We start from the raw sequence: 57,056 nt of genomic DNA on the forward strand, positions 1-57,056 counted from the left end.
CGAGCCGGTCGTGCAGCGCTGCCTGACCTTCGGAGAGTTGCTGAACGACGGCCTCGATCCGCTGCAGCATCGGCTGCATGTGTGCAAAGCCATCTCCAAGCGCTGTATGCAGCTGTGCGATGGAGGCGTACATATTCACGCCATGCTGGCCCGCCAGATTCAGCGAGTGCTGAAGCGAGGCGAACCCTTCATCAATGGACAAATTCCCCGTGGCGGCTGTCGTGGTTGCTGCCGCGCGTAACACGGATGCATCGAGCATGCCCTCGATTGCTTCGCGCTGATCCTTGCCCGTGACCTGTCGTTGAAACGCCAATTCGCGTTCGAGCCAGGTTTCGAATCCGGCGATTGTCGCCGGAGCAAACAATCCAGCCAGAACGTTCAACAATAGAGTTCGCAGATTGATCGGCTCGCCTTCTGCCATCGCGGCCACAACAGTGCCACCGTAGGTGAACAGTAGCGAGCGTAGCAGCAGCCAGCCGAGCGTCGGGCGTTCAGCGATCCACTCGCGATCGAAGTAGACGATCCGGCCATCGGCAGCGCGCAGCAAATTCGATGGTGTGGCATCGAGATAATCGTCAGGCAATACGCGGTCTGGGCTGTCCAGCGCAACGGCATGCCCATCGCCCTGCAGCACCTGAGCCAATGCACGCAAATAACGACGCATTTCTGCGACCAGGTCGCCCTGAGTCCAGCCGGGTTGCGCCAGTACGTCGCGAATTCCTTCGACCAGCAACGCCCCCTGAAAATAGGCGGTATCGCTTTGCACCTGCAAACGAACTTCGCCTTCTGCTTGAGAGGAGTCTGACAGTTTGCGCGCTTGTACCCGCAACGATCGATCCGCCCCCTCCACGAAACGCGTCTCGCGGGCATAGGCAGCCAGACGCTGCGTACTGTAGTGATACGCCAAGGCAGATTGTTCGGCCATTGCCGCATCTTCGACCACAGCTTCAACCAGGAAAGAATTAGCCAGATCCAGCGCCAAAGCATTGGCTGCGACCACCGGCCAAACGCGCTGCAGGTTGAATGTCGTTGGCGTGAGTTGCGGATCGCGACGCACCGCCTGTGCCGCCAGCGCGCCGGCATCGAACAACGACGGGGCGGCAGAGAGGCCGTATTCGGTCAGGATGGTTGCCGGCATTTTGTAATCAGGCAACGGTGCCGCGAAACGACTCCGCGCATACCCGGCATCCCGAAGCAGCCCGGCAAGCTCGTTGCGTCCATAGGTACGTGCGCCGCGTGATTGGTAACGATCCTCAAGCCCGACCATCGGATGCCCCAGATGGTCTTCCGGCATGCCAGCCATGTATTTAAGACCCAGCTGATTCTCGATGGCCAAAATCAGACGCCCCCCCGGTCCCAACAGTTGCTTCGCCGCCTGCAGCATGTGCAGCGCGGGATTCGGCGCATCGGAGAAAAGGCTGGCGTACTCCAGCACCCCAATCAGCGTCACGACGTCGAAGCGTTCGGTAACAGCGAAGTCCTGAAAACGCTCGGCCACCACCGCAACATTGTGCAACTCGCGGGTGCGTTCGCGGGCAATGCTGGCGCGCCGCAACGACCCTTCCAGCGCCAGGACGTCTGCCCCGCTTTCGCCGAGATAGCGCGTGATGGCGCCACATCCGGCGCCAATTTCGAGAACTTTCGCGCCCGGCTGAAGATACTGCGCGAACGGGCGCAGCAGATTCGCCCGCTCCGTGGACAGGTGATAACGACTCGGCCAATCGACGCAGGCTGCTGCCAGTTCAGCGGAAAACACGCCGACATCGGCGGCGGCGCGCAAGGTTGCCAATAGCCCGTCTTCAGAGCTGTCCCCATCGCTGTAGTCGATACTGTCGTAGCCCTCGCGGCGCCACACGGCAACATCCGCAGGCAGGACGTAGCCAGCTGCTACCAATAGGTCATTCATACAATTATTCCCTTGAATCATCGACGCAACTGGTCAGCCGGACTGGCGAGAGCTGGCTATTTCCAGCCTCATGTCAAGCCCGCCCATACCGAAAAAGTCGGCGTTGATCACTTTGAAATGGATACTGTCGTAGCGTCTATCATGGGGTACCACATCTTCTTCGCCGCGACTGGCCACCCCGACGGATAAGAAATAGTCGCCATCGGCAAGGTCGCAGCGGAATGCGGCCACGACATCGATCGTGGTGCCGGCGATGCCACTTGCCGCAAACGCAGGCAGCGGCTTGTACTCGCTGTTGGTGCCGTAAACCACAACTCCCTCGGTCGTCTTCAGGGTGAAACCGACGATCGGCCTGACCACCTCGCGATCGAACACCATCCTGACCACGAGGCGCACTTCCTGGCCGGACTCGATAATTGGTGGGTAGAGCGTTTGCGCCGATCGCAATTCGAAGTCGGTGATGCGTACGGCAGCGTCGCCCCAGCGGAATTCGTGTGGGTTGTAGTTGGGGCGAGACTCGTAGCCGCTGCCTTCACCGGAAAACGGCAACGTGTCTTCGACGGGCGCAGCTGTATCCCTTTCGCCTGCATCGGACGAGGGAGCATCGCTATCTCCGCTACCGAACAACAGGTTGTAGTAGGCATTGACCACGTCCTTGGGTTTGCCTTGACGCAGAACGCGGCCGCTGTCCAGCAGCTGGGCAAACTCGCAATGCTGGACGATCTGATCGGCCGAATGGCTGACCAGCAGGATCGAAGCGCCGTCGTCCTTGAGCTGTTTCAGACGCGCAAAGCACTTGGCCTGGAACTTTGCGTCACCGACCGACAAGGCTTCGTCGACGATCAACAATTGCGGATGTACCTGCGCCTGCACCGCAAACGCCAAGCGCACGACCATGCCACTGGAGTAGCTGCGTATCGGCTGGTCGATGAACGCGCCGATGTCGGCAAATGCGAGAATACGATCGAGGCTTGCATCCACTTCATCCTTGCTCAATCCGAGAATGGCGGCATTGAGATAGACGTTCTCGCGCCCAGTGAATTCAGGATTAAAGCCGCTTCCCAGTTCCAACAACGCTGCGACGCGCCCCTTTACCTGGATGCTGCCCTCCGTTGGAGTCAACGTGCCGGCAATCATCTGCAAGAACGTCGACTTACCCGACCCATTGCGGCCGATGAGGCCCACCGTCTGACCGCGACGCACCTGCAAGTCGGCGCCGCGCAGTGCCCAGAATTCCCGGTAATAGCGCCGCGAGCCGCCGACCAAGCCCTGCAACAGACGGTGTGAAGGCCGATCGTAGATGTGGTAGCACTTGCCGACTCCGCGTGCGTCGACGATCAGGTCGGCGTCGCCGGAAATTGGGCTGTCAGCGTGTGGCGCAACCTGGAGTTCAGAGGACATCGGCAAATCCCCGACGCGTCTTCTGAAAAACGAAATAGCCAAAATAGGCGAACGCCAACGCACCAAGCGTATATAGCCCCAACCCCGTCCAATCCGGCGCACGCCCCCAGAACGCGACGTCACGGGCCTCGTCGATGATGAACGTCAGGGGATTGAGGTGGAAAACGAATTGGTACTTCGGTGGCAGCGTGCTCACCGGAACGATGGCGGAGGACAGGAACAGCGTTGCCGTGGCGATCACGCCAGTCATCTGGCCGATGTCGCGCAGGAATACGCTAAGGGAAGACAGCAGCCACCCCAACCCGAGCAATCCCACTGCCAGCGGCAGAAAGACGAACGGAAGGAAGATCAGCGTCGGATGCAGCTCATGCCGCACGAGCAGGTTCAGCAGGACAAAGACCAACGAATTGGTGAAAGCGTGGAACAGTGCAGACAACACCATCGTCCACGGCAACACATCGAGCGGAAAGACGATCCGCTTGACCAAGTTGGAATTACCGATGATCAAGGTAGGCGCACGCGACAAGCATTCGGCGAACAGCCCATGCACGATCAACCCGAGGAACAGCAACATGGCGAAGTCCGCAATGTTGCCGCTGGTACCCGGCCAGCGTGATTTCAGCACGTAACCAAATGCCAGTGTGTAGATGACCAGCATCATGAAAGGACTAATCAACGACCACAGCAGACCAAAGCTCGCGCCGCGATAGCGACCAAGCACGTCACGCCTGGTCATCTCCATTGTCAGACTGGGATAGTGTAACCATGCATGAAATGGACCGGTCGGCGAAATGCGAGTCGCCCGTTGCAGCACATCGTGCATGTCAGCTCCGGAGCGCTTCATCAAGGTCGGCCCGCAAATCCCCCAAATCCTCAACCCCCACGCTCAACCGCACCAGTGCATCGCTGATGCCAAGCTGGTCGCGGCGGGCCACCGGGATGGAGGCATGCGTCATGACGGCGGGATGGTTGACCAGGCTTTCGACGCCGCCGAGCGATTCGGCCAGGGTGAACAGTTCGGTCTTCTCGCAAAAACGCTTGGCCGCCTCGAAGCCGCCCTTGAGGACGATCGAGACGATGCCGCCGAAGCCGGACATCTGGCGCTGGGCCAGTGCGTGCTGCGGGTGCGAGGCCAGGCCGGGGTAGATCACCTTTTCGATCGCAGGGTGGGTTTCCAGCCATTGCGCCAGCGCCAGCGCGTTCTCGCAATGCGCGCGCATGCGCAGCGGCAGGGTCTTGAGGCCGCGCAGCGCGAGGAAGCTGTCGAACGGGCCTTGCACGCCGCCGATGGAGTTCTGCAGGAAAGCCAGTTGCTCAGCCAGTTCGGCGTTGTCGCCGACCACCGCGATGCCGCCGACCATGTCCGAGTGGCCGTTGAGGTACTTGGTGGCCGAGTGCACGACGATGTCGGCGCCCAGGCCGAGCGGACGTTGCAGCATCGGCGAGGCGAAGGTGTTGTCGACCACGATCAGCAGGCCGTGCTTGCGCGCGATCGCAGCGATGGCGGCGATATCGACCAGCTTGAGCATCGGGTTGGTCGGGGTTTCGATCCACACCATCTTGGTGCCGGGACGGATCGCGGCTTCGAAGGCGGCCGCATCGGTCAGGTCGACGAAGCTGAAATCCAGGCCGGCGGTGCGGCGACGCACGCGCTCGAACAGGCGGAAGGTGCCGCCATACAGGTCGTCCATCGCCACCACGTGGCTGCCGGCGTCCAGCAGCTCCATCACCGTGGAGGTGGCGGCCATGCCGGAGGCGAACGCGAACGCACGCGTGCCGCCTTCCAGCGACGCGACGCAGCGCTCATAGGCAAAGCGGGTGGGGTTGTGGGTGCGCGAATACTCGAAGCCCTGGTGCTCGCCCGGGCTGGACTGCGCATAGGTGGACGTCGCGTAGATCGGCGGCATCACCGCCCCGGTGCTGGGGTCCGGCGACTGCCCTCCATGGATCGCCAACGTGGCGAGCGAGAGTGCGCGCTCGCCATCGTGGCTGGGTGTGGTGCGATTGGACATGGAGGTTCCCGGAAAAAGTGGCGGATTGTAGCAAGCAGGTCTGAATGGCCGGTGCCGCGCGTCCCATCCGGGCGCGCGGCCAGCTGCGATCACTGCACGCGGCGGCGCAGGTAATTGAGCAGGTCGATGCGGGTGATCAGGCCCAGGAACTGGTTGCCGTCCATGACGATGGCGACCTGGCCGCGGTCGAACACCGGCAGCAGCGCCTCGATCGGTGAGGCGACATCCAGGCGATCGAGCTTGCTGACCATGGCGGTGGAGATCGGGTCGCGGAAGCGTGCCTCGTCGCCGTACACATGCAGCAACACGTCGCTCTCGTCGACGATGCCGACCAACTCGCCGTCATCGATGACCGGCAGCTGCGAGACGTCGTACAGCTTCATGCGCTGGTAGGCGGTGGTCAGCAGGTCCTTCGGCCCGACCACCACGGTATCGCGCTTGTTGTACGGGCGCAGGATCAGGTCGCGCAGGTCGCCATGCTGCGGGCGCTCCAGGAAGCCGTTGTCCAGCATCCAGTAGTCGTTGTACATCTTGGACAGGTACTTGTTGCCGGTATCGCAGACAAACACCAGCACGCGCTTGGGCGTGGTCTGCTCGCGGCAATACTTCAGCGCGGCGGCCAGCAGGGTACCGGTGGACGAGCCGCCGAGGATGCCCTCCTTGGCCAGCAGCTCGCGCGCGGTGTGGAAGCTTTCCGCGTCGGTGATCGAATAGGCCTTCTTGACCCGCGAAAAATCGGAGATGTCCGGCAGGAAGTCCTCGCCGATGCCTTCGACCAGCCAGCTGCCGGATTTCTCGCTGACCGTGCCCTCTTCGATGTACTGGGTCAGGATCGAGCCGACCGGGTCGGCCAGCACCAGCTCGGTGTGCGGCGAGGCGGTGGCGAAGGCGCGCGACAGGCCGGTCATGGTGCCGGAGCTGCCGCAGCCGAACACGATCGCGTCCAGATCGTTGTCCATCTGCGCCAGGATCTCGGGGCCGGTGCCGAATTCGTGCGCAGCCGGGTTATCCGGGTTGCCGAACTGGTTGATGAAGTAGGCGCCCGGGGTCTCGGTGGCGATCTTGGCGGCCAGGTCCTGGTAGTACTCCGGGTGGCCCTTGGCCACGTCCGAACGGGTCAGCACCACCTGGGCGCCCATGGCCTTGAGGTTGAAGATCTTCTCGCGACTCATCTTGTCCGGCACCACCAGGATCAACCGGTAGCCCTTCTGCTGGGCGACCAGTGCCAGACCCAGGCCGGTGTTGCCGGCAGTGCCTTCGACCAGCGTCGCACCCGGGGTGAGGTCGCCACGCTGTTCGGCCGCCTCGATCATCGACAGGCCGATGCGGTCCTTGATCGATCCGCCGGGGTTGGCCGCCTCCAGCTTGAGGAACAGCTCGCAGACGCCGGTGTCCAGGTGCTGTGCCTTGACGATCGGCGTGTTGCCGATCAGTTCGAGTACGGAGGAATGGATCGCCATCGGAATATCGTCACTGCGTCGCGCGGGGCTTGGCCGCCCATTATCCGACGAACGGCTGGGGAATGCTCATTCAGACTGGAACCGATCGCGCCGGCCTGTGAACGGGCGGGCTCAACCAGCGCTGCGCCACCACCATCGGCCTGACTGCGCGGCCGCCAGACGGGCATCGCGCCCTGCCGCCGGGCGCGTGACACGCAGATGCGCAAATAAAGACGCGGACGGTGGCAAGCCGACGAGGAGGCCGCCACCGCCCGCGGCGGTGAACTTGTTCTAGTGGTGGGGAAGGATCAGTGGGTGAGCTGGTCGTACATCCGGGTGAGCTTTTCTTTCGCCTGCAACTTCTCGCGCTTCATCTGGCCCAAGGTCACGTCGTCGATGGGGAGCACCCCGAGTTCGGCATCCATGCATTTCTTGTTCAAGAGCTTGTGGCGTTGGTACAGCTGCTTGAACTCGGGATCGGACTTGACCAATGCGTCGATTTCGGTCTGCGGTTGCCCTTCGAACATGGCGTTACCTCCTTCACTTGAAACACTTAAAACAAGAACGCCCCGGCCGCGGGCGGCACGGGGCGCTGCTTGGGGATGGAAGACTCGCGGATCACAATGGCAAGCGCACTGGCGGAACCAAAAAGCTGTCCACCGAATTGCGTTGATACGTGCCCTTGCGTCACTGGCCCGGCCCTCCGTACTTCCAGGCAGCGGAGTGCTGCCCGGGAGTACGACCCTACGCCGGTCGCGGAGGGGGTTCAAGGCCAGAACGGCTGCTTTTGCCGTTCCCTGCCTCAATCAGTGACCGCGGTTCAACCGGGCGTCATGCCCGGGTTAAAAGACCTTAACTTCCAACCACTTGCATTACGGCGAGACAACCACCTCGGCAGCGCGCGTCTTGCTGGCGGCGGCCTTGGTGCCATTGACCTGCAGCCGTGCGCTGGCAACGCCTGCAGCCACCAGGGCATCGCGTAACGCTTCGGCCCGCTTCTTGGCGGTGGCCGCATCGCTGTCGTAGCCGACGATGCTGACCCGGCCTTTTTTGCCGATGTTCAGATACTCGGCCAGTGCCTTGGCCTGCCCCGCGGCGTCGCCGGACAGCGCGGCCTTGCCACCGAAGGCGCCACTGCCCAGCGAAAACACTTCGCCGCGGCTGTCGAACTTGGCGGACGGCAACTTGGCCCCGGCCACCAGCTCGGCCTCTTCATGCGCCAGTTGCACCGCTTTCTGCTGGGCCGCATTGAGCTTGGCGGTCTGCTTGCCGGCCACGCTGGTCAGCGCCAGCTCGGCGTCCTGGCGGGCCAGGGTTTCCTGTTCGGCCGCCTGCCGCATGCGCTCGGCCTCTTCGGCCTGGATCTGCGCCTGCACGCGCAGACGCTCGGCTTCCTGGCGCGCGCGCGAGGCGTCACGGCGGCTGGCTTCGATCAGCAGGTCGTTGCGGGTGCCTTCCAGCCGATCCAGCTCGCGCCGCGCCAGTGCGGTGCGGGCGGTGAGTTCGGCGATTTCGACCCGACGGTCGGCCAGAAACACCAGCTCATCGCGGTCGCGCCGCTTGGCCTCGGCCAGCGCCGCCACGCTCTGCTGCGCCTGCAGCCGCTCGAAGCGGGCCAGTTCATTGGTCTGCGGGTCGTTCTGCAGCGCGGCCAGGCGCCGGTTGAGCGCGTCGGCCTGCGGGTCGTCCTTGGCCGCCATTGCCAGCGACGGCAGGGTGCCCAGGCTCAGTACGCCCAGATAGAGAAGCGGACGCAGTTTCATCGGCCGGCCTCCCCGGTGTTGAGGCTGTTCTGCAGTTGCGCCACTTCCTTGCGCCGCTGTTCCAGCTGGGCGGTGACCACCGCCTCTTCGCTGCGCGCCTTGGCCAGATCGGCGTCGGCCGCTGCGCGCAAGGCGATCTGTGGCACCTGCTTGCGCTGGCGCTTGTCCAGTTGAGCCTGCTGGGCCTGCATCAGTTCCTGGCGGGCCAGATTGACCAGATCGGGTGCGTACTGGTCGGCATCGGCCTGGGTGGCGCGTTGCACGGCCTGTTCGGCGGCGGTGAGCTCCGGTGCCACCTGGGCGGCAGCAGGAGAGGAAAGAACCATGAAACAGGCGATGCCATACAGGGATCGCCGCAAGTATGCGAAGCTAGCCGTCATTAGGGGAGCCGTAGCGAGAAGTCTCGAGCACGGCCATTGTCGGAAGCCTGCGGCGGACTTGCAACGAGACGCTGCCGTTTGTTGGGGAACCATTGCGCATGGATATCGGCTACTTCCTGAAGCTGATGACCGAAAAGAATGCCTCGGACATGTTCTTGACCACCGGCGCACCGGTGTACATCAAGATCGAAGGCAAGCTCTACCCGCTCGGCAATACGGGGTTGCCGCCGGGAATGGTCAAGAAAATCGCTTATTCATTGATGGACGAAGGCCAGGTACCGCAGTTCGAGCGCGAGCTGGAGCTCAACATGGCCATTGCCCTGTCCGACGCCGGGCGCTTCCGCGTGAACGTGTTCAAGCAGCGCGGCGAGGTGGGCATGGTGATCCGCGCCATCCGCAGCCGGATCCCCAGCATCGAAGAGCTCAACCTGCCGCAGGTGCTCAAGGACGTCATCATGACCCCGCGCGGGCTGGTGCTGGTGGTCGGCTCGACCGGCTCGGGCAAGTCGACCTCGCTGGCCTCGATGATCGACCACCGCAACAGCACCACCACCGGGCACATCCTCACCATCGAGGACCCGATCGAATATCTGCACAAGCACAAGATGTCGATCGTGAACCAGCGCGAGGTGGGCCTGGACACGCACGCCTTCCAGAGCGCGCTGAAAAACGCGATGCGCGAGGCGCCGGACGTGATCCTGATCGGCGAGATCCTGGATGCCGAGACCATGGAGGCGGCGATCGCCTTCGCCGAGACCGGCCACCTGTGCCTGGCGACGCTGCACTCCAACAATGCCGACCAGACCATCGAGCGCATCCTCAATTTCTTCCCCGAGAGCGCGCACAAGAACGTGCTGATGAACCTGGCGCTGAACCTGCGCGCCGTGGTGTCGCTGCGCCTGGTCAAGGGCGTGGACGGACGCCGCCGGCCGGCGACCGAAGTGCTGCTCAATACGCCGATGATCCGCGACCTGCTGCGCCGCGGCCAGGTGCACGAGGTCAAGCAGGCGATGGAGGAATCGCTGGAAGAAGGCATGCAGACCTTCGACCAATGCCTGTTCCGCATGGTCAAGTCCGGCGAAATCGAGCAGGAGGAAGCGCTGCGCGCGGCCGACTCGCGCGATGGCCTGGCGCTGAAGTTCCGCTTGTCCGAGGGCGGCTCCGGCGAGCACGACCCGTACGCGGATTACGAAACGGCAGCAGCGCCGAAGATCAGCCACGGCTTTATCTGATCATTGGCAAGTGCGCGCTATTGCCGCGCACTTGCCCGGAGCGGCGGATTGCGCAGCGCCGTTGCCGGCGTACGAGCGGTGCGCACGGTTGGAACAGCGCAGCAGCTAGCTCCGATCAACCCATGAGTGCCGCGAGCGCGGCCGATGCCCAGTGCGCGGAGACAGCCCGCCCGCCTGCGCGCCGCCCAGCCGGCCGACAACCGCTCGCTACCGGTACCTGCCCTGCCCGGGCTGCTAGTTCGACGCGGATGTGCCCCCGCACCAGGCACACGCCTGCCGCCGATCAGGCCGGCACCGCGTCGGCCTGCATTTCCGGCCGCGCCGCAGCGAATGCCGGCAATGCCAGGCAGGCCTGTTCGATGCGCTGCAGGATCGGATACGCCGTCAGATCGACGTCGAAACGGCGCGCATTGTAGAGCTGCGGGATCAGCAGGCAATCGGCCAGGCCCGGCGTGTCGCCGTGGCAGAACCTGCCGGCATGCGGGTCACCGGCCAACTGCGCTTCCAGCGCCGCAAAGCCACGCTGCATCCAGTGCCGTGTCCATTGCTGGCGCTGCGCGGCATCCCGTTGCCATTCGCGCTCGAAAAACTGGGTGACGCGCAGGTTGTTGAGCGGGTGCACGTCGCAGGCGATCACCTGCGCCAGGGCGCGCACGCGGGCGCGCGCGGCCGGCGCGGCGGGGAGCAGCCGCGCGCTGTCCGGGAACGCGTCTTCCAGATACTCCAGGATCGCCAGCGACTGCGGAATCACCACCGCGCCGTGCCGCAACGTGGGCACCAGTTCCTGCGGGTTGAGCTGCGCGTAGACGGGTGCATGCTGCTCGCCGCCGTCGCGCACCAGATGCACCGGATGCGCGAGGTAGGCCAGCGCCTTCAGGTGCAGGCCGATGCGCACGCGATACGCGGCACTGGAGCGCCAGTACGAGAACAGTTCCAGTGGCGCGCTCATGCCCGGCCTCGCATGCCGTGTTGTGCAGACGCCCTTGCCGATGTCATGGCAGCGGCTGACGTTCGACGCGCTGTTCGATCGCACCGAAGATGCTGGCGCCATCGGCAGCGAACATCTCGATCCGCACCACGTCGCCGAAGGACAGGAACGGCGTGCTCGGGGTGCCGTCGCGCAGGGTTTCCACCACGCGCTGCTCGGCAAAGCACGAGGCGCCCAGCGTGGTGTCCTGGTTGGCGATGGTGCCGGAGCCGACGATGGTGCCGGCCGAAAGCGGCCGCGTCCTGGCGGCGTGGGCGATCAGCTGGGCGAAGTCGAACTGCATGTCGTTGCCGGCTTCCGGCGCGCCGAACCAGGCGCCATTGACGTGGGTGACCAGCGGCAGGTGCACCTTGTTGTCGCGCCAGGCCTCGTCCAGTTCATCCACGGTGACGAACACCGGCGACAGCGCCGAGCGCGGCTTGGACTGCACGAAGCCGAAGCCCTTGGCGAGCTCGGCCGGGATCAGGTTGCGCAGCGACACGTCGTTGACCAGGCCGACCAGCTGGATATGCGCGGCGGCCTGCTCGGGCGAGGCGCCCATCGGCACATCGTCGGTGATCACCACCAGTTCTGCCTCCAGATCGATGCCGTGGTCTTCGCTGATCACCTTGATCGCATCGCGCGGGCCGTAGAACCCGGCGCTGGTGGCCTGGTACATCAGCGGGTCGGTGTAGAAGCTTTCCGGCACCTCGGCATTGCGCGCACGGCGCACGCGCTCCACGTGCGGCAGGTAGGCGCTGCCGTCGACGAACTCGTAGGCGCGCGGCAACGGTGCGGCCAGCGCCTGCAGATCCAGATCGAACACGCCATCGGCGCTGCCCTCGTTGAGCGAGGCCGACAAGGCATTCAGGCGCGGCGCGACATTGCTCCAGTCTTCCAGCGCGCGCTGCAGCGTGGGCGCGATGCCGGTGGCGCGGACCGCGGTGCGCAGGTCGCGCCCGACCACGATCAGGCAGCCATCGCGGCCGCCTTCCTTCAGGGAACCTAGCTTCATGACCGTCCTGTGCTGTGGCTGATCGGTCGATTGTACGGCCTGCCGCAACAGTGGTTGCAACTGAAACAACTGACCCGTAGCCCAACCGATGAACTCGCCTTTTGTGCAGCGCGCCAAACGCGCGTACACTGGCCCGGTCTGCATGCGGCCGTCCGTTTCCCTTAGGGACAGCCGGCGAGGCCAGGATCGATCGATCCGCTCGCCCGCCCCACCCGACGCCTTTCGTGGTGCCGACAAACCCATCGCGTCTTGATTGGGTTGTTCCACCATCTCGCAGCGCGGTTCACGGGAACGCTCCGAGCCTCACTTTTTTGCATCTGCAATGCGTTTGCGCTCCGGGCCTGGCCTGGCGGCGACGCTTTACTTGGAGCTTCCTGATGTCTTTTGAATCCCTGGGCCTGGCGCCCTTCCTGCTGCGCGCGTTGGCCGAGCAGGGCTACGAAACCCCCACTGCGATCCAGCAGCAGGCCATCCCGCTGGTGTTGGCAGGGCATGACCTGCTGGCCGGCGCACAGACCGGTACCGGCAAGACCGCCGCGTTCGGCCTGCCGTTGCTGCAGCACCTGGGCACCTCGCCGCAGCCGGTCAACGGCCCGCGCAAGCCGCGCGCGCTGATCCTGACCCCTACCCGCGAGCTGGCCACCCAGGTGCACGACAGCCTGCGCGGCTACAGCAAGTACCTGCGCATCCCGAGCGCGGTGATCTACGGCGGCGTGGGCATGGGCAACCAGCTCGATACCCTGCGTCGCGGCGTGGACCTGCTGATCGCCTGCCCGGGCCGGCTGATCGACCATATCGAGCGTCGCAGCGTGGATCTGTCCGGCATCGAAGTGCTGATCCTGGACGAAGCCGATCGCATGCTCGACATGGGCTTCCTGCCGTCGATCAAGCGCATCCTGACCAAGCTGCCGCGCCAGGACCGTCAGACCCTGCTGTTCTCGGCAACGTTCGAAGAGAACATCAAGCAGCTGGCGCTGGAGTTCATGCGCAACCCGATGCAGATCCAGGTCACCCCGAGCAACACCGTGGCCGAGAGCATCACCCACCGCGTGCACCCGGTCGATGGCGCGCGCAAGCGCGACCTGCTGCTGCACCTGCTGGCACAGGACAGCCGCGAGCAGACCCTGGTGTTCGCCCGCACCAAGCACGGCAGCGACAAGCTGGCGCTGTTCCTGGAAAAGTCCGGCATCAAGACCGCGGCGATCCATGGCAACAAGAGCCAGGGCCAGCGCATGCGCGCGCTGAGCGACTTCAAGGCCGGCCGCGTGACCGTGCTGGTGGCCACCGATATCGCCGCACGCGGCATCGACATCGACCAGCTGCCCAAGGTCATCAACTACGACCTGCCGATGGTGGCCGAGGATTACGTGCACCGCATCGGCCGCACCGGCCGTAACGGTTCCACCGGCGAGGCGATCTCGCTGGTGGCGCAGGACGAAGCCAAGCTGCTGCGCCAGATCGTGCGCATGCTGGGCCGCGACGTGGAAATCCGCGACGTGCCGGGTTACGAGCCGCAGACCCCGATCCGTTGGGGCAATAGCGCGCCGGGTCGTGCCGAGCAGCCGGGTGGCGATCGCGCCCCGCGCAAGAGCCACGCCCGTCGTCCGCATGGCGATGCACCGCGTCAGGCGCATGCGCATGCCGGCCCGAAGAAGCCGGGTGGCCAGCGCAGCAGCGGTCCGCGTCAGGCCGGTGTTGCCGCCGGTGCCGGTGCAGGCCGTCGCGATGGTGGCCGTGGCGGTCAGCGTCCGGGCGGCTCGCGCTGACGCCTGCGCGCTGGTTTTGGCCGGCGCCGCGGCTTGAAGTGAATTGAAAAAGCCGCCCTTCGGGGCGGCTTTTTTGTGGGCGCAGTTCAGGCGATACGCGTGATGCAGCGCGAAGGAGATGGCGCCCGAGCCTCGTGCGTGCCATCCAAAGATAGCCGCAGTTATACAGCGATCCCTAGGAATGACGGGTGGCTGCGCAAGCAACCACCGTTCGTCGCTCGCCTAGCCCTCGATCAACGCGGTATTGCGATCGATCGCCTCGCGATACCGATCCAGCACCGCGGCGGTCTGCACGATGTAGGCATTCAGATCCTCCCAGCGCCGGTCTTCCAGCGCTTCGCGGATGCCGGGCAAGGTCTTGACCTCGTATCCGGTGGCCAGGCCGGGCGCGTAGATCAGGTTCCGGTACCACGGCCGCCCCGGCAGACCGCCTTCGGCCAGCAGGGTCTGATCGATGCGTTGTAGCGAGGCATTGAGCTTGCCGCGTACGCGTGCATCCAACCCGACGCCGCGCGATGCCAGCGCATCGTCATAGCGTCTGGCACTGGTTTGCAGGCGAGTAATGGCCTGATCCAGTGCGGCGAAGTCGATCTGCGGCACCGCGGCTTTCGGCTCGAGGGCGCGTTGCGGCCGGTTCGGGTTATCGACCGCGGCATAGGCACCGGCCTGCAACAACTCGGCCTGGGTGCGGGCGGCAGTGCGGTCGCTGTCGGCCTGCTGCTTGAGCTCCTGCGCGTAGCCGGCCACCGCGTCGGCGAAGTCGCCGAAGCGTTGCGGCAACACCGGCGCGTTGGCGACGCGCAGCACCGTGCGGCCGACCGTCTGCGACAACAGCGGCAGATAGCTGAAGTCCGGGTCGATGTAGCGCGCGAAATAATCGTAGGAGTCATACAGCGAGTGATAGACACCGCTGCCGCCGCCCTGCCCGCCATAGCCCAGATCCAGCGTGGTCAGCCCCAGATGCTGCAGGAACGGGCTGTAGTCGCTGCCCGAGCCGAGTGCCTTCAGCGGCACGTCGCCGCCGGCCGCGAGCTGCTTCGCAATGTCTTTTTGCGCCGGCTTGGCGGTGGGTGCCAGCGCGTCGATGCGGGCACGGGCGCGTTGCCGTTCGAGCACGCTCACGCCGCTGTCGGGGTCGCGCAGATCCGCCGCCACGCCGTTGACCAGGCGTTGCAGCGCATGGCTGCCGCCGGCATTGAGAAAGCCGCGCCCGTTGCCGTCGGTGTTGACGTACAGCACCGCCTTGCGGCGCAGTTCGTCGGCGTGCTGTTCGGCCCATTCGGTGGAGCCGAGCAGGCCGGCCTCCTCGCCGTCCCAACTGGCGTAGACGAGCGTGCGTTTGGGGCGCTGCCCCTGCTTGGCCAGCTCACCGATCGCCTTGGCTTCGGCCAGCAAGGCGGTGGTACCCGAGAGCGGATCGGCCGCACCGAACACCCAGCCGTCGCGGTGATTGCCGCGCACCACCCACTGGTCCGGATACTCGCTGCCACGCAGGGTGGCGATGACGTTGTAGATGGTCTTGCTGCCCCACTCCGCATCCACCTTGAGATGCACGCGCGCGGTGTCGTCGCCGCCGATGCGGTAGGTGATCGGCAGCGCGCCGCGCCAGTCCTCCGGTGCCACCGGCCCGCCCAGCGCGGCCAGCAAGGGCTGCGCATCGCCCCAACTGATCGGCAGGGTCGGGATCTTCAACACGCTGCCGGCCTGGTCGATCTTCAGGCGTTTGGCGCCCTTGCTGGCGCCGACGCCCGGGGTCAGCGGATCGCCGGGATAGATCGCGAAATTGGCGACCGAGCCGCGCTGCACGCTCCATTGATTGCGCGCCGGGCCATCCGGATACGCCCGATCCTGAAAATAACCGTCGTCGCGCGGATCGGAATAGATGATCGCGCCGATCGCGCCATGCTCCTGCGCCAGCCGCGGCTTGAGTCCGCGCCAGCCCTTGCCGTAGCGGGCGATGACGATCTTGCCGCGCACATCCACGCCATTGCGCGCCAGCGCTTCGTAGTCTTCGGCGATGCCGTAATTGACGTAGACCAGATCGCCGGTGACATCGCCGTTGCCGCCGTAGATCACATACGGTGGCAGCACGTTTTCGGTCTGGGTGGAGGTGCTGTCGCCCGGCAGCGGCGGCTCCTTCAGACGCGCGACATACGGCTTGGGGCCGAGCAATTCCAGCTGCGAGCTCCTGGGCGAGGGCCACAGCACCTCAAAGGTCTCGATGCGCGCATCCCACCCGTAGCCGCGCAAGCGCGTTTGCAGATCGCGCGCGTTCTCGAGGTTATGCGGCGAACCAACGTGATTGGGCGCCGACGACCATTGCTTCAACCAACCGCGATAATCGGCGTCCTTCAGGCCGCTATCGAAACGCGCTTCCAGCGCGCGCTGCGCCTGTGCGGCAGCGGCGTCATAACCCGGCAGCGCAACGGGTTGGGCCGCAGGTTGGGCAGCGAGGCAAGGTGCGACAAAGGCCAGGGCGAGCAGCCAGGCATGCGGCGAAGACGTCATCGGAGTTCCTTGGAAAGTGTCCGGGGGCGAATGGCGATTGGGTTGAGACAGCACGCTGGAGCACGCACGCACCATCGCACGGGTGTGCATGGGCCGTGCGTATTCCGATCAGAATCGATAGTCCAGGCCCACGGTGAAATAACGCCCGCGCAGGTCGTATTGGGTGAAGTCGTAAGGCGCACGAATGCCCGGGAACGAGGCATCGACCGGCGGTTGCTTGTCGGCCAGGTTCTCGATCTTGGCGTACAGGGTCAGCTTGTCGATGCCGGTGTAACCCAGATACAGGTCGAACTGGTTGTAGTCGCCCACGCGCGATTGCACGGCAGTGGCCGCAGCGCTGGCCTTCTGGTCGTAGCCGCCGGTGTAGTACCAGGTCAGTGCGGCGCTGACGGTGCCCAGGTTCCAGTCCAGCGTGGTGGTGGCCTTGTTGCGTGGCAGCGACGGGCCGAGATTGCTGCCGGCGTAATCCTGCAACGGGCCACCGACCACGGTAGGGCGGCGGTAATCGCGCACATGGGTGTAGGCGGTATTGAGGCCGAAGTTGCCGGCTGCCTCGGTGCGCCAGCGCTGGCGCAGTTCGACATCGATCCCCGAGGTCGTCAGCTCGCTGAGGTTCTGGTAGCGGTTGTACACCGCCACCAGCGTGCCGCGCTCGTTGCGGATCACGTCGGCCGGGTTGTTGTTCTGCACGATGGTGGCGTTGTTGCCGGTGCCGACCAGATTCTCCAGTTCGATCTTGTACCAGTCCACGCTCAGGCTGGTGTCGGCCCACGGCGACAGCACCACGCCCAGGTTGTAGCTGCGCGTGCGCTCGGGCTCGAGCGCGGTGTTGCCGACGGTGAAGAAGGTCGGGTTCTGGCGCGAGCCCGGCACGTCCGGATCGAACGGGTCGACCACCGAGCCGTAGGAGATGTTGGTGCTGGCCGCATTTTCCGACAATGACGGTGCGCGAAAGCCGCGCGAGGCGGCCGCGCGCACCAGCACGGCGTCCAGCGGTTGCCAGCGCAGGCTGGCCTTGGGCGAAAACGCCTCGCCGAAATCGCTGTAGTGGTCGCCCCGCCCGGCCAGCTGCAGTTCCAGCGATCGCAGCAGCGGCAGGTTGACCTCGGCATACAGCGCCGACACCCTGCGCTCGCCATCCACCGCGGCAATCGCGGGGCGGATCTGCAGGCCCTGGTCGATCTGCCAGGGATTGTGCGAGACCAGTTCCTCCTGCCGCCACTCGGCGCCGGCAGCGAACCCGACGCTGCCGGCCGGCAGCTCGAACAGGTTGCCGGAGACCTTGGCATCGACGCCGCGCAGCGTCGATTGCGCCGGGCGCAGCGTGCTGAGGTTGATGCCATCGATCACCGACTGCGGCGTGGCGGACGGGTCGAGCAGGTTGTAGCTGCCATCGGCCAGCGCCTGCGCCAGCGTGAAGCGGTTGGCGAAGCCACCGGACACGGTTTCGTGCTCGGTGCTGCGTGCGGCGAATGCAGCCGCCTCCCAATTCCAGCGTTCGGTCTTGCCGCGCACGCCGCCGAGAAAGCGGTAGGACTGCGAGCGATTGGTTTTGACTGTCTGGCCCAGGTCGAAAAAGGTGTATTCGATCGGCACCGCGGTGCCGTACGGGTTGTACGGGCTGGAGGCCGGCAACAGGTTGGACACCGGCTCGGCCAGCCCGCTGCTGGCGTTCAAGGCGAAGCGGCCGCCTTCCAGGGTGAAGTACGGGCTGGAGCCGAAGATCGACACGCCCTTGACCTCGCTGTAGAGCGCCTCGCCGAACGCTTCGACATTGTCGCTGAGCCGGAAGGTGGCGTTGGTGTAGGCCTGATAGCGCTTGGTCGAGGGAATCAGCGTGGTGAACGGGGCCTGGTTGAAGCCGCAGGTGTCGCCGGCCAGGCCGTCGATCGGCGCGCTGGCGGTGAGTACGGTGCCGGCGGGGCAGTTGCCTTGCGCATCCAGCATCGGCACCGAGCGGCCGCCGACCAGATAGCGCGCGCCCTTGGCCGACCAGCCGTTCCAGCGCCCGCCGGGCAGGTCGGTGTAGATGCCCGAGCGGGTCAGCGCGCGCTGGTCCTGATCCAGCCGGTCGCGGTTGTAGGCGTCGAAACTGAAAAGGATGTTGTAGCCGTCGCGGTCAAGATCGCCGATGCCGCCGATGAACTTGGCGCGCTGGGTATCCATGCCGCCCTGATCGGAGGTGCCGCCGCTCAAGCCCAGCTCGGCGCCCTGGAAATCCTGCCGGGTGATGATGTTGACCACGCCGGCCACCGCATCGGAGCCGTACACGGCAGAGGCGCCGTCCTTGAGCACTTCGATGCGTTCCACCGCCACCAGCGGCAAGGCGTTGAGGTTGACGAAGGTGTCGCCCAGGCCATTGGCGGGAAAGCCGTAGTTGGCCAGGCGGCGTCCGTTGAGCAGCACCAGGGTGTTCTTCTGCGACAGCCCGCGCAGGCCAATGCCCGCCGAGCCGGACGCCCAGCCGTTGTTGGTGGTTTCGTTGGTGGCGTTGCCGGTATTGGCCGAGATCGAGCGCAGCGCGTCGGCCACGGTGACCTTGCCGGACTGCTCCAGCTGCTGGCGGTCGATCACCTGCACCGGGTTCGGGCCTTCGCTGTCGGTGCGCTTGATATTGGAGCCGGTGACGCTGACGGTGGCCAGGGTCTTGCCCGTGTCGGCTGTCGCGTCGTCGGCATGGGCAAGGGGAATCAGCGCCGACAGAACGGCAGCAGACAGCAGATAAGGCATCGGGCGCTTCACGCACGGCATCCATGAATGGGGGTTTTGCAGTGGGCCATGCGCAATCGATTAACAAAAATTACAGATCTGCATAGAGATATGACGCGCCGTGACACACGCCGCTGGCCGGACGCGGTAGAGCGCGCATCGCACTTTGTGCGGGCGACCGGGCGCGGCGCTCCGGCGCAACGCGACCACCCCGCGTTGCGGATGCCACGCCAGGGCGCAGAGACGCTGTGTCGCCGCGATCGGGTCAGCCCGGCAGGCACCGGCGCACTTACAATGGCGCGCATGGATATCTTCAAAGTCTTTACGCTCGAAGCCGCGCACCGGCTTCCCAATGTGCCGCCCGGCCACAAGTGCGCCCGCCTGCACGGGCATTCGTTCCGGGTCGAGCTGCATGTCAGCGGCGAACCCGGCGCCGAGACCGGCTGGATCATGGATTTCGGCGACATCAAGGCCGCCTTCCAACCGATCTACGACCGCCTGGACCACCACTACCTCAATGACATTGAGGGACTGGAAAACCCGACCAGCGAGCGGCTGGCGATCTGGATCTGGGACCAGCTCAAGCCGGCGCTGCCGCAGCTGAGCGAGATCGTGGTGCATGAAACCTGCACCTCCGGCTGCCGCTATCGCGGCTGATCGCGCAGCGCAGTGGTGTGACGCAAGGCCGCCTCCAGGGCGGTCTTGTCGTTTTTACGGCGGGGATAATGGATTGATTCCAAAAGGCTTTTGAGGCGATTTCGGAAATTTTCAGCAAACGTGTTGCATCGCAGCAATATCCGCGTATGCTGCAACGCAACAACGGTCACAGCCTTCCCCAAGGGGTTCGCAATGTCGGCGCAGTTCGAAAACGGCTTCAACAGCTTTGCTTCTGCAGCGGCACGCGCCAACCAGTTGGCGATGGAACACGCGGAAAACGCGTTTGGCCTGCAGCTGAAGACGCTCGAACGCAACGTCAGTGCGACCACCAGCTTCTTCGGTGAGTTTGCCCAGGCCCGCGACCTTGGCGCCTACCAGACGCTCTGGCCGAAGGGGCTGCAACTGGCCCGCGACAACCTGGAACGGCTGGCCTCGGTGAATCAGGAAGTGGTCGGACTGGGATTGAAGGCATCCGATGCGCTCGGCCAACTGGCCAAGCAGCAGTTCGAGGCCAACAGCGAGCAGACAACCAAAGGCAAGACCCGGCGCGCGTAAGCGCCAACAAAAAATTCAGCGTCTTTGCATGGGTCCCTCCCCCCATGCAATCCGGCCCGACAGATCCCTCCCTCTGTCGGGCTTTTTTATTGTCTGCGCATTGCGGTGCTGCCAATCCGACCAGGTGCTATCGCGGCGCAGGTGCACTGGAAACGCCGGGACGCAGAGCGAGTCCCCGGCGGCGCGCAAGGCTGGGACGGCATCTGGCGATCCGCGTCGCAGTGACGCGGTCGCCAGATAGCCAACGTCACTTAGACCGGCACGTGCAGCCCCAGCGACTGCGCCGCGGCATCGGCGCCCGGCCGCCAGCCGATCCGGCCCCAGCACGGCATCGCCAGGCGCTGGCGCAGCATGCCGATGTTCTCCTCGATGCGCTCCATCTGCGGGTCGACCTCGTTGGCGATCCAGCCGACGCAGTCCAGCCCGTCGGCAGCGATCGCCGCGGCGCTCAGGCGCGCGTGATTGATGCAGCCCAGCCGGATGCCGACCACCAGCACCACGGGCAGCTTGAGCGCACGCACCAGATCGGCCTGGTCCAGATCGGCGCTTAAGGGCGCAGCCCATCCGCCGACACCTTCCACCACCACCACCTCGGCCCGCGCGCGCAATTGCGCGAAGGCCTGGGCGATCGGCTCCAGCGACAGGGTCACGCCGACATCGGCGGCGGCCAGTTCCGGCGCCAGCGGTGCCGGCAAGGCATAGGGATTGAGGGTGGCGTAATCGGGTTGCGGGGCGCTGGCGGCCTGCAGCGCCAGCGCGTCCTCGTTGCGCCAGCCCTGCGGTGTGTGCTCGCAACCGCTGGCCACCGGCTTCATGCCGACCGCCGTGTGGCCCTGTCTGCGCAGTGCGTGCAGCAGCGCGGTGCTGGCCATGGTCTTGCCGATGCCGGTGTCGGTGCCGGTGACATACAACGCCGGAAGCTGCATGCGTGTGTTCCTGCGGCCGCGCCGCGGTTGCCGTGGGGGCGCGCAGCATAGCGTGCGGATCCGAACGCGCGGCTGAGTCGCAATGCCGCTGCGGATGGCCGCTGCTAAACTTCGGCCATGTTCGCAACCTCTTCGCTGACCGGCAGCAAGCCGGAACAATACGCCCAGCTCACCGCCCAGGCCCAGGCCCTGGTGCATGGCGAGCCGGACCGGATCGCCAATGCCGCCAACCTGGCCGCACTGATCTTCAATGCGTTGCCGTCGCTCAACTGGGCCGGCTTCTATTTCTACGACGGCCGCGAGCTGGTGGTGGGGCCGTTCCAGGGCTTGCCGGCCTGCGTGCGCATTCCGCTGGACAAGGGCGTGTGCGGCGCGGCTGCCAGTACCCGGCAGAGTCAGCGCATTGCCGACGTGGATGCCTTCCCCGGGCATATCGCCTGCGATTCGGCCTCGCGCTCGGAGCTGGTGATTCCGCTGGTCAAGGGCGATGCGCTGATCGGCGTGCTGGATCTGGACAGCCCGGAGCTGGATCGCTTCGACGCCGACGATCAGCGCGGCCTGGAAGCCATTGCCCAGATCTTTGTCGGCGCGCTGACGTGACCACCGAACGGCTGCGCAACATCGGCCCGAAAAGTGCGGCGTGGCTGCGCCAGGTCGGCCTGCGCACGCAGCAGGATCTGCAGGCGGTGGGCGCGGTGGGCGCATTCGTCAAAGTGCGCCGCGCCGGCTTCAAGCCCAGCCTCAACCTGCTGTATTCGCTGGAAGGCGCGTTGACCGACTGCCATTGGCAGGATGTGCCGGAAGCGCGCCGGCATGCCTTGCTGGCCGAATACGAGGCAGCCAGCGCGCTGTTGCCGGTGCGCGGCCGCGCGGTCGGTGGGCCGGTGGAAACCGTGCACTACGCACGCGCCGACAACGACGATACGCACGGCGAGATCGGCCAAGCAGACGACGACACTGCGGACCAGAGCGACACGCGCGACGATTGAGTGCCTACGCCGAGGTGTCACCGCTGCATGCGTGCGGCATCAACACTGCGATCCGCAGCAGCGTGCTTGTCGAGCGGGTTCTCCTCGAACGCCTGCTTGATGGGACGTCATCGACGCGTCGCTGCATCCCGCAACGTTGGCGCAAGCGATGCGCCCAACGTCTGGCCATGGCTAAGGCCTGGCAGCGGTTGATAGTCGGCGGTGAGGCCGGGTAACGACGACAGCAGCGCAACGAGACGTTGTGCGGCCTGTGGATCTGCGCGCGGCCGCCCCGGGCGATCCGGTTTTGCCTTGTTCGCCGATGGTCCGCCCTCGCCTGCCATCAGCGTCAGCCGACGCCTGGATGGCTGCGTGCCTGCCAAACCCTCCCGTGCATGGTCGACCACACGCTGCGCCTGCTGGACGACAAACCCATCGCCCCACCACAGCGACGGATCGACCGCGACGTAGTGCTGGAACAGCTGCGGCTGCGTCAGCAACACCTGCAGCACGAACAATCCGCCATACGAATGGCCCCATAAGGTCTGTCGCTGACGGTCCACTGCCACGCGCACTTCCACCTGCGGGCGGATGCGTGTGGCGATCAGCTGCGCGAACGCCGCCGCACCGCCAGTTCTACGCTGCGGGTCGAGCGGATCGGTTTCCACCCGCCCGTCGCTGTAGCGCGCAGGCGTGTAGTCCAGGCTGCGCCCCACCGCATCGATGCGCAATGCGCTGTCGTCGGCGATGAACACCAACACCGGCGCATCGCCTCGGATAGACAGGCTGTCGAGCAGGCGCTCATCCAGCTCCATCAGCGCGGCATTGCCATCCAGCAGATACACCACCGGATACCCCGCAGCCGGCGGCGCAGCTTTGGGGGTGGCGATGCGCACACGGTAATGGCGCTGGCCATCGGCCGAATCCAGGCGCAACGCGCTGAACACATACGAGGCACTGGGACGATCGGCGACGGTGCTGCCGATCGTGCGGCTCAGGTCCGGCTGTGCGAACGCCGGCACAGCGCCGGCGATCCACATCAGCGCAGCGGCACACCCAAGCCGCCAACGATGCTGTCGGGTCATTGCACTCTCCTGTTGCGGCGCGCACGTTCGCACGCGGCGCCGCGTCGCTGTCAGAAACCGAAACTCAGGCTCGCCCAATACGCGCGCCCGGGTTCGTTGTAGGTGGCTGCACCCGTCGCGCCGCCGGTGTTATTGGTGCCTTCGCGGAACAGACGGGTGTCGAACAGATTGTCCACACCGACGCCCACGCTGACCTTGCGGGTGATCCGGTAACGCGCACTGACGCCCCACAGATCGTAAGGGTCGCGCGTGTCGGGGGCGATGGCACCGCCGCTGGTGCTCGATTGCGTGGCCGACTCCTGCTTGCCGTAGAAGGTCCCGGTGAGCAGCAGCGACAAGGCCTGGGTCGGCTGCCAATCCAGCGTGGTGTTGACGGTGTATTCCGGGATCACCGACAGCGGTTGATCGGTCGCGGTATTCTTGTTCTCGATCATGTAGGTGACATTGGTGTTCCACTTCAGCTCGCGGCCCTGCTCGCCCAGCAGCGGCAACGTGAGATTGCCTTCCACGCCCTGCACGATCGCTTCCGATGCATTGGTCCACTGGAACACCTGCCCGCGCCGGTCGGCGGTGACACCGACCGGCGTCATGCCGGCGACGATCTTGTTGTCGTAGGCGTTATGGAAGTACGTCAGCGAGGCGTGGTGACCGGTTTGCGGTGCCCACTCGATGCCGATCTCCTTGTTGATGCTGGTCTCTGGATCGAGGTTGTCGTTGCCCTGGATATAGCAGCCCGAACCAAGATTGGGGAACAGCACCGGGCAGCCATTGCCGCGTGTGTAATACAGATAATTGGCGTTGGACTGATACAGGTTGGGCGCCTTGAAGGCGCGCGCGATGCCGCCCTTGAGCAACCAGTCGTCGCTGAGTTTGTACTGCACGTTGAGGCTGGGGCTGAGGTTGTTGCCAAACTGGCTGTGGTGATCCAGTCGCACACCGGGCGTGAGCGTCAGCCGCTCACTGGCATAGATGTTGTCTTCCAGATACACCGCGCTGAGCGTGGCCTCGCTGCGCGGGCTGCGCGTGCCGTTGGCAAGACCGGGAAAACCGCCGCCGGCGCTCACCGTCTGTGACATCGAATACGCATCGCTGAGGCGGCTCTGGCGGCGCTCGAAACCCAGCGTCAGCACCTGCTCGGCCCAGGCCTGCAACGGCATGTTGAACTCGCCGTCGATGTTGAGGTTGTCGAGCGTAGCAGTGGAATTGAGCAGGCTGGCGGCAATGGAGCCTTCCGGTCCGCCGGCCAGGCCTTCGTTGAGGCGGGTATTGTCGGTACCTTCATAGGCGGCGGTGAGGCGCGAGGTGCCGAGCGCCCAAGTGCCGCGATGGGTCAGCGAGGCTGTGCGGCGGATCATGGTGTTGGTTTCGCTGCCGAACAGTGCGCCCAGATCGGCACCGGCCAGGCCATCGGCGCTGACCGCACGATCACCGGCGTACAGATTGCCCTGGCGGCTGAAGCCGGCATCGAGTTCGATCACCTGGCCTTCCATCGGATCCCAGCGCAGCAGGCCATTGATGTCCTTGTTGCGCACGCCCTCGCGCCCGGCCGGCGGCACCGCGGCGGCACTGCTGGCAAAGCGGCGATTGAGTTCCAGCGAATCCGGATCGGTCTTGTTGAGGTTCCCGTACAGGCGGAACGAGAACGTGTCGCTCAGCGGCCCGCTGAGCTGGAAGCCGGCACGCTGGCCACCGCCTTCGGCACTGTGCTGCGGCACCAGGCCGAACACCGTCATCGAGCCGGTCAGATCGCCGGTGGGCTTCTTGGTGATGATGTTGACCACACCGCCGGAGGCACCGGATCCGTAACGTGCCGCGGCCGGGCCGCGCAGCACTTCGATACGCTCCACCGCTTCGGCCGGTACCCAGTTGGTGTCGCCGCGCGTATTGCGCTCGCCGCTGCGGCCCATGCGCACCGCATCGCGCGATCCCACCGGCTTGCCGTCGACCAGGATCAGCGTGTTTTCCGGGCCCATGCCGCGCAGATCGATCTGGCGGTTGTTGCCGTACTGGCCGGAGGCGCTATTGCCGGTGAGGTTGACGCCCGGCATGGTGCGCAGCAACTGCGACAGATCGTTGACCGGTGGGCGCCGTTCGATGTCTTCGGCGGTGATCACCGATGACCCCAGGGCCTGGCGTGCGATCTGCGCGGCGGTGACGTGCACGGTGTCCAGCGACTGCGGCTCGGCTGCAACATCTTCGGCGGATGCGCTGCAGATGCAGCTGCCGCAACCGAGAGCAATGGCCAGCACCAGCTGACGGTGGGACAACACGGGACGACGTGCAGGCGCAGACATCCATGACCGGCGTGATGCGGACATTCTCAAACCTCTCGACAGGAGATGGACCTCTGGCGACGGCTTGAGGTGACACGATGGGGGTGATGCATGCAGCGCCGCGCCCGACGCGCGTGCGCGGCGCTGACGCAGTCAAGCGTGTCCGCGCATTCTACACAGATGCGATTCATTCTCAAATCGGAACGCTGCGCTGGCACGGCCGCACGCAGGCATTGCCGCTTCCGGCAGCGCAGACGTCACCAATGCCGCGCACCGGTGGGGAACAGTACGCGTTAGCTGGCCGACGAGGCGACCAGCGTGCGAAAGGCCTTCATTCAAGGCGACAAACGCAGCCAGCCGATGGTGGTATTGGTTGCTTCACCGCCGTGCGGGCGATGCCTGCACCCGCGCTGGCAACACTGCGCGTCTTACTTCAGCGCCAGCAATTGCCGCATGTCATCGATGATGGCCACGGCACCGGCGCTCTGCACATCGAAGCCGCGCAGATAGCCGTAACGCACCATTGCCAGCGGCATTGCCGCGGCGTTTGCAGCAGCCGCATCGGTGGCCGAATCGCCGACCATCAGGCATTGCTGCGGTGTGTGCCCGAACTGTTTAGCCAGGTGCAGCAGCGGCGCCGCATCGGGTTTGCGCTGCGGCAGCGAATCGCCGCCGAGCACGCTGCTGAAATACGCAGCGATGCCCAGGTGCTCCAGCAGCGGCGCGATGAAGCGCGCGGGCTTGTTGGTGCACAGCGCCAGCGTGGCGCCGGCCTCGCGCAGGCCGGCCAATGCCTCGGCAACACCGGGATACAGCTGCGGGTTGTGCAGCAGGCTGGCCTGGTAGTGGCGCATCATCAGCGGCATCTCGGTATCGGCATCGTGGGTGCCGCCGGCTTCGCGCAAGGCGGTGGCAAGCAGCACGTGCACGCCTTCACCTATCCAGCTGCGGATCGTCGCCTCGCTGAACTGCTGCAGCCCGAGTTCCTGCAAGGTGGCATTGAGCGCTTCGGCGATATTGGGTGCGCTGTCCACCAGCGTGCCATCCAGGTCGAAGATCACCAGCGGATACGGAAACATGCGCACAGTCTCGTTGGGGGAGCGGCCTGCAGTGTACGAGCTGCGGGATTCAGGGCGCGTCACCGTGGCGCGATGCGAACAGCCGATGCCAGCCTCGATACATGCGTGGCTGCAGTCATCGCTGCATGCACCGCACGCCGCGGCCGCGGTGCAGCAGCCATGCCGCCCCGCACTCACTGCGCCGGCGGCATGTCGCCAAATAACTCGCCCTGCACCGCGCCCTCTTCCGCGTCGCTGAAACCGCTCAATCCCACCCCGACCAGGCGATAGCGCGTGTCATCGGGCAACTCCACGCGCCTGGTCAGCGCCAGCGCGATCTCCGCCAATGCCTCCAGCGAAGCCGGTGGCTGATCTGGCGTGTACGAGCGGGTCAGGATGCGGAAGTTGGAGGTCTTCAACTTGAGAACCACGGTGCGCCCGATGCGCTCGGTACGCCGCGTGGCCAGCCAGGTCTTTTCGGCCAGGCGCAGGATGTGCGGATCCAGTGCCTCCAGCGCGATGTCCTCGCTGAAGGTATCTTCCGAGGACACCGATTGCACCTCCTGATCCGGCTCGACCGGGCGCTCGTCGATGCCGCGTGCGCGGCGGTACAGGCTCTGCCCGAAGCTGCCGAAATGCGCTTGCAGCTCTTCCAGGGGACGCAGCCGCAGATCGCTGACGGTGACGATCCCCAACGCCGCCAACTTGCCATCCATCACCTTGCCCACGCCGGGAATGCGGTTCACCGGCAGCGGCAGCAGGAATGCATCGACACGACTGGGCGCGATGACGAACTGCCCGTCGGGCTTGCGCCAGTCCGAGGCGATCTTGGCCAGGAACTTGTTCGGTGCGATGCCGGCCGATGCGGTGAGCTGGGTTTCCTCGCGGATCTGGCTGCGGATCAACTGCGCGATTTCGGTGGCCAGCTGCATGCCGGTCTTGGCCTGCGTGACATCCAGATAGGCCTCGTCCAGGGACAGCGGCTCGACCAGATCGGTGTGGCGATGGAAGATCTCGCGCACCTGCCGCGACACCGCCTTGTAGCGCGCAAAATCCGGCGGCACGAATACCGCATCCGGACACAGGCGCTCGGCACGCAGCGCCGGCATGGCCGAACGGATGCCATAGGTGCGCGCTTCGTACGAGGCCGCGCACACCACCGAGCGCGCACCGCGCCAGGCCACCACCACCGGCTTGCCGCGCAGCGATGGATCGTCACGTTGCTCCACGGACGCGTAGAACGCATCCATGTCCACGTGCACGATCTTGCGCATCAAGCTGGCATCTCTCCGAAAACGTCGGACCATGATAAATCAGCCGCGTCTCACGCCTTGCGCCGCGCCATCGCGCACGCCCGGACGCGAACGGACGCAAGCGCTGGCGGGACGCTCTGCTGCACCTGTCCGTGCGCCGATCCACGCCGAGCAGGCATGCCTGACCGTGTCCCGCTGAATGCTGTCATCTGCTCTGGATCCTGTCTGCAACACATGCTTGCCACACTGCGCAACCGGCTGAAAACAGCACGCATGCGTACGGATAAAACGTTTGATTGAACCGCGCGCCCTCATGCACCCTTGCCGGCCTCGCCTTTCGCTTCTTGCAGGAAACGTTCGTCATGACTCGTCAAAGTGCGTACTCGCGCGACCAATTGCTGGCCAGCGCGCGCGGGGAATTGTTCGGACCCGACAGTGCCCGCCTGCCCAACGACCCGATGCTGATGTTCGACCGCATCACCGAGATCAACGACAGCGGCGGCGCGCATGGCAAGGGCCTGATCCGCGCAGAACTCGACGTGCGCCCGGACCTGTGGTTCTTCGGCTGCCACTTCATCGACGACCCGGTGATGCCCGGCTGCCTGGGCCTGGACGCGATGTGGCAGCTGACCGGCTTCTTCCTCACTTGGATCGGCGCAGCAGGCCGCGGCCGCGCGCTGGGCTGCGGCGAGGTCAAGTTCACCGGCCAGGTGCTGCCGAGCGCCAAATTGGTCAGTTACGAAATCGATATCAGCCGCGTGATCAACCGCAAGCTGGTGATGGCGCAGTCCGATGCACGCATGCTGGTGGACGGGCGCGAAATCTACACGGCCAACGATCTGCGCGTGGGCATGTTCACTTCAACGGAGAATTTCTGATGCGTCGCGTCGTCGTCACCGGAATGGGCATCACTTCCTGCCTGGGCAATGATCTGGACACCGTCTCCAGCGCCTTGCGCGAGAGCCGCTCGGGCATCACCGCATTGCCCGATCATGCCGACGCCGGCCTGCGCAGCCAGGTCGGCGGTGCGGTGGCGCTGGATCTGGACAGCCTGATCGACCGCAAGCTCAAACGCTTCATGGGCGATGCCTCGGCCTACGCCTATCTGGCCATGCGCGATGCGATCGCCGATGCCGGACTGGATGCCGAGCAGGTCAGCGACCTGCGCACCGGCCTGATTGCCGGCTCCGGTGGCGGATCCAGCCAGTGGCAGGTGGAAACCGCCGATCTGCTGCGCAACCGTGGCGTGCGCAAGGTCGGCCCGTACATGGTGCCGCGCACGATGTGTTCGTCGGTCTCCGCTTCGTTGGCGACCGCGTTCAAGATCCGTGGCCTGAGCTATTCGCTGTCGGCCGCGTGTGCGACCTCGGCGCATTGCATCGGCGCGGCCGCGGACCTGATCCGGCACGGCGCGCAGGATGTGATGTTCGCCGGCGGCGGCGAAGAACTGCACTGGACCATGAGCGTGATGTTCGATGCGATGGGCGCGCTGTCCACCGGCTTCAACGATCGCCCCGCAGTGGCCTCGCGGCCCTACGATGCGCAGCGCGACGGCTTTGTCATCGGCAGCGGCGGCGGCATGCTGGTGCTGGAAGACTACGACCACGCCATCGCGCGCGGCGCACGCATCCATGCCGAACTGCTCGGCTATGGCGTGACCTCCGATGGCGCCGACATGGTCGCGCCCAGCGGCGAAGGTGCGGTGCGCTGCATGCACATGGCCATGCAGGGCCTGACGCAGCCGATCGACTACCTCAACACGCATGGCACCTCCACGCCGCTGGGCGATGTGACCGAGCTGGGCGCGGTGCGCGAGGTGTTCGGCGACAACGTCCCGCCGCTGTCCTCGACCAAGGCGCTGTCCGGCCATTCCTTGGGCGCGGCCAGCGTGCACGAGGCGATCTACAGCCTGCTGATGCTGCGCGACGGCTTCATGGCCGGCTCGGCGCATATCGATGAACTCGACCCGCGCGCCGAAGGCTTTCCGATCCTGCGACAGACCCAGGACGCCACGTTGAACACGGTGATGTCCAACAGCTTCGGCTTCGGCGGCACCAACGCGGCGCTGGTGTTCGGCCGAGTGTGAGGGCGCGGCGCCGGGCGCCGCGCGGAGTTGGGAATTGGGAATCGGTGTGCGGAGAGATCGCTCTTGCCACTCCCCGATCCCGATTCCCCACTCCCGGTTCAGCCGGCCATGCCGTTGTGCCGCAACAGCGCATCGATGTTCGGCGCACGCCCACGGAAGGCGCGGAAGTTGTCGGCCGCGCTGCGGCTGCCGCCACGCGACAGCACTTCATGGCGGAAGCGCGCGCCGGTGTCGGCCACCTGCTCAGGCGCTTCTTCGAAGGCAGCGTAGGCATCGGCGCTGAGCACTTCGGCCCACTTGTAGCTGTAGTAACCGGCTGCATAACCGCCGGCGAAGATGTGGCTGAACTGGTGCGGGAAGCGATTCCATGCCGGCGGGCGGTTGACCGCCACCTCGTCGCGCACGCGCTCGATCAGCTGCAGCACGTTGTCCTGGGTCGGGTCGAAGCTGCTGTGCAGCTGCATGTCGAACAACGCAAATTCCAGCTGGCGCACGGTGAACATGCCGCTCTGGAAATTGCGTGCGGCCAGCAGCCGGTCGAACAGGTTGCGCGGCAGCGGTTCGCCGGTCTGCACGTGCGCGGTCATCGCCTGCACGCGCTCCCATTTCCAGCAGAAGTTCTCCATGAACTGGCTCGGCAGTTCCACCGCGTCCCATTCCACGCCGTTGATGCCAGCCACGCCCAACTCGCCGATGCGGGTCAGCAACTGATGCAGGCCGTGGCCCATTTCATGGAACAGCGTGGTGACTTCGCCATGCCGGAACGTGGCCGACGTATCGCCACTGCCGCGGCCGAAGTTGCACACCAGATACACCAGCGGCGTCTGCACGCCGTTGGCGGTGTCGCGGCGGTTGCGGCAATCGTCCATCCACGCACCGCCACGCTTGCCTTCGCGCGCGTACAGGTCCAGATAGAACTGGCCGACCAGCTCGCCCTGCGCATCTTCCAGGCGATAGAAGCGCACATCCGCATGCCAGACCGGCGCGCGATCGGGCTTGACGGTCAGGCCATACAGGCTGTGGATCACATCGAACAGACCGGCCAGCACCTTGGGCTCGGTGAAGTACTGCTTCACCTCCTGCTCGGAGAAGCTGTAGCGCGCCTGCTTGAGTTTTTCGGAGGCGTAGGCCAGATCCCAGGCCTGCAGTTCGTCCAGGCCAAGTTCGTCGCGGGCAAAGGCTTCGAGCTCGGCACGGTCGCGTTGCGCATACGGCCTGGCGCGCACTGCCAGATCGCGCAGGAAGCCCATCACTTCATCCGGGCTTTGCGCCATCTTGGTGGCGACCGAATACTCCGCGTAACTGGCAAAGCCGAGCAGCTGTGCCAGCTCGGCGCGCAGGGCCAGGATACGATCGATATTGGCGCTGTTGTCCAGCGCGGCATCGCCGAACTCGGAGGCGCGCTCGGCGTTGGCGCGGTACAGCCGCGCGCGCAGCTCGCGATTGTCCGCATCGGTCTGCACCGGCAGATAGCACGGCATCTGCAAGGTCAGCTTCCAGCCCGGCACGCCGTCCTTTTCCGCGGCCGCGCGTGCAGCGGCGACCACCTCGGCCGGCAGGCCAGACAGCTCGGTTGCGTCTTCGCTCACGTACGACCAAGCATCGGTGGCATCGAGCACGTTCTGCGAAAACTTGGCGGCCAGTGCGGAAAGTTCTTCCTGGACCTGCGCAAACCGCGCCTTGGACGCATCGTCCAGCTCGGCACCGCCGAGGCGGAAATCGCGCAGCGCGTTTTCCAGCACCTTGCGCCGCGCGGCGTCGTAGTGCGCCGCTTCCGGCGCTTCGGCCAGCGCCTTGTATTGCGCATACAGCGCCAGGTTCTGCGCCAGCGCACTGCCGAAGCGGCTGAGCTTGGGCAGATTGCTGTTGTAGGCCTCGCGCAGTTCCGGCGTGTTGACCACCGCCTGCAGATGGCCGACCTGGCCCCAGGCGCGCCACAGCCGCTCGGTGGCATCGTCCAGCGGCACCACGAAGCTGTCCCAGCTGACCGGGCTGACCTGCTCGGCCGCTTTCACCGCGGCCTCGGCCTCGGCCAGCAGTTGGTCGATTGCCGGGCCCACGTGTTCGGGGCGGATCGCATCGAAGGACGGCAGTCCGGACAGGTCGAGCAGCGGGTTGGTCATGGGGCGCTCCGGCGGTGGACTGGATCAGGAATCAGGGCGAGGGGCTGGCAGACGCTGCGAGACCCGGCGGTTTTGCCAGCAGCTGATCGGATATGGCGATCATTCCAGCGCCGCACAAGGCAGCGCAGGCAGGTCGCCGCCGTTGACGGCGATGGCAATGGCCGCATCGCTGTCGGTGACGTCGATCTCGCGCGCCACGTACCAGGCCGGGTCGTAATAGCTGTGCGCATAGCGCTCGCCGGCATCGCACAGGATGGTGACGATGGAGCCGCTGCGGCCGGCCTGGCGCATGCGCTGGGCGGCCTGCAGCACGCCGACGAAGTTGGTGCCGGTGGAGCCGCCGACGCGGCGGCCGAGCGTGGCGCTGACATGGCGCATGGCGGCCAGGCTCAGGGCGTCGGGCACCTTGATCATCACGTCCACGCAGCTGGCGATGAAGCTGGACTCCACCCGCGGGCGGCCGATGCCTTCGATGCGCGAGCCGCCGGTGATGGCCAGCTCCTTGGGGCACTGCCCGTCCACCGCGCGGCAATAGCCGTCGAAGAACACCGACACTTCCGGGTCGGCGCAGAGGATGCGGGTGGCGTGGCGCCGGTAGCGCACATAGCGGCCGAGCGTGGCGCTGGTGCCGCCGGTGCCGGGGCTGCAGACGATCCAGTCGGGAATCGGATGCGGCTCCTCGGCCAGCTGCTTGAAGATCGATTCGGCGATGTTGTTGTTGGCGCGCCAGTCTGTGGCGCGCTCGGCGTAGGTGAACTGGTCCATGAAGTGGCCGCCGGTCTCGCGCGCGAGCTGGTGCGAGGCGCTGTCCAGATCGCAGGCACGCTCGACCAGATGGCAGCGGCCGCCCTGGAATTGAATCGCGGCGATCTTTTCCGGCGAGGTCGAAGCCGGCATCACCGCGATGAAGGGCACCCCCAGCAGTCGCGCGAAATAGGCCTCGGAGATGGCGGTCGAGCCACTGGAGGCCTCGATCACAGGCCGCCCGGCCCGCAGCCAGCCGTTGGTCAGCGCGTACAGGAACAGAGAGCGCGCCAGCCGGTGCTTGAGGCTGCCGGTCGGGTGGCTGGACTCGTCCTTGAAATACAGGTCGATGCCCGGAAAGCCCGGCAGGTCCATCGGAATCAGATGGGTGTCGGCCGAACGGTTGAAATCGGCCTCGATCTTCTGGATGGCGGCGGCCACCCACTGGCGCTGCGACATGGCAGGACTGTGCGGCGAAGGAAGCGCCAATTCTACCGCTGCCGGGCGCGCGGCCACGGCGGGCGGGTCATCGGGCGGACAGCTGGGAGCCGATGCTATGCTCGTCGCACCTGACCGCCCCGCCCTGACTGCCCGTGCTGCGTTGCCTGCTCCGCCTGCTGCTGTGCCTGTGCCTGGTTGCCAATACGGCTACCGGCGCGTGGGCGTCGGTGGGCATGGCGATGCCGGAGATGGCCTCGGCCGGGATGGTTGCGACCGCGTCGATGGCGCACGCGCCCATGTCGGCCGCGATGCCGTGCCATGCCGACATGCCGCCGCCGGATGCGGCGCATCCCCCCGATAAAACCCGGCACGCGCACGCGGCCGACTGCTGCAAGCTGGGCAGCTGCGACTGCCTGCAGCACTGCAGCCTCGCCTTGCTGACCCTGCCTGCGGTGCCCGCCGGCCTGCCTGGCCGCGCCACCCTGCCTGCCACCCTGGCCGAAGGGCGCGGCAGCCCGGTGCCCGAGCAACCGGTTCGACCTCCCATCGCCTGAGCGCTGACGGCTGCGCCGTCATCGGGCCCGTGCGCTTGCTGCGCGGGGTTTCTAAGCGATGTGATGCGTCCGCCTTCGGTGGTGGGGCGCAGTGGAGATGTCATGTCTTTCGATCCGAATTCTTTCGATCCCCCTTCCTGTGGCGGCCTGAGTCGACGCCGCTTCGTGCAAGGCCTTGCCCTGGGCGGCGTTGCCGCCGCCGGCGGCCTGTGGCGCAGCGATGCGCGTGCGTCCAACCCGGTGAGTACGCCGGTCCTGCGCGGCAGCAGCCAGACGCTGCAGATCGGCCGTATGCCGGTCAACCTCACCGGGCGCAGCCGCCCCGCCATCACCGTCAACCAGAGCCTGCCGGCCCCCACGCTGCGCTGGCGCGAAGGCGACACGATCAGCGTGCGCGTGCGCAACGCGCTGGCTGACCAACCCACCTCGGTGCACTGGCACGGCCTGTTGCTGCCGGCCAACATGGACGGCGTGCCGGGGATGAGTTTCGACGGCATCGCGCCGGGCCAGGAATACCACTACCGCTTCGCGCTGCGCCAGTCCGGCACCTACTGGTATCACAGCCATTCGATGTTTCAGGAACAGGCCGGCCTGTACGGTGCGATCGTCATTGATCCGCTGACACCACCGCCGTACCGGCACGATCGCGAGCACGTGGTGCTGCTCTCGGACTGGACCGACCTGGACCCGGCCGCGCTGTTCCGGCGGCTCAAGCAGATGCCCAGCCACGACAATTACGCGCAGCGCACGGTGGGCGATTTCCTGCGCGATGCGCGCGACGACGGCTTGCGCGCGACGCTGGCCGACCGCGGCATGTGGGGGCGCATGCGCATGACCCCGACCGACCTGTCCGACGTCAACGCCAACACCTACACCTACCTGCTCAATGGCGTCGCCCCGGCCGGCAACTGGACCGGCCTGTTCAAGCCTGGCGAGAAGGTACTGCTGCGTTTCATCAACGGCTCGTCGATGACCTACTTCGACATCCGCATCCCCGGCCTGCGCATGACCGTGGTGGCCGCCGACGGCCAGTACGTGCATCCGGTCAGCGTGGACGAGCTACGCATTGCGGCGGCCGAGACCTTCGAGGTGCTTGTCGAGCCCATCGGCCAGGACGCGTTTACCTTGTTCGCGCAGGACATGGGCCGCACAGGATTCGCCTGCGGCACGCTGGCGGTGCGGCATGGGCTGCAGGCACCGATTCCCGCGCTGGATCCGCGCGCCATCCTCACCATGCAGGACATGGGGCACGGCAATGGCATGGCGCATGCGGGTCACGCCATGCACGGCGCCGACACGACGCACAGCGACCCGCATGCGGCACACGCGATGGCAATGCCGATGCCAGCCGCGCAGATGCACGGGCATGCAAGCGGCGATGCGCAGCGCAAGACGCCGCACCACCCTGCCAGCGAAGACGGCAACCCGCTGATCGACATGCGCAGCAATGCCACTTCACCGCGCCTGGACGATCCTGGGGTTGGCCTACGCGACAACGGCCGCCGGGTGCTGCGCTACGCCGACCTGCACAGCCTGTTCGAGGACCCGGATGGACGCGAGCCCGGCCGCGAGATCGAATTGCACCTGACCGGGCATATGGAAAAATTTGCCTGGTCGTTCGACGGCATCGCCTTTGCCTCGGCAGAGCCCTTGCGGCTGCAGTACGGCGAGCGGCTGCGCATCGTGCTGGTCAACGACACCATGATGCAACACCCCATCCATCTGCACGGCATGTGGAGCGATCTGGAAGACGCCGATGGCAATTTCCAGGTGCGCAAGCACACCATCGACATGCCGCCCGGCACACGCCGCAGCTATCGCGTTCGCGCCGATGCGCTGGGCCGCTGGGCCTACCACTGCCATCTGCTGTACCACATGGAAGCGGGCATGATGCGCGAAGTGCGGGTGGAGGCATGAGTACGCCACGGACGCAATACATGACGCTGCTCGCACTGCTGCTGAGCGCATCGGCCACTGCACAGGAGCATCAGCATGCGGCGATGGAGTCATCCGCGCACGTCGATGGCGCACATGCAATGCAGATGGCCGACCAGGCAACGGCGGCCCAGCCGCAGACATCCATCACAACGGAGGCATCGCCGCCATCCGCGCAGCAGAGCACAGATACGATGCAGAGGGAGCATGCGCAGATGCAGCACGCGCAGCACTCCAGCACTGCATCAGCATCAGCATCAGCATTGACAAAGGCTGCTGACAGCATGCCTGCGCAACACCCAGTACAGCCCGACGCTTCGGCAGCGCCGGCATCGATGCACCACGCAGGCATGCAGCACGCCGATGTCCAGCACGCCGCACACCAGGCCTTTGCGAATCCACAACTGGACAACGCCCGGCAATCACAGGCAGACAGCGACCACGATGCAATGGAGCACACGTCGATGGATCATGCGTCGATGCAGCACGGGCAACAGCATGGGGCGATGGATCACTCCGACATGGAGCACGCGCCGCATGCCGAAGCAGTGATGCAAATACCGGCATCGCCCCCCACCGGCGCGCTGCCACGTACGCCGATCCCCGAGCCCACTGCCGAGGAGATCGCGGCGGCATTCGCCCCCTTGCAGCACCATGCGATGCACGCGCCAGGCATCAATCACTACGTGTTGCTCGATCGACTGGAAACCTTCGACACCACGCGCGGCAGTGGCCAGGACTGGGAAGCACGCGCCTGGATCGGCGGCGATATCGACCGGCTCTGGTTGCGCAGCGAAGGCGAGCGGCAGGACGGCCGCACGCAGGCCGCATCGGTGGAGGCGTTCTATGGTCACGCCATCTCGCCATGGTGGGACCTGCTGGTTGGCGCACGTCAGGACATCGGAGCGGGCGAACATCGCAGCTGGGCCGCCTTCGGCGTGCAGGGCCTGGCGCCCTACAAGTTCGAGACCGAAGCCACGCTCTATGTCGGCAGCGGCAGCCGCGCGGCATTACGCCTGGAAGGCGAGTACGAGGTGCTGCTCACCAATCGGCTGATCCTGCAGCCGCGCGTAGAAGCCGATATCGCCCTCACCGACGATGACCGGCGCGGCGTTGGCAGCGGGCTGGAGCAGGTCGAGGTCGGCCTGCGGCTGCGCTACGAAATCACCCGCCGCTTCACACCCTATGTCGGCTGGGTGCACAGCCGCAGTTTCGGCGACACTGCCCGCCGCGCTGCGATCGACGATGAGCCTGCACGCGACAGCCGGTTTGTTGCCGGACTGCGCATCTGGTTCTGAGACAACCGCTGTGCGCATGGGCCTGACCGTTCGGACTCGGTGCAGGCCCATGCCACGACCTTGAACAAGGCAGGTCGCGCTGTCGCGCACGATCGACCACAGAGCGACGCCAGACCGCCGACGCGCACGGTGCAGACATGCCGACAATCATTGCCCCGCTAACATCCACGTCCAGTGCAGCCTGACCTGCCCCCGCATTCCATCGAGGAGACCGCAATGCCTTTGACCGACCTGCAACACGTCCCCGGCGCCAGCGCCGCACCTGCCGACACTGCCGGTTTCGTGTTCAACCACACCATGCTGCGCGTCAAGGATGCGCAGCGTTCGCTGGATTTCTACACGCGCGTGCTGGGCTTCCGCTTGCTGGACGCACGTGATTTTCCCGATGCGCAGTTCAGCCTGTACTTCCTGGCCCTGCTGCCCGACGACACCGCGATCCCCGACGACGATGCCGCGCGTCGGCTGTGGATGGCCGGCATCCCCGGCGTGCTCGAACTCACCCACAACCACGGCACCGAAACCCAGAACGGCCCGGTCTACCACGACGGCAACAGCGACCCGCGCGGCTTTGGCCACATCTGCATCTCGGTGCCCGACATCCACGCCGCCTGCGCACGTTTCGATAGCCTCAACGTGCCGTACCAGAAACGCCTGGAAGACGGCCGCATGAAGCACCTGGCCTTCATCAAGGACCCGGACGGCTACTGGGTGGAGATCATTTCCAACACGCCGCTGGCGTAACGCATAACAAAATGCCCGGGGTTCCCGGGCATTCTTGTTTCAGGCACATGCGCTGTCGGTACTTCGCTCTCGAGCAGGGTATGTCGGCAGAGAAAGCCGACACAGTTGGATGCGCGCAGCGCACTTCCAGCGGCTAACGCAACCTAGCGTGCGGTCATCAGGTGAGTGCGGACGGCGCGCTCAGAACCGGAATGTACGAGTGGTACATGAGAATTCCGAGCACCGGCCGCGCCCGCCTGACGGCAGCGCAGCAGCTTTGGTAGCTCTTCCTAGATGCAGGCGCCATGCTGCGGCATGACGCGTTGCCTCAGTTGGAGGTGGCAACTGCCTCTCTATCCGGGAACCACTGCGGTAACTGCTCGGCAAATTTTGCGGCGCATTCCTCGCTGTAGGCCTGTGCGGCCTGCTTGACCAGCGCGTAGTCGTTTGCCTCCCACTCCTCTAGCGATGCGGTGCGCGGTGTGGGCGCGCAGTCCAGATTGACCGGACTCGCCTTGCGCTTCAACAGTCCGGAGCGTTCACCGCCGATCGTTACCGCGTAGCGCAGCTCGTAGGGCGACTTGGTATCGGCCAGGCTCTGGTAGACGAGCAACCAATCGGACATCAGGACCTGCAACGGGAACGGTTCTGCCGGCAGTGCTGCCGGATGCCCGGTGAAGTAGCTCTTCAGACGCGCATTGACCGCATCACGTTGCAGTTGATAACCGGGATTGCCCACGCCTTCCATCTTTTCGCCTTTCAGCTGCCCCTTGCCGAAGGCCGACACTGCGACGCCGCGCGTGAACAGGCTGGTGGCGATCTGCAGGCCCACCACTGCCCCGGTGTGCCCGCGGCGCACCACGCGCAACATTTCGTCGCCGTTGGGCAGGCCGTTGGACCCCACACGCATGCTGGCATGCAACGGCAGCTGCAACGCCCAATCCGCCGATGGTGCAATGACTGCGTCGGCATCGCCCTGCGTCTGTGCGGAGGGCTGTTGCTGTGTCTCGGCGAACGACAGCGTGCCGGCAACTGCAGCCGCGGCATAGGTCGTTGCCGTCGAAAAATCGCCGTTGGCAAATGCGGGCACCACTGCCACCGCCTCGGCACCACGGGTGGCGGTACAGAACGCGCTGGAGGCACGCATCTGCACTTCATGAAATGCGATGCCGTTGACTTGATGCACGGCCGCATCCTGGCCGTACTGCGCAACCAGCCTGGCAACGATGGCGTCCTGCTCGACAGGCTGCTGGCCGCAGACCTTGGCCGCAGCGATGCGCGACCAGGCGAACTGCAGCGCCGGATCCCACCCCATCGCGTCTTCGCCGACGAAGCCGTGGTCATAGTGATAGGCATAGATGGCCGGGTCGATGTCCTGCAAGGTCATGCCGCCCATGCCCGCATAACCGGGCGGAACATCGCTGGCCATTGCGGCCCCGCTCAGCGCCGAGATCGCAACTGCAATTAATGCTTTCATGAATTCCTTCCCCTGGAGAGCGTCGCATTGCGTGTCCCCCACGCAATGCGACATGACACTGTCAGATCGCGCGGACAGCGATCAACGGCACAGTGCTTTGGTCCATCAGACAACGGTCCGCAGTCGGCTAGAACGCTCAGTTGCGAACTTAGTGTGAGCGCATCATGCGCAATTGGCAGTCGGGGCGGTCCCCACAGCTGTAGGGACGGCCCCGGAAGTGGCGCTTATCTAGGCATGCAGCAGCCCGCCGCGACTGCGCTGCCACTCGCGCGGCGGGCGCAGCGCCGCAAGCGTGCTGACCAACTCGCGATAGGTGGCGGCCAACTGCGCGAACAGACCTGCATCGCTGTAACGCGTGTCGGCCACTTCGAAATACGCGCCGCGGCCCAACTCGATGAAGTAGTCGACGCTGAGCCGCCGGCGCTGTGCAATGCCGGGAAACAGGCCTGCAATCAGCAGGCATTGATCTCCGATGTCGCGCAATGCATCGGCCCGCAGACTGCCGATCTGGTCCTGCGCGTGCAACCAGGCCAGGGCCTGCGTACGCGAAAACAGCTGCGCATCGCGCTGCAGGCGCAGCAACACGAAGACCAGATAATGCTCGCGCGATTCGTCCAGCGGCTGTGCAATCCGCTGCCCTGCCTCACGTACCAACGCCTGCCACAATTCCGCCGGCGCGCCCTGTTTGAAAGACTCGTGCATACGTCCTCTGCGTGATGGGACCCTCGCAGGAAGCGTATGCATAACCTGGGCCATCGCGTTGGCAGCCGGGCCCGTCGTCTGCCAATCATCCACCGCAGTGGGATCGCACAATGGGTTGCCCACTGAGCAGCGCCTTGCACGGCGCCGGTCAACCGCTACACGCGACCGAGCCCACTGCCGCTGCCGGGCGCGTCATCAGGGACGCAACACCAGTGTCTTTCGCGCTTCACGATTCACGAGCCACGTGAGCAATGCACCCGGCACAAGAAACCCCAGCGTTACGAGCAAGCCATGCAGCAGATGTGTCGCCGGCTCGTCCAGCACGGCGATGTGCTTCATCGGAGACAGCCACGGGGAGAGATTGAAGAACGCGACCGTCAAGACGACAAGCGGCCAGTTCCAATTCACCCCCCGCTTGCGCGCCGACTGCCAGGCGTAGGCGGCCAGCACCGCAACAAAGATTCCTTCGATCACCCACGAGGCAGTTCCCAGCCGTCCCCACAGTCCCAGGCCAAGGTGGGTCTGTGAATGCGGCAAAAGCGCCAGGTCATTGTTGTGCATCGGCCAGTCGGCGAAGAAGTGAGAGAAGGACGCGATGAACGCCAGGACGGCAACGCGCCTGTCTTTCCAGAAGAAACCGGCCCAGACAACCGACCACACGACCGCCGCCAACAGCGAATGATCCCAGTCGATGAATGTCAGGTCGAAGAACAGATAGGGGCCTGCAGCGAGGTTGGGCGTTACCAGATCCCAGCCAAGCATGATGAAGATGCCGTCCAGGATGTCGAGGAAGCCGACGCCCAGCAGGAGAGGAAGCGTCGGGGTACTCGGAAAGCGCGCTTTCAAGGCCAGTCCGATCGCAAAGTGACCCACATACATGGCTGGTGCTCCAAGGATTAGGCCTGCATGGTGCCCCCGTTGAACCCGCCAGACTGTAAAATCAGAACAGTTCGACCACGGTCCCGGCCATGCCCGACGATGGCACCCTGAGTCCAGAGATTGCAGAGATTTTTCTCTCCCAGGCGTCGGCTCGAACGTTTGTTGCGGGCCAGCGGATCTTTGATCTGGGCTCCACCCCTGCCTGCATGTTCGGCATTCTCAGCGGCGCGGTCCGGGTCTCGCTGGAGCCGATGCAGCTCAGCGAGAGGCTGTCGCTGGTGCTTGGACCAGGCCAGTGGTTTGGGGAAGTTCCACTACTGGATGCGCGGGCACGGGCGTTCAGCGCGGTGGCCCACGGACGTAGCAAGATCGCCGTCGTCTCGACTGTCGCCTTCAACCGGGTGATCGCATCCAACCCGGCGGCGCTGCTGGCCATCACCCGCCTGGTGCGCTCACGCTATCGGCAGACCCTGAACTGGATTGAAGCCAATCAGGCACGTTCGCTCGAACGCCGGCTGGCGGCCCAGCTTCTCACTGCCCAACCCAGCATCCGCATGCCACAGAGTGCTCTTGCCGATAGGCTGGGCGTCTCCCGTCCTACCGTGAACCGGCTGTTGAAGGCCTGGAAAGCCCAAGGCTTGATCGACGTTGGCTACGGCAAGGTCAATGTGCTGAACGCGGACGCTCTGGCAGCGATCCTCGCAGGGGAACGAGAGCGCGACTAGCGCCCCTGGATGCCGAGTCGCGCCTCAATGGTCAGGCCAAGCCCCCTCGCATAACCAGCATGCGCCATCCAGTCTGTGGGTGACACGCCGCGAGTCGCGCTGTGGAAACGCGAAAGGACGGGAGCAATGACGCACCCCGCCCTTCTGCATTTTTCATGTTGGACGAATCGGTACCTACACGCCCATCACCCGTCAGCGCCAGTTGGACGAATGACTCTCCAGTTACCGATCGTCATCTCCGACCAAGCACGATGCCGGGCTTGTGCCGCTACTCCACCGTCACCGACTTGGCCAAGTTACGCGGCTTGTCTACATCGGTGCCGCGTGCCAGTGCGGTGTGGTAGGCCAGCAACTGCACCGGGATGGTGTGGATCACCGGCGACAGCACGCCGGCGTGGCGCGGGGTGCGGATCACGTGCACGCCTTCGGACTCGCTGAAGTGGCTGTCCTGGTCGGCGAACACGAACAGCTCGCCGCCACGTGCGCGCACTTCCTGCATGTTGGATTTGACCTTCTCCAGCAGCCGATCGTTCGGCGCGATCACCACCACCGGCATCGCTGCGTCCACCAGGGCCAGCGGGCCATGCTTCAACTCGCCGGCCGGATACGCTTCGGCGTGGATATAGGATATTTCCTTGAGCTTGAGCGCGCCTTCCAGCGCGATCGGGTAATGCAGGCCGCGGCCGAGAAACAATGCGTTTTCCTTGACCGAAAAACGCTCGGCCCAGGCCATGATCTGCGGCTCCAGATTCAGCGCGTGCTGCACGCTGCCCGGCAGGAAACGCAGCTGTTCCAGATACTCCGCTTCCTCGGCCTCGCTGATGCGCCCCTGCAACTTGCCCAGCACCATGGTCAGCTGGAACAACACCGCCAGCTGGGTGGTGAACGCCTTGGTCGAGGCCACGCCGATCTCGGCGCCGGCACGTGTGTAGCAGACCAGTTCGCTGGCGCGCGGGATCGCGCTTTCGGGCACGTTGCAGATCGACAAGGTGTGCAGGTGCCCCAGCGATTTGGCGTATTTCAGCGCCTCCATCGTGTCCAGCGTTTCGCCGGATTGGGAGATGGTGACGATCAGGTGCCTGGGATTGGCATAGGCGGCGCGGTAACGGTATTCGCTGGCGATCTCCACGCTGCACGGCAGCCCGGCGATGGCTTCGATCCAGTAGCGCGCGGTCAGACCCGCGTAGTAGCTGGTGCCGCAGGCCAGGATCTGCACGCCTTCGATGTCGCGCAACACCGCTTCGGCATTGGGCCCGAACAATGACGCAGGGAAGCCCTTGGCATCGATCGCCGCCTCGATGGTGTCGGCCAGCGCACGCGGCTGCTCGTGGATTTCCTTCTGCATGAAATGGCGGAACGGGCCCAGTTCCAGCGATGCCAGCGACACATCCGACAGGTGCAGCGGGCGCTCGACCGGCGCGTCGTTGCCATCGAAGATGCGCACGCCATCGCGGCGCAGTTCGGCGGTGTCGCCCTCTTCCAGGAAAATCACCTGGCGGGTGGCCTGCACGATGGCCGAGACATCGGAAGCGACGAAGTTCTCGCCCTCGCTCACGCCGATCAGCAGCGGGCAGCCCATGCGCGCGCAGACGAAGCGCTCCGGTTCGGCCTGGCTCATCACCGCCAGCGCGTAGGCACCGGTGAGCTCCTTGACGGTGCGCTGCAGCGCGGTCAACAGGTCGCCTGCGCTGCCCAGATGGTGATGGATCAGGTGCGCAATGACTTCGGTATCGGTCTGCGACTCGAAGGTGTAGCCCAGCGCACGCAGCTTCTCGCGCTGCTGTTCGTGGTTTTCGATGATGCCGTTATGCACCAGCGCCACGCCGTCACTGATGTGCGGGTGCGCATTGGCCTCGGTGACGCCGCCATGGGTGGCCCAGCGGGTGTGGCCGATGCCCAGCGTCGCGCCGAACCGCTCGGCCTGCGCCGCCTGCGCCATCTCCGCCACGCGCCCGGTGCGGCGCACGCGGCGTACCTGCGCGCCATCGAGCACGGCGATGCCGGAGGAATCGTAGCCGCGGTACTCCAGACGCTTCAGTCCTTCGATCAGGACCGGGACCACATCGCGCCCGGCGATCGCTCCGACAATGCCGCACATAGGACAACCCTTGAGGACGAAGCCGGGCATTTTAGCGTGTCCGCTATTGTCCGCTGCATGACCATGCCCGGACAGCGTGTCCGCACCAGTGTCCGCGGACACTGCGGACACTGGCCGCAAACATCTAAAAACTAATGCATTCAACGACTTGGAGGTTGGCACACGTCCTGCTTTATCGCAGTGACGCCACCGAGCCAGCCGACCATGATTCGCGATACTTCCGCCCAGGACCAGGTTCTCCGTACACCCGCCCAGAGCGCGCCCTGGCGCCGTTGGCTATGGCCCGGCATCGCGGTGGTCGCCGTGTTGGCCGGCATCGGCTGGGCGGTCACCGCGTGGAGCGCCGGCAGCCGCTCGTTCGATGCCAGCCGGGTGCGGATCGCCACGGTCAGCCAGGGCGACCTGGTGCGCGACATCGCCGCCGACGGGCGCGTCATCGCCGCCAACAGCCCCGTGCTGTACGCCATCTCGGCCGGCACGGTGACGCTGAGCGTGGTGGCCGGCGACGTGGTCAAGCAGGGCCAGGAGCTGGCCCGCATCGACAGCCCGGAGCTGCGCAGCAAGCTGGCCCAGGAGCAGGCCACCCTGGCCGGGCTGGAAGCCGAGTCCAGCCGCGCCGCCCTGGACGCCACCCTGGCCCGCGCCACGGCCAGCAAGCTCACCGATCAGGCCAAGATCGACAAGCAGGCCGCCGCGCGCGACCTGGAGCGCTACCAGCGCGGCTACGATGGCGGCGCGGTGCCGCAGGTGGAGCTGGCCAAGGCGCAGGACACCTTGAAGAAGACCGACATCGACCTGCAGCACGCCGAGCGGGATGCGTCGCTGAAGAGCCAGGGTGCAGACCTGGATTCGCGCAACAAGCGCCTGCTCGCCGACCGCCAGCGCGCGGTGGTGGCCGAAGTGCAGCGCCAGGTCGATGCGCTCACGCTGCTGTCGCCGTTCGATGGCCAGGTCGGCCAGGTGCAGGCGGTGCAGCACACCCAGGTCGCGGCGAACGCGCCGATCCTGGGCGTGGTGGACCTGTCCAAGTTCGAAGTGGAGATCAAGGTGCCGGAAAGTTTTGCGCGCGATCTGGCAATCGGCATGCCGGCGCAGCTCACCAGCGGCAGCGGCGAGCCGTTCCCCGGCGCGATCTCGGCGGTGTCGCCGGAAGTGGTCAATGGCGAAGTCACTGCGCGCATCCGCTTCGCCGACAAGCAGCCGCCAGGCCTGCGCCAGAGCCAGCGCATGAGCGCACGCGTGGTGATGGACACGCGCCGCAACGTGCTCAAGGTCGAGCGCGGCCCGTTCGTCGAACAATCCGGCGGCAGCTACGCCTACGTGATGGATGGCAACACCGCGGTGCGCCGGCCGGTGCGCATGGGTGTCAGCAGCCTGGGCGAGGTGCAGGTGCTGTCCGGGCTGCAGGTCGGCGACCGCGTGGTGGTCTCCGGCGCAGACAACTTCGGGGATGCACCGCGCGTCACCGTTCACTAAAGGCGGACAGCACACCTGCTGCGCAGCCATCAGGCTGCTTGCCACGGTTTGTCAGCCACTCTCAACCTCTTTCGCACACACCTTCTTCGTAAAGGAATCGGCAATGCTCAAGATGCAATCGGTCTCCAAGGTCTTCCGCACCGAACAGGTGGAAACGCACGCGCTACGCTCGCTGGACCTGCATGTGCGCGAAGGCGAATTCGTCGCGGTCACCGGCCCCTCCGGCTCGGGAAAGACCACCTTCCTCAACCTGGCCGGGCTGCTGGAGACCTTCACCAGCGGGCAGTACCTGCTTGATGGCGAAGACGTCAGCCATCTGTCCGACGACGCGCGTTCGCGCCTGCGCAACCGCAAGATCGGTTTCATTTTCCAGGGCTTCAACCTGATTCCCGATCTCAACCTGTTCGACAACGTCGATGTGCCGCTGCGCTATCGCGGCATGGCCGCGGCCGAGCGCAAGCAGCGCATCGAAGAAGCCTTGACCAAGGTCGGCCTGGGCTCGCGCTTGAAGCACTACCCCACCGAGCTGTCCGGTGGTCAGCAGCAGCGCGCCGCCATCGCGCGTGCGCTGGCCGGCAGCCCGCGCCTGTTGCTGGCCGACGAACCCACCGGCAACCTCGACTCGCAGATGGCACGCGGAGTGATGGAACTGCTGGAAGAGATCAACAGCCAGGGCACCACCATCGTCATGGTCACCCACGACCCGGAACTGGCTGCACGCGCGCAGCGCAACGTGCATATCGTCGACGGCCAGGCCACCGACCTGGAACGCAACCCCGCCCTGATGCGCTCGCGCGACAGCGCCGCCACCCTGGCCGAGTAAGAGGCACATCCCATGTTCGGCTACTACTTCAATCTTGCCTTACGCAGCTTCCGCCGCAACAAGGTGCTCACCGCGCTGATGGTGCTGGCCATCGCACTCGGCATCGGCGCCAGCATGACCACCCTGACGGTGTTCTATGTGCTGTCCGGCGATCCGATCCCGCAGAAGAGCGACCGGCTGTTTAGCGTCCTGGTGGATCCATACCCCAAGGCCGGATACCAGCCGGGAGAAGAGCCTGGCGACCAGGTCACTCGCTTCGATGCCGAAGCGCTGCTGCGTGAAAAGCACGCAAAACGCCAGGCGCTGATGACCGGCGGAAGAGTGGCGATCGAGCCAGACAAGAGCGGCATGACCGCCTTCAAATCAGAAGTTCGCTTTACCTCGGCCGATTTCTTCCCGATGTTCGAAACGCCTTTCCTGTATGGCCAAGGCTGGTCAGCAAGTAGCGACGAGGCGCACGAGCGCGTTGCGGTAATCACCCAGGAACTCAACGACAAGCTGTTCGACGGCGGCAACAGCATCGGCCGCGATTTGCGCATGGACAAGAACACCTTCCGCATCGTTGGCGTTCTCGCTGACTGGAAGGCCAATCCGCGCTTCTACGATCTCAGCAATAGCTATGGCTCAGACGAGCAAGTGTATCTGCCGTTTTCAGTGGCGATAGATCTGAAGATGGATCACTACGGTGGTATGAATTGCTACGGCAAGAGCGACAACAGTGATCAAACCGCGCTCAACGCGTCCTGCACCTGGATGCAGTATTGGGTGGAGCTGGATAGCCCAGCGCAGGCTGGCGACTACAAAGCCTATCTGGATAACTACTCCGATCAGCAGCGCGCTGCAGGGCGTTTCGAACGTCCGAACAATACCCGCCTGCGTAACGTGATGGAGTGGCTGGATTATAAGGAAGTGGTTCCTGGCGACGTTCGCCTGCAGCTGTGGCTGGCGATGGGCTTTCTACTGGTGTGCCTGCTCAATACTGTTGGCCTGTTGCTAGCCAAGTTCCTGCGCCGCAGTGGAGAGATCGGTGTGCGTCGTGCCCTGGGCGCCTCACGCGGCGCCATCTTTGCGCAGTGTCTGGTCGAAGCCGGAACCATCGGACTTGCGGGCGGTATTACAGGGCTTGGGCTGGCATGGTTGGGCTTGTGGGTGGTGCGCCAACAACCTGTCGACTACGCCAAGCTTGCGCACCTGGATCCGAAGATGCTGTTGCTCACCTTCGCATTGGCGCTGGTTGCCAGCCTATTGGCCGGCTTGCTGCCGTCCTGGCGCGCCATCCAGGTTGCACCCGCACTGCAGCTCAAGGCGTCCTGACCACCACGCCCGCCGCGCTGCGGCGGGCACGGCCTCTCATCGAAGGTACCACCCATGGACATCCGCCCCATCATTTCCACGTTGCGCCGTCACAAGACAGCAGCAGCGCTGATCGTGCTCGAGATCGCACTGGCCTGCGCGATCATCTGCAATGCCATGTTTCTGATCGGCAACCGCATTGAAACGCTGCAGCAGCCCAGCGGCATCGCCGAATCGGAACTGGTCAGCATCCAATTGGGAGGCATCGGCACCCAGGTCAATGCAGAAGCGCGCACGCGTGAGGATATGGCAGCACTGCGCAGCCTGCCCGGTGTACGCGGGGCGACAGCAATCAATCAGATTCCCTTCGTCAATTATTCCTGGAACAGCAGCATCTCCCTGACCCGAGAGCAGGAGCGTCAGACGCTCAATGCTGCGCAATACATGTCGGGCGAAAGTGCTGTGAGCACGCTTGGCCTGCAACTGGTGGCAGGCAGGGATTTCACTGCAAACGAAATCATTGATATGGAGCAGGCGAATAACGACAGGTCTCTCGATAAAAAAGGCATTTCGGTGATCATCGCGCAGACCATGGCCGACAAACTGTTCCCGACCCAACCTGCGTTGGGCAAGACAATTTACGCGGGCGAGACGGCGTTACACATAATCGGCATCGTGCAGACACTGGCACGCCCCAACAACAGCAATTCCAATGGCGTCAACCAGAGCAATTACTCGATGCTGCTGCCAATCCGCATCGATTACACCTCAGGCCAGTACATGATCCGTGTGACCGATCAGACGCGTCGCGCAGAGGTGTTGCAATCTGCGGTCGCCGCATTGATGAAGCTGGACAACAGCCGGCTGGTGCTGAAGCAACAGACCTATAGCGAGATCCGCGAGGAATACTTCCAGAACGACCGCGCCATGGTCTGGCTGCTTGGTGCGGTCTGCATCGCGCTGCTGATCGTCACCGCGCTGGGCATCGTCGGCCTGGCCAGCTTCTGGGTGCAGCAACGCACCAAGCAGATTGGCATTCGTCGTGCACTGGGTGCCACACGCGGCCAGATCCTGCGCTACTTCCAGATCGAGAATTTTCTGCTCGCCTCAGTCGGTATCGTGCTCGGCATGTTGCTGGCGTACTCGATCAATGTCTGGCTGATGGCCCGCTACGAATTGCCGCGCCTGCCGGTGCTGTATCTGCCGATCGGCGCACTGTTGCTCTGGGCGCTGGGCCAGATCGCCGTGTACTGGCCCGCACGGCGTGCCGCGATGGTGCCGCCGGCGGTGGCCACACGCAGCGCGTGATGCGCACGCTGCGCGTCAGCGGTCGCTGTCGACCCACTGACGCGCAGCACACAGCACACAGTGATGTTGCTTAGATCCTGCGCGATGGCAGCATCGCCACAAGTGACTTGGCCGTCGGCCGCCTGGGCAATGCCGATTTTGTCACCACCGCCCTGTCTACCAAGGCGCCTGTGTCGCAGGCCCCTGCCCCGTGCTGATATCCAGCGTTGCGCCTGGATCTGCACTTGAGCTCGGCATCGACGCATGTCCGCTGCCAACCTCATCGCACCGATCAGGCGATCACTGCAGTGCCGCAATCAGCTCGGTCTGGCAAAGGCCAGTCAGGCACCTACCCTTCCTATTGCTCGCACAGTTCCGCCACGCGCCGAATCCTGTTCTGATAGCCCTTCCCTCCCGCGCCTTTCACCGAGCACCGCGATGCCGCAGATCCTGATCATCGACGACAACACCGCTGTGGCCACTGCGCTGGAGGTGCTGTTCTCGCTGCACGATATCGAGGCGCGGCATGCGCACTCGCCGCAGGCCGGGTTGGCGCTGCTGGACGAGCAGGGATTCGATCTGGTGATCCAGGACATGAACTTCACCGCCGACACCACCTCCGGCGAGGAAGGCGAAGCGCTGTTCACCCAGATCCGTCAGCGCCACCCGGACCTGCCGGTGATCCTGCTCACTGCCTGGACCCACCTGGGCAGCGCGGTGGGCCTGGTCAAGGCCGGTGCGGCCGACTACATCGCCAAGCCCTGGGACGACACCAAGCTGCTGACCACGGTCAACAACCTGCTGGAGCTGTCCGAAGCCCGCCGCGAGCTGGAACGTCGGCGCGAGCGCGAGCGGCGCGGTCGCGAGCAGCTGACCCAACGTTACGACCTGCGTGGCGCGGTGTTCGCCGACCCCGCCAGCGAACGCGCGATCGCGCTCGCCTGCCAGGTCGCACGCTCGGATCTGCCGGTGCTGATCACCGGCCCCAACGGCAGCGGCAAGGAGAAGATCGCCGAGATCATCCAGGCCAACTCGCCGGCCAAACACGGCCCCTTCATTGCGCTCAATTGCGGCGCATTGCCGGGCGAACTGATCGAAGCCGAACTGTTCGGCGCCGAAGCCGGCGCGTATACCGGCGCCAACAAGGCGCGCGAAGGCAAGTTCGAAGCCGCCGATGGCGGCACGCTGTTTCTGGACGAAATCGGCAACCTGCCGCTGGCCGGGCAGATGAAGCTGCTGCGCGTGCTGGAAACCGGCCGTTACGAGCGGCTGGGCTCCAACCGTGAACGCCACGCCAAGGTGCGGGTGATCAGCGCCACCAATGCCGACCTGCAGGCGATGATCCGCGATGGCAGCTTCCGCGAAGACCTGTATTACCGCCTCAACACGGTGGAAATCGCGCTGCCCGCCCTGGCCGAACGCCCCGGCGATATCGGGCCGTTGGCCGAGCACTTCCTCGCCGGCGAAAAACCCTTGTCCACGCAGGCGCGCGATGCCCTGCAGCGGCACGCCTGGCCCGGCAACGTGCGCGAGCTGCGCAACGTGCTGCAGCGCGCGTCGCTGCTTGCGCAAGGCGTGCGCATCGAAGCCGGCGATCTGAACCTGCCGCGCGCAGCCGTGTCGCGCCCGGCCGCGCCGGCAACCGGCGAGCCGGATCGCGCCCGTATCGAACAGGCACTGGCGCGCGCGCAGGGCGTCATCGCCCAGGCCGCTGCCGAGCTGGGGCTGAGCCGGCAGGCGCTGTACCGGCGCATGGACCGCTACGGCATCACTTCGGAATGATTCCCGACATGTGGCAACGTTCCTTCACGTTCTCGCTGTTCTTGCGGCTGTTGCCGGTGCTGGCGCTGGCCGCCGCGCTGCCCTGGTTCATGGCGTACTGGATGGACCGTGGCTGGCAAGTGGCTGCGGTATCAGTGGTGGTGCTGCTGTCGGCCATGTGGTTCAGCCTCAGCCGCGCCACTGCGCCGATGCGCTCGCTGTTTCGTGCCCTGGCCGGCACCACCAGCAGCTACCGCGATGGCGAATACAACTTCGGCGTGTACTGGCGCGGCAACGACGAGCTGGCGCAGCTGGTGCAGGCGCACGCGGAACTGGGCGAGGTGCTGCGCGCGCAACGGCGCAACCTGGTGCAGCGCGAACTGATGCTGGACACCATGCTGCAGAACACCCCGGTGGCGATGCTGCTGGTGGTGGCCGGTGGCGATGGCGTGCGCCGCATCGGTTTTTCCAACAACGCCGCACGCAAGCTGCTGCACGATGGGCGCAAGCTCGAGGGCCAGCACCTGGACGACGTGCTGGCGCGCATGCCCGGCGAGCTGCGCGATGCGCTGGCCCGCGGCGGCGATTGCCTGTTTGCGGTCCGCGAGGACGGCGATGACGAAGACGACGAGCAGATCTATCACCTGTCACGCCGCAGTTTCCATCTCAACGGACGCGGTCACGAGCTGCTGCTGATCCGCACCCTGACCACCGAGCTGCGGCGCCAGGAAGTGCAGACCTGGAAGAAGGTCATCCGTGTGATCAGCCATGAATTGAACAATTCGCTCGCGCCGATCGCCTCGCTGGCGCATTCCGGCGCCGAGTTGCTGCGCCGCGAACGCACCGACCGGCTCGGCACGGTGTTCGAGACCATCGAAGAACGCGCACGTCATCTGGAAGGCTTCATCCGCGGCTACGCCCGCTTTGCCAAGTTGCCGCAGCCGCAGTTGCAGACCATCGAATGGGCACCGTTCCTGGAGCGTTTGCGGCAGCAGATTCCGTTCCAGCTGCAGGGCGCACTGAGCGACGTTTCCAGCCGCATCGATGCCGCGCAGATCGAGCAGGCGCTGCTCAACCTGCTCAAGAACGCGCACGAAGCCTGCAGCGAAGCGCAGCCGCCCAACAGCGATGTCGCCGTGCGCGTCACGCGCGTGCCGCAATGGCTGCGGATCGAAGTGCTGGACCGCGGCAACGGCATGAACGAGGCCGTGCTGCATAACGCACTGATGCCGTTCTACTCGACCAAGCGCAATGGCACCGGGCTCGGGCTTGCGCTCACCCGCGAGATCGCCGAAGCGCACGGCGGGCGCATCTCGCTGCATAACCGCGAACACGGCGGGTTGTGCGTCACCTTGCTGCTGCCGGCTGCGGCGGCCGGCTAGTTGCCGCGCATCGTCCCGCGTTCTTCAATCCGCGCTTGCTTCAACGCACCGCAGGCATCGTCGGCACCGCTGGTGCGGGTGGCGGCGATCGCGCCGTAATAGCCGGCTCCCACGGTGTTGTCGACGAACTGCCCGCCTTGCGACGGACATTCGCCATCGGGCTTGATCCAGTCCGAAAACGCCGCGTACTTGCCGGCCCGGACGAAACGGTTGGCCGCCACGTAGGTGTTGTCGGAGGCATCGCGGGTACGCACGGCATCGCCGTTGACGTCGGTGAAGGTATTGCCTTCGATACGGTTGCCGGACGAGTGGCGCGCCAGGTAGATCGCGTGCACGAAACCCGAGGTCCGAGTATCGTTTTCGATCGACACGAAGCGATTGCGTTCGATGCGGTTGTCGCGCGAGTTCTGCAGGCGGATCGCCGCGAACGAATAGGCGGCCTCACTGCTGCTGCCATGGACACCGCCGATCCGTTCGAAGGTCATGTTGCGGATGATGTTGCCGCTGTTGCCGTCCGCGCTGCGCTTGCTGCTGCCCAGGTCCATCGCCATCCAGTAGTTGCTGACCTTCAACCCGATGAAGGTCAACCGGGTGGCAGCATCGCCGCCGCCCTTCAGCGTGAACCAGGTCGCGCCACCGCGCCCGTCGAACCACGGTGGCGCGGCTGCGTCGGACGCGGCGATAAAGCGAATGGGCGCCCCGTTGGTGAACGTCCATTGCACCGACTGCCGCAGATACGTGCCGGCGGCGATCACCACGTCCACCGCGCCGCTGGGCCGCTGCTCCAGCAGCCGCTGCTGGGCGGCCGCCAGACTCCGCACCGCGGTCGTTGCGCTGGTGCCTGCCGCCGCATCGTTGCCGTCCGGTGCCAGATACAGCCGGTACGTCTGCGCATGGGCCGCAGCTGGCAGCACTGCCGCCAATAGCAGCAGCCATGTCACCAGCAACGCGCAACGTGGCGTTCGCATCGTCTACCTCCTGAGCCATCGTGACGGGCATAGCCTATGCATGGCATCGCTTTACAGCAGCTGTGCGCGCTGCAGCGACGTGCAGCCAGGCCGCACGCCTGCAGGCAAGCTACTTCTTGGTCGGGCGTTCCCAGCCTTCGACCACGGTCTGACGCGCACGCGTGACGCTGAGCTGGCCGGCAGGCGCGTCGCGGGTGATCACCGAGCCCGCACCGATGGTGGCCATGGCACCGATCTCGATCGGTGCCACCAGTGCGCTGTTGGAACCGACAAAGGCGCCATCGCCGATGCTGGTCTGCGACTTGTTCACCCCATCGTAGTTGCAGGTGATGGTGCCGGCGCCGATGTTGACCTTGCTGCCGATCACCGCATCGCCCAGGTAGGTCAGATGGTTGGCCTTGCTGCCCACGCCCATCGTGACCTTCTTGGTCTCGACGAAGTTGCCGATGTGCACGCCATCGGCCAGCACGGTGCCGGGACGCAGCCGCGCGAATGGACCAATCTGCACCGCCCCTTCCGTCACCACGCCTTCCAGATCGCAATGAGCGCGCACCTGCGTGCCGGCGCCGAGCGTCACATCGCGCAGGCGCACGAACGGACCGATCACCACGCCATCGCCCAGCGTCACATCGCCTTCCAGGATCACGTCGATATCCAGCTGCACATCGCTGCCCACGGTCACCGTGCCGCGCTGCTCCACGCGCGCCGGGTCGGCCATGCGCACGCCCTGCAGGCAGAGCGCACGGGCGGCACGCAGCTGCCAGGCGCGTTCCAGCTGCGCCAGTTGCCAGGGGTCGTTGGCGCCTTCCACATCCTGCGCGTCGGCCACATGCACCATGTCGGCCGGGGTGAAATCGGCGGCGGCGCTGGCAAACACGTCGGTGAGATAGAACTCGCCCTGCGCATTCTCGTTGGACAGGCCGGCCAGCCAGCGGCGCAGCGCCGTGGACTCGGCAGTGAGGATGCCGGTGTTGATGGTGCGGATGCGGCGCTGCTCGTCGTTGGCATCCTTCTGCTCGACGATCGCGGCCACCTTGCCCTCAGCATCGCGCAGGATGCGGCCGTAGCCGGTAGGATTGGGCACATCGGCCACCAGCACCGCCATGCGCCCGGGTGCGTGCAGCAGCTGCAGCAGGTCCTGCGACTGGATCAGCGGCACATCGCCGTACAGCACCAGCACCGTGGCCGCATCCGGAATCGCATCCATCGCCTGCTGCACCGCATGCCCGGTACCCAGTTGCTGCCGTTGCTCGGCCCAGTGCAGATCGCCCTGCGCGGCAAATGCCGCCTGCACCTGCTCGCCGCCGTGCCCGTGCACCACATGGATCGCTGCCGGCTGCAGCTGCCGCGCCGTGGCGATCACATGTGCCAGCATCGGCTGGCCCGCCAGCGGCTGCAGCACCTTGGGCAGGGACGAGCGCATGCGCTTGCCCTCGCCCGCGGCCAGGATCACGACGTGCAGGGGCAGAGTCATCGAAGCGTTCCAGAACATGGGAGAGCCAAATTCTAGTCGCTGTCCCGGTAGTGCGTCGTGTCCTGCCTGCAGCACGCGCAACGATGACACTTTTCAAGCGCCGCTGCCGTTAGCATGAGCGCCCTTTAACGATGACACGGCCTGCATGAGTCTGTTCCGCCAAGGCAGCCAATTCATGATCATTGGTGCCCTACAGCTGGCGGTGGATTGCGGCATCTTCATCGCCGCCACCGCGGCCGGCATGCCCGCCGTGCCTGCCAATCTGCTCGGGCGGATCAGTGGCGCGGTGCTGGGCTTCTGGCTCAACGGCCGCTACACCTTTGCCCAGGAAGGCGGCGCACGTCTGGGTTGGCCGCGTTTTCGCCGCTTTGCGCTGATGTGGCTGGCGCTGACACTCATCAGCACCTGGCTATTGTCGGTAACGGTGGATCTGGTCGGCCTGCGCCAGGCCTGGCTGGCCAAACCGCTGGTGGAAGGCGGCCTGGCGATCGTGTCGTTCTTCCTGGGCCGGCACGTGGTGTATCGCTGAGCGAGCGTCCCTGAGCCCGGGCAGTGTCGGACCCGGCACGTATCAGTGGCAGAAATCGCCCAGGCTGCGTACCAGCGCCGCGCGATGCAGCGCGTCCAGCTGCCATTGCGCGGCGTAATGGGCCGCCGCACGCGCGGTGCTTGTCGCGCATTGCGGCGCTGCGCGTGCCGGCGCGACCTCGGCCAGTGCATCGAGCAATTCGCCTTGCAGTTGATCCAGACGCGTGCGCAGGCTCGTCAGATCCGGACGCGCCGTGTCCGGTGCGCGTCCGCGTTCGCGCCAGTGGTTCAACAATGCGTATTGCACCGCCTTGTTGGCCTCGATCTGCGCGGCGAAGAAGCGCGCCGCATTGTCGGCATCCAGCCCATGCGCAGGCGCCTGCTCGCGCACACTCTGCAGCACCGCCGCCTCGCGGGTCTGGTCCAGCACCGGCTTGCCGCTGTCCCACTTGCTCAGCGCCACCGCATCGCCGATGGCATTGCGTTGCACGATGCGATCCAGCAGCGGATCCAGCGGCGGCTGGCTGCGTGCAGGCAGCGCGCACCCCAGCATCGCCACGGCCAGCAGGCCGCTCAACGCGTAACTACGAAAGCCATCGATCGTGCGGGTCATCGGGTGTTCCTCGACGTGCGTGAGTGAGGGGCCGCGCCACCTGCAGCCGGCGGCACAGCGCAAGGCAGGCAGTGTGCCTGCTGTGCCCAGGCATGGGGGCGGCGCCACGCACACGCAGCTCCAGAAACGAAAACGCCGACCCTGGGGTCGGCATTTTCACTCCACACCGGCGTGCGGCGCTGCATCGGGTATCACGTTTGCGTGCGCTAGCAAATGCGCGCACGCCCGCGTGCTTAGTGCTTGAGATTGCGACGCAAGCGTTCCAATGCCTGCAGCTGCACGGTCGCCTCGGCGAGCCGACGCTGCGCATCGGCCACATCCACCGTGTCGCCACGGTTGGCCAGCAGACGCTCGGCCTCTTCCTTGACCTTGCGCACGGCGGCTTCGTCGATGTCCTGCGCGCGCACCGCGGTGTCGACCAGCACGGTCACCACCTGCGGCTGCACTTCCAGGATGCCGCCAGAAATGGCGAAGTCCAGCTGTTCGCCGCTGGCGGTGGTGACCACCACCTTGCCCGGCTTCAGGCGCGTGATCAGCGGTGCGTGCTTGGGCGCGATGCCCAGCTCACCCAACTCGCCGGTGGCCACGACCAGCGTCGCCTCACCGTGGAAGATTTCCTTCTCGGCGCTGACGATGTCGCAACGGATAGTGCTCATGGTGCCTCACTCTGTGAGGCGGGGAATCGGGAATCGGGATTCGGGAATGGGAAGAGCGGCTGGCTGCGCACGCTTCCTGGTTCCTGCACTCCGACTCGCCTACAACCCGCCTTTACGATTCCCAATTCCCGATTCCGATTCCAGCCGCACAGCGGCTGGAATCCATCAGGCCTTGGCGCTCATCTTGTTGGCTTTCTCGACGGCTTCTTCGATGCTGCCGACCATGTAGAACGCCTGCTCCGGCAGGTGGTCGTACTCGCCGTCGCAGATCGCCTTGAAGCCGCGGATGGTGTCCTTCAGCGAGACGTACTTGCCCGGCGAGCCGGTGAACACTTCGGCCACGTGGAAGGGCTGGCTGAAGAAGCGCTCGATCTTGCGTGCGCGCGACACCGACTGCTTGTCTTCTTCGCTCAGCTCGTCCATGCCCAGGATCGCGATGATGTCCTTCAGTTCCTTGTACTTCTGCAAGGTCTGCTGGACGCGCTGGGCGGTGTCGTAATGCTCGGTGCCGATCACGAGCGGGTCCATCTGGCGGCTGGTGGAATCCAGCGGATCCACCGCCGGGTAGATACCCAGCGAAGCGATGTTACGGCTCAGCGTGACGGTGGAGTCCAAGTGGGCAAAGGTGGTCGCCGGCGACGGGTCGGTCAGGTCGTCCGCAGGCACGTACACGGCCTGGATCGAGGTGATCGAACCGCTCTTGGTCGAGGTGATGCGTTCCTGCAACACGCCCATTTCCTCAGCCAGGGTCGGCTGGTAGCCCACTGCCGACGGCATGCGGCCGAGCAGCGCGGACACTTCGGTACCGGCCAGCGTGTAGCGGTAGATGTTGTCCACGAACAGCAGCACGTCCTTGCCCTTGCCGTTCTCGTCCTTCTCGTCGCGGAAGTACTCGGCCATGGTCAGGCCGGTCAGCGCAACGCGCAGACGGTTGCCCGGCGGCTCGTTCATCTGGCCGTACACCATCGCGACCTTGTCCAGCACGTTGGAGTCTTTCATCTCGTGGTAGAAGTCGTTGCCCTCACGGGTACGCTCGCCCACGCCGGCAAACACGGACAGGCCCGAGTGCGCCTTGGCGATGTTGTTGATCAGTTCCATCATGTTGACGGTCTTGCCGACGCCGGCGCCGCCGAACAGGCC

48 protein-coding genes and 1 other RNA gene (2 of these 49 only partly in view) are annotated in these 57,056 nt (G+C 65.3%); 20 read left to right on the top strand and 29 right to left on the bottom strand.

Annotated features, from left to right (window positions below; translation table 11 throughout):
• From ABQY74_RS16980 to ABQY74_RS17015, 8 genes are all read right to left on the bottom strand, one after another.
• Window positions 1–1,906, bottom strand: partial view of a class I SAM-dependent methyltransferase gene (locus ABQY74_RS16980; protein ID WP_349792434.1) — the 5' portion only. The gene continues 215 nt to the left of window position 1, outside the view; only the first 1,906 of its 2,121 coding nucleotides appear in the window; it begins with the start codon at window positions 1,904–1,906; its stop codon lies off the left edge, out of view.
• 33 nt (window positions 1,907–1,939) lie between these two features.
• Window positions 1,940–3,307: an ABC transporter ATP-binding protein gene (locus ABQY74_RS16985; RefSeq protein ID WP_104589368.1), complete on the bottom strand. Its 1,368-nt coding sequence runs from the start codon at window positions 3,305–3,307 to the stop codon at window positions 1,940–1,942.
• A complete protein-coding gene (locus ABQY74_RS16990; protein ID WP_349792438.1) occupies window positions 3,297–4,130 on the bottom strand; it encodes an ABC transporter permease in 834 nt (277 codons plus the stop codon). The genes ABQY74_RS16985 and ABQY74_RS16990 overlap by 11 nt, the downstream gene beginning before the upstream one ends.
• A gap of 1 nt (window position 4,131) precedes the next feature.
• Window positions 4,132–5,319: a cystathionine gamma-synthase gene (locus ABQY74_RS16995; protein ID WP_349792440.1), complete on the bottom strand. Its 1,188-nt coding sequence runs from the start codon at window positions 5,317–5,319 to the stop codon at window positions 4,132–4,134.
• Window positions 5,320–5,408: 89 nt separating this feature from the next.
• Entirely contained in the window at window positions 5,409–6,779 is a 1,371-nt protein-coding gene (locus ABQY74_RS17000; RefSeq protein ID WP_046344410.1) for a pyridoxal-phosphate dependent enzyme, read from the bottom strand.
• Between the two features lie 287 nt (window positions 6,780–7,066).
• Window positions 7,067–7,285, bottom strand: coding sequence for a YdcH family protein (locus ABQY74_RS17005; protein WP_002814034.1), 219 nt, complete (start codon window positions 7,283–7,285; stop codon window positions 7,067–7,069).
• A gap of 345 nt (window positions 7,286–7,630) precedes the next feature.
• The gene (locus ABQY74_RS17010; RefSeq protein ID WP_016900966.1) at window positions 7,631–8,521 is read right to left on the bottom strand and encodes a membrane protein; all 891 of its coding nucleotides are present in this window, start codon (window positions 8,519–8,521) and stop codon (window positions 7,631–7,633) included.
• A complete protein-coding gene (locus ABQY74_RS17015) occupies window positions 8,518–8,901 on the bottom strand; it encodes a DUF4398 domain-containing protein (RefSeq protein ID WP_039525328.1) in 384 nt (127 codons plus the stop codon). Before ABQY74_RS17015 ends, ABQY74_RS17010 begins: the two co-directional genes overlap by 4 nt.
• Window positions 8,902–8,999: 98 nt before the next feature.
• Here ABQY74_RS17015 and ABQY74_RS17020 point away from each other — a divergent pair, with 98 nt between their 5' ends.
• Window positions 9,000–10,133, top strand: a complete 1,134-nt coding sequence (locus tag ABQY74_RS17020) for a PilT/PilU family type 4a pilus ATPase (RefSeq protein ID WP_016900968.1) — start codon at window positions 9,000–9,002, stop codon at window positions 10,131–10,133.
• A gap of 283 nt (window positions 10,134–10,416) precedes the next feature.
• On the opposite strand, the gene maiA is transcribed toward ABQY74_RS17020, so the two are convergent.
• Complete coding sequence (gene maiA, locus ABQY74_RS17025) at window positions 10,417–11,082, bottom strand: maleylacetoacetate isomerase (protein WP_102253389.1); 666 nt, start codon at window positions 11,080–11,082, stop codon at window positions 10,417–10,419.
• A gap of 43 nt (window positions 11,083–11,125) precedes the next feature.
• Window positions 11,126–12,184 carry a fumarylacetoacetate hydrolase family protein gene (locus tag ABQY74_RS17030; protein ID WP_349792443.1) on the bottom strand — a complete coding sequence of 353 codons (1,059 nt, stop codon included), beginning with the start codon at window positions 12,182–12,184 and terminating at the stop codon, window positions 11,126–11,128.
• Window positions 12,185–12,492: 308 nt separating this feature from the next.
• On the opposite strand from ABQY74_RS17030, the gene ABQY74_RS17035 reads away from it, so the two are divergent.
• Window positions 12,493–13,881, top strand: coding sequence for a DEAD/DEAH box helicase (locus ABQY74_RS17035; RefSeq protein WP_039525325.1), 1,389 nt, complete (start codon window positions 12,493–12,495; stop codon window positions 13,879–13,881).
• Window positions 13,882–14,103: 222 nt separating this feature from the next.
• Here the strand turns inward: ABQY74_RS17035 and ABQY74_RS17040 are convergent, their stop codons facing one another.
• Window positions 14,104–16,389: a transferrin receptor-like dimerization domain-containing protein gene (locus ABQY74_RS17040; protein WP_349792445.1), complete on the bottom strand. Its 2,286-nt coding sequence runs from the start codon at window positions 16,387–16,389 to the stop codon at window positions 14,104–14,106.
• 108 nt (window positions 16,390–16,497) lie between these two features.
• Window positions 16,498–19,119 carry a TonB-dependent receptor gene (locus ABQY74_RS17045; protein ID WP_349792447.1) on the bottom strand — a complete coding sequence of 874 codons (2,622 nt, stop codon included), beginning with the start codon at window positions 19,117–19,119 and terminating at the stop codon, window positions 16,498–16,500.
• A 282-nt stretch (window positions 19,120–19,401) separates the two neighbouring features.
• Between ABQY74_RS17045 and queD the strand changes: the two genes are divergently transcribed.
• Both queD and ABQY74_RS17055 read left to right on the top strand, forming a co-directional pair.
• On the top strand, window positions 19,402–19,755 hold the full coding sequence (gene queD / locus ABQY74_RS17050) for a 6-carboxytetrahydropterin synthase QueD (protein ID WP_024938374.1): 354 nt from the start codon (window positions 19,402–19,404) through the stop codon (window positions 19,753–19,755).
• 192 nt (window positions 19,756–19,947) lie between these two features.
• A complete protein-coding gene (locus ABQY74_RS17055; protein ID WP_104595045.1) occupies window positions 19,948–20,310 on the top strand; it encodes a phasin family protein in 363 nt (120 codons plus the stop codon).
• A 251-nt stretch (window positions 20,311–20,561) separates the two neighbouring features.
• Here the strand turns inward: ABQY74_RS17055 and bioD are convergent, their stop codons facing one another.
• Window positions 20,562–21,236, bottom strand: a complete 675-nt coding sequence (gene bioD, locus ABQY74_RS17060; protein ID WP_349792449.1) for a dethiobiotin synthase — start codon at window positions 21,234–21,236, stop codon at window positions 20,562–20,564.
• Window positions 21,237–21,353: 117 nt separating this feature from the next.
• Here bioD and ABQY74_RS17065 point away from each other — a divergent pair, with 117 nt between their 5' ends.
• A complete protein-coding gene (locus ABQY74_RS17065; protein ID WP_024938377.1) occupies window positions 21,354–21,836 on the top strand; it encodes a GAF domain-containing protein in 483 nt (160 codons plus the stop codon).
• The gene (locus ABQY74_RS17070; protein WP_349792451.1) at window positions 21,833–22,225 is read left to right on the top strand and encodes a TfoX/Sxy family protein; all 393 of its coding nucleotides are present in this window, start codon (window positions 21,833–21,835) and stop codon (window positions 22,223–22,225) included. Before ABQY74_RS17065 ends, ABQY74_RS17070 begins: the two co-directional genes overlap by 4 nt.
• Window positions 22,226–22,332: 107 nt before the next feature.
• Here ABQY74_RS17070 and ABQY74_RS17075 read toward each other — a convergent pair whose 3' ends face one another.
• The 4 genes from ABQY74_RS17075 to dinB form a co-directional block, all read right to left on the bottom strand.
• Window positions 22,333–23,244, bottom strand: coding sequence for an alpha/beta hydrolase (locus ABQY74_RS17075; protein ID WP_372470101.1), 912 nt, complete (start codon window positions 23,242–23,244; stop codon window positions 22,333–22,335).
• A gap of 95 nt (window positions 23,245–23,339) precedes the next feature.
• Window positions 23,340–25,583: a TonB-dependent siderophore receptor gene (locus tag ABQY74_RS17080; protein WP_349792455.1), complete on the bottom strand. Its 2,244-nt coding sequence runs from the start codon at window positions 25,581–25,583 to the stop codon at window positions 23,340–23,342.
• A 407-nt stretch (window positions 25,584–25,990) separates the two neighbouring features.
• Window positions 25,991–26,641 (bottom strand): phosphoglycolate phosphatase, encoded by a 651-nt coding sequence (locus tag ABQY74_RS17085; RefSeq protein ID WP_104555215.1) that lies wholly within the window; start codon window positions 26,639–26,641, stop codon window positions 25,991–25,993.
• A gap of 173 nt (window positions 26,642–26,814) precedes the next feature.
• A complete protein-coding gene (gene dinB, locus ABQY74_RS17090; protein WP_039525307.1) occupies window positions 26,815–27,894 on the bottom strand; it encodes a DNA polymerase IV in 1,080 nt (359 codons plus the stop codon).
• A gap of 341 nt (window positions 27,895–28,235) precedes the next feature.
• On the opposite strand from dinB, the gene fabA reads away from it, so the two are divergent.
• The gene (gene fabA, locus ABQY74_RS17095; protein ID WP_039522501.1) at window positions 28,236–28,751 is read left to right on the top strand and encodes a 3-hydroxyacyl-[acyl-carrier-protein] dehydratase FabA; all 516 of its coding nucleotides are present in this window, start codon (window positions 28,236–28,238) and stop codon (window positions 28,749–28,751) included.
• Window positions 28,751–29,959: a beta-ketoacyl-ACP synthase I gene (fabB, locus tag ABQY74_RS17100; protein WP_024938384.1), complete on the top strand. Its 1,209-nt coding sequence runs from the start codon at window positions 28,751–28,753 to the stop codon at window positions 29,957–29,959. The genes fabA and fabB overlap by 1 nt, the downstream gene beginning before the upstream one ends.
• A 98-nt stretch (window positions 29,960–30,057) precedes the next feature.
• Here the strand turns inward: fabB and ABQY74_RS17105 are convergent, their stop codons facing one another.
• Together ABQY74_RS17105 and ABQY74_RS17110 are read right to left on the bottom strand one after the other, a co-directional pair.
• A complete protein-coding gene (locus ABQY74_RS17105; protein WP_102253381.1) occupies window positions 30,058–32,082 on the bottom strand; it encodes a M3 family metallopeptidase in 2,025 nt (674 codons plus the stop codon).
• A gap of 99 nt (window positions 32,083–32,181) precedes the next feature.
• Entirely contained in the window at window positions 32,182–33,285 is a 1,104-nt protein-coding gene (locus ABQY74_RS17110) for a PLP-dependent cysteine synthase family protein (RefSeq protein ID WP_039525304.1), read from the bottom strand.
• Window positions 33,286–33,419: 134 nt separating this feature from the next.
• On the opposite strand from ABQY74_RS17110, the gene ABQY74_RS17115 reads away from it, so the two are divergent.
• The 4 genes from ABQY74_RS17115 (at window position 33,420) to gloA (ending at window position 37,795) form a co-directional block, all read left to right on the top strand.
• Window positions 33,420–33,821, top strand: a complete 402-nt coding sequence (locus tag ABQY74_RS17115; RefSeq protein WP_166773129.1) for a CopL family metal-binding regulatory protein — start codon at window positions 33,420–33,422, stop codon at window positions 33,819–33,821.
• An 81-nt stretch (window positions 33,822–33,902) separates the two neighbouring features.
• Window positions 33,903–35,738, top strand: a complete 1,836-nt coding sequence (locus ABQY74_RS17120) for a copper resistance system multicopper oxidase (protein ID WP_349792681.1) — start codon at window positions 33,903–33,905, stop codon at window positions 35,736–35,738.
• The gene (locus ABQY74_RS17125; RefSeq protein ID WP_349792458.1) at window positions 35,735–37,054 is read left to right on the top strand and encodes a copper resistance protein B; all 1,320 of its coding nucleotides are present in this window, start codon (window positions 35,735–35,737) and stop codon (window positions 37,052–37,054) included. Before ABQY74_RS17120 ends, ABQY74_RS17125 begins: the two co-directional genes overlap by 4 nt.
• Window positions 37,055–37,270: 216 nt before the next feature.
• Window positions 37,271–37,795 (top strand): lactoylglutathione lyase, encoded by a 525-nt coding sequence (gene gloA, locus ABQY74_RS17130; protein WP_104624020.1) that lies wholly within the window; start codon window positions 37,271–37,273, stop codon window positions 37,793–37,795.
• Window positions 37,796–37,926: 131 nt separating this feature from the next.
• Here the strand turns inward: gloA and ABQY74_RS17135 are convergent.
• From ABQY74_RS17135 to ABQY74_RS17150, 4 genes are all read right to left on the bottom strand, one after another.
• Window positions 37,927–38,003, bottom strand: a non-coding RNA gene (locus tag ABQY74_RS17135) — sX9 sRNA.
• A 99-nt stretch (window positions 38,004–38,102) separates the two neighbouring features.
• Window positions 38,103–39,251, bottom strand: a complete 1,149-nt coding sequence (locus tag ABQY74_RS17140) for a hypothetical protein (protein ID WP_349792461.1) — start codon at window positions 39,249–39,251, stop codon at window positions 38,103–38,105.
• Between the two features lie 228 nt (window positions 39,252–39,479).
• Window positions 39,480–39,953 carry a hypothetical protein gene (locus ABQY74_RS17145; protein ID WP_349792463.1) on the bottom strand — a complete coding sequence of 158 codons (474 nt, stop codon included), beginning with the start codon at window positions 39,951–39,953 and terminating at the stop codon, window positions 39,480–39,482.
• A gap of 195 nt (window positions 39,954–40,148) precedes the next feature.
• Window positions 40,149–40,832 carry a hypothetical protein gene (locus tag ABQY74_RS17150; protein ID WP_349792465.1) on the bottom strand — a complete coding sequence of 228 codons (684 nt, stop codon included), beginning with the start codon at window positions 40,830–40,832 and terminating at the stop codon, window positions 40,149–40,151.
• Window positions 40,833–40,921: 89 nt separating this feature from the next.
• On the opposite strand from ABQY74_RS17150, the gene ABQY74_RS17155 reads away from it, so the two are divergent.
• Entirely contained in the window at window positions 40,922–41,557 is a 636-nt protein-coding gene (locus ABQY74_RS17155) for a Crp/Fnr family transcriptional regulator (protein ID WP_349792467.1), read from the top strand.
• Between the two features lie 268 nt (window positions 41,558–41,825).
• On the opposite strand, the gene glmS is transcribed toward ABQY74_RS17155, so the two are convergent.
• Entirely contained in the window at window positions 41,826–43,655 is a 1,830-nt protein-coding gene (glmS, locus tag ABQY74_RS17160) for a glutamine--fructose-6-phosphate transaminase (isomerizing) (RefSeq protein WP_349792683.1), read from the bottom strand.
• 204 nt (window positions 43,656–43,859) lie between these two features.
• Here glmS and ABQY74_RS17165 point away from each other — a divergent pair, with 204 nt between their 5' ends.
• From ABQY74_RS17165 to ABQY74_RS17190, 6 genes are all read left to right on the top strand, one after another.
• Window positions 43,860–45,131 carry an efflux RND transporter periplasmic adaptor subunit gene (locus tag ABQY74_RS17165; RefSeq protein WP_026064021.1) on the top strand — a complete coding sequence of 424 codons (1,272 nt, stop codon included), beginning with the start codon at window positions 43,860–43,862 and terminating at the stop codon, window positions 45,129–45,131.
• Window positions 45,132–45,234: 103 nt separating this feature from the next.
• Window positions 45,235–45,954, top strand: a complete 720-nt coding sequence (locus tag ABQY74_RS17170; RefSeq protein ID WP_016900999.1) for an ABC transporter ATP-binding protein — start codon at window positions 45,235–45,237, stop codon at window positions 45,952–45,954.
• 12 nt (window positions 45,955–45,966) lie between these two features.
• Window positions 45,967–47,268, top strand: a complete 1,302-nt coding sequence (locus ABQY74_RS17175; protein ID WP_016901000.1) for an ABC transporter permease — start codon at window positions 45,967–45,969, stop codon at window positions 47,266–47,268.
• Between the two features lie 54 nt (window positions 47,269–47,322).
• Window positions 47,323–48,555 (top strand): FtsX-like permease family protein, encoded by a 1,233-nt coding sequence (locus ABQY74_RS17180; protein WP_349792470.1) that lies wholly within the window; start codon window positions 47,323–47,325, stop codon window positions 48,553–48,555.
• 417 nt (window positions 48,556–48,972) lie between these two features.
• The gene (locus ABQY74_RS17185) at window positions 48,973–50,316 is read left to right on the top strand and encodes a sigma-54 dependent transcriptional regulator (protein ID WP_053045896.1); all 1,344 of its coding nucleotides are present in this window, start codon (window positions 48,973–48,975) and stop codon (window positions 50,314–50,316) included.
• Window positions 50,317–50,324: 8 nt separating this feature from the next.
• Window positions 50,325–51,677 (top strand): PAS domain-containing sensor histidine kinase, encoded by a 1,353-nt coding sequence (locus ABQY74_RS17190; protein ID WP_016901004.1) that lies wholly within the window; start codon window positions 50,325–50,327, stop codon window positions 51,675–51,677.
• Here ABQY74_RS17190 and ABQY74_RS17195 read toward each other — a convergent pair.
• On the bottom strand, window positions 51,674–52,645 hold the full coding sequence (locus ABQY74_RS17195; protein ID WP_349792472.1) for a NosD domain-containing protein: 972 nt from the start codon (window positions 52,643–52,645) through the stop codon (window positions 51,674–51,676). The genes ABQY74_RS17190 and ABQY74_RS17195 overlap by 4 nt on opposite strands.
• A gap of 109 nt (window positions 52,646–52,754) precedes the next feature.
• Window positions 52,755–54,119 carry a bifunctional UDP-N-acetylglucosamine diphosphorylase/glucosamine-1-phosphate N-acetyltransferase GlmU gene (glmU, locus tag ABQY74_RS17200; protein WP_024938401.1) on the bottom strand — a complete coding sequence of 455 codons (1,365 nt, stop codon included), beginning with the start codon at window positions 54,117–54,119 and terminating at the stop codon, window positions 52,755–52,757.
• Window positions 54,120–54,264: 145 nt separating this feature from the next.
• Between glmU and ABQY74_RS17205 the strand changes: the two genes are divergently transcribed.
• Complete coding sequence (locus ABQY74_RS17205) at window positions 54,265–54,648, top strand: GtrA family protein (RefSeq protein ID WP_039518775.1); 384 nt, start codon at window positions 54,265–54,267, stop codon at window positions 54,646–54,648.
• 42 nt (window positions 54,649–54,690) lie between these two features.
• Here ABQY74_RS17205 and ABQY74_RS17210 read toward each other — a convergent pair whose 3' ends face one another.
• From ABQY74_RS17210 to atpD, 3 genes are all read right to left on the bottom strand, one after another.
• The gene (locus ABQY74_RS17210) at window positions 54,691–55,260 is read right to left on the bottom strand and encodes a chorismate mutase (RefSeq protein ID WP_349792475.1); all 570 of its coding nucleotides are present in this window, start codon (window positions 55,258–55,260) and stop codon (window positions 54,691–54,693) included.
• Between the two features lie 233 nt (window positions 55,261–55,493).
• Window positions 55,494–55,916, bottom strand: coding sequence for a F0F1 ATP synthase subunit epsilon (locus ABQY74_RS17215; RefSeq protein ID WP_024938404.1), 423 nt, complete (start codon window positions 55,914–55,916; stop codon window positions 55,494–55,496).
• A gap of 165 nt (window positions 55,917–56,081) precedes the next feature.
• Window positions 56,082–57,056 carry the 3' portion of a F0F1 ATP synthase subunit beta gene (gene atpD, locus ABQY74_RS17220; RefSeq protein WP_016901010.1) on the bottom strand. The gene runs 432 nt beyond the window's last position, so only the last 975 of its 1,407 coding nucleotides appear in the window; its start codon lies beyond the right edge, outside the window — the gene reads right to left on this strand; its stop codon occupies window positions 56,082–56,084.

Origin of the sequence: Xanthomonas sp. WHRI 7064, assembly GCF_040202355.2 — a bacterium.
GTDB classification, from domain to species: Bacteria; Pseudomonadota; Gammaproteobacteria; order Xanthomonadales; family Xanthomonadaceae; genus Xanthomonas; species Xanthomonas arboricola.

Bases quoted from the DNA above. Each gene is read 5' to 3' on its own strand.
- fabA (WP_039522501.1), top strand. From the start codon at position 28,236: ATGACTCGTCAAAGTGCGTACTCGCGCGACCAATTGCTGGCCAGCGCG.
- ABQY74_RS17105 (WP_102253381.1), bottom strand. From the start codon at position 32,082: ATGACCAACCCGCTGCTCGACCTGTCCGGACTGCCGTCCTTCGATGCG.
- ABQY74_RS17150 (WP_349792465.1), bottom strand. From the start codon at position 40,832: ATGTATGTGGGTCACTTTGCGATCGGACTGGCCTTGAAAGCGCGCTTT.
- ABQY74_RS17000 (WP_046344410.1), bottom strand. From the start codon at position 6,779: ATGGCGATCCATTCCTCCGTACTCGAACTGATCGGCAACACGCCGATC.
- ABQY74_RS16995 (WP_349792440.1), bottom strand. From the start codon at position 5,319: ATGTCCAATCGCACCACACCCAGCCACGATGGCGAGCGCGCACTCTCG.
- ABQY74_RS17010 (WP_016900966.1), bottom strand. From the start codon at position 8,521: ATGAAACTGCGTCCGCTTCTCTATCTGGGCGTACTGAGCCTGGGCACC.
- ABQY74_RS16985 (WP_104589368.1), bottom strand. From the start codon at position 3,307: ATGTCCTCTGAACTCCAGGTTGCGCCACACGCTGACAGCCCAATTTCC.
- glmU (WP_024938401.1), bottom strand. From the start codon at position 54,119: ATGACTCTGCCCCTGCACGTCGTGATCCTGGCCGCGGGCGAGGGCAAG.
- ABQY74_RS17195 (WP_349792472.1), bottom strand. From the start codon at position 52,645: ATGCGAACGCCACGTTGCGCGTTGCTGGTGACATGGCTGCTGCTATTG.
- ABQY74_RS17055 (WP_104595045.1), top strand. From the start codon at position 19,948: ATGTCGGCGCAGTTCGAAAACGGCTTCAACAGCTTTGCTTCTGCAGCG.
- ABQY74_RS17075 (WP_372470101.1), bottom strand. From the start codon at position 23,244: ATGTGGATCGCCGGCGCTGTGCCGGCGTTCGCACAGCCGGACCTGAGC.
- gloA (WP_104624020.1), top strand. From the start codon at position 37,271: ATGCCTTTGACCGACCTGCAACACGTCCCCGGCGCCAGCGCCGCACCT.
- ABQY74_RS17125 (WP_349792458.1), top strand. From the start codon at position 35,735: ATGAGTACGCCACGGACGCAATACATGACGCTGCTCGCACTGCTGCTG.
- maiA (WP_102253389.1), bottom strand. From the start codon at position 11,082: ATGAGCGCGCCACTGGAACTGTTCTCGTACTGGCGCTCCAGTGCCGCG.
- ABQY74_RS17215 (WP_024938404.1), bottom strand. From the start codon at position 55,916: ATGAGCACTATCCGTTGCGACATCGTCAGCGCCGAGAAGGAAATCTTC.
- ABQY74_RS17085 (WP_104555215.1), bottom strand. From the start codon at position 26,641: ATGTTTCCGTATCCGCTGGTGATCTTCGACCTGGATGGCACGCTGGTG.
- ABQY74_RS17185 (WP_053045896.1), top strand. From the start codon at position 48,973: ATGCCGCAGATCCTGATCATCGACGACAACACCGCTGTGGCCACTGCG.
- ABQY74_RS17110 (WP_039525304.1), bottom strand. From the start codon at position 33,285: ATGTCGCAGCGCCAGTGGGTGGCCGCCGCCATCCAGAAGATCGAGGCC.
- ABQY74_RS17190 (WP_016901004.1), top strand. From the start codon at position 50,325: ATGTGGCAACGTTCCTTCACGTTCTCGCTGTTCTTGCGGCTGTTGCCG.
- queD (WP_024938374.1), top strand. From the start codon at position 19,402: ATGGATATCTTCAAAGTCTTTACGCTCGAAGCCGCGCACCGGCTTCCC.
- ABQY74_RS17140 (WP_349792461.1), bottom strand. From the start codon at position 39,251: ATGAAAGCATTAATTGCAGTTGCGATCTCGGCGCTGAGCGGGGCCGCA.
- glmS (WP_349792683.1), bottom strand. From the start codon at position 43,655: ATGTGCGGCATTGTCGGAGCGATCGCCGGGCGCGATGTGGTCCCGGTC.
- ABQY74_RS17205 (WP_039518775.1), top strand. From the start codon at position 54,265: ATGAGTCTGTTCCGCCAAGGCAGCCAATTCATGATCATTGGTGCCCTA.
- ABQY74_RS17210 (WP_349792475.1), bottom strand. From the start codon at position 55,260: ATGACCCGCACGATCGATGGCTTTCGTAGTTACGCGTTGAGCGGCCTG.
- ABQY74_RS17165 (WP_026064021.1), top strand. From the start codon at position 43,860: ATGATTCGCGATACTTCCGCCCAGGACCAGGTTCTCCGTACACCCGCC.
- ABQY74_RS16990 (WP_349792438.1), bottom strand. From the start codon at position 4,130: ATGCACGATGTGCTGCAACGGGCGACTCGCATTTCGCCGACCGGTCCA.
- ABQY74_RS17170 (WP_016900999.1), top strand. From the start codon at position 45,235: ATGCTCAAGATGCAATCGGTCTCCAAGGTCTTCCGCACCGAACAGGTG.
- ABQY74_RS17080 (WP_349792455.1), bottom strand. From the start codon at position 25,583: ATGTCTGCGCCTGCACGTCGTCCCGTGTTGTCCCACCGTCAGCTGGTG.
- ABQY74_RS17175 (WP_016901000.1), top strand. From the start codon at position 45,967: ATGTTCGGCTACTACTTCAATCTTGCCTTACGCAGCTTCCGCCGCAAC.
- ABQY74_RS17015 (WP_039525328.1), bottom strand. From the start codon at position 8,901: ATGACGGCTAGCTTCGCATACTTGCGGCGATCCCTGTATGGCATCGCC.
- ABQY74_RS17020 (WP_016900968.1), top strand. From the start codon at position 9,000: ATGGATATCGGCTACTTCCTGAAGCTGATGACCGAAAAGAATGCCTCG.
- ABQY74_RS17065 (WP_024938377.1), top strand. From the start codon at position 21,354: ATGTTCGCAACCTCTTCGCTGACCGGCAGCAAGCCGGAACAATACGCC.
- bioD (WP_349792449.1), bottom strand. From the start codon at position 21,236: ATGCAGCTTCCGGCGTTGTATGTCACCGGCACCGACACCGGCATCGGC.
- dinB (WP_039525307.1), bottom strand. From the start codon at position 27,894: ATGCGCAAGATCGTGCACGTGGACATGGATGCGTTCTACGCGTCCGTG.
- ABQY74_RS17180 (WP_349792470.1), top strand. From the start codon at position 47,323: ATGGACATCCGCCCCATCATTTCCACGTTGCGCCGTCACAAGACAGCA.
- ABQY74_RS17145 (WP_349792463.1), bottom strand. From the start codon at position 39,953: ATGCACGAGTCTTTCAAACAGGGCGCGCCGGCGGAATTGTGGCAGGCG.
- ABQY74_RS17155 (WP_349792467.1), top strand. From the start codon at position 40,922: ATGCCCGACGATGGCACCCTGAGTCCAGAGATTGCAGAGATTTTTCTC.
- ABQY74_RS17005 (WP_002814034.1), bottom strand. From the start codon at position 7,285: ATGTTCGAAGGGCAACCGCAGACCGAAATCGACGCATTGGTCAAGTCC.
- ABQY74_RS17045 (WP_349792447.1), bottom strand. From the start codon at position 19,119: ATGCCTTATCTGCTGTCTGCTGCCGTTCTGTCGGCGCTGATTCCCCTT.
- ABQY74_RS17035 (WP_039525325.1), top strand. From the start codon at position 12,493: ATGTCTTTTGAATCCCTGGGCCTGGCGCCCTTCCTGCTGCGCGCGTTG.
- ABQY74_RS17040 (WP_349792445.1), bottom strand. From the start codon at position 16,389: ATGACGTCTTCGCCGCATGCCTGGCTGCTCGCCCTGGCCTTTGTCGCA.
- fabB (WP_024938384.1), top strand. From the start codon at position 28,751: ATGCGTCGCGTCGTCGTCACCGGAATGGGCATCACTTCCTGCCTGGGC.